Origin of the sequence: Iodobacter violaceini (assembly GCF_011601265.1) — a bacterium.
GTDB classification, from domain to species: domain Bacteria; phylum Pseudomonadota; class Gammaproteobacteria; order Burkholderiales; family Chitinibacteraceae; genus Iodobacter; species Iodobacter violaceini.
This window is the reverse complement of the sequence record NZ_JAAOLX010000008.1, coordinates 57,672-114,595: the sequence shown is the minus strand read 5'-3', so window position 1 is coordinate 114,595 and position 56,924 is coordinate 57,672. Positions and strand designations below refer to the sequence as shown.

The following is a 56,924-nucleotide window of genomic DNA, read 5'->3' as shown; positions in this document are numbered from 1 at the left end:
TGCAGCTCAATCAGGCTGCGGAGTGGGGCAAAGTCGCCGCTTAATGAGGCGGCCGCTTCTCTCATCCACAAGCTGCCTTCGCGTACTTGTGGCACCCAAGCGGCGGTCCAGTTGCGGTAGCTTGCAACATCAAAACGTTGGCTTACCAGTTGTGATATCACAGGGCTGCGCCAGACTTGCGAGCGATAGTCCTGCCAGAGGCTGGCTAGCTGAGTGAGCAGGGGTTGCAGCGCAAGTGGGGCATTTGCTGCCTGATGCGGCGCTGGGATATCTGGATCGAAGGTGCGAGTGGGGGCGATGGCGGGAGCGACAGGCTGGCTGCTGCTGCCTTCATCGGCCACTTCAAACAACATATACGCCGCGCTGATTCGTCCTGATTCCGGGATAAAACAGAAAATCTTTTCACCGGCTTTAAGCGGCTTGGTTTGTAAAAAATCGGCCAGCATAATAAAAATAGACGCCGCACCTGTGTTGCCGCGCGTTGCCAGATTGCTATACCAGCGCTCTGGCGGGATGCTCAGCCCTGCTTTGGCGAGTAAATCCTCAACCACCGGCATAAATTTAGCTGATGAGTAATGGCAAAGAAAATGGTCGATATCGCTCGATTTAATCCAGCCTTCATTAACCAGTTTTACATACTCATGAATACACACATCAAACAGCTGCGGCAGCATGCGGATATCCTGGCGCAGCGACATCGCGCCTGCTGCTTCGGCCTCGCCAGAAGAAGCAAAATCGAGGAACGACTGACTGCGGTCTTCCGTCAGCCCCAGCTGCATGCACACCGGATAATCGCCAGAAAAGCTTTTTTGATGTATCCATTTAAGCTTGATATTCAGCCCTGCCTTGGGCTGGCGGCTAAGTAGCAGCGCGCCTGCGCCGTCGGATAGCATCCAGCGCAAAAAGTGTGCGTCAAAATCACTTTGGTAGCCGCGCGGGGCAAAGCGGCTTTTTTTGAACATGCGCGATGGCATTTCGGCGGCTACAGCCAGTGCTTGCTGATGAGCGCCAAGCTCAATCGCTTGCGCAGCAAATTCAATCGCGCTGACGCCTGCCGCACATACGCCCTGGCAGGAAACGGTTTGCATCGGTGGCGCAGCCAGCTCACCCTGAATCATGTTGGCAAAGCCCGGCATCAGCGCGTCGCCGCCCGATGAGCCTACGGCCAGCAAGCTCACTTTATCCAGCGATACTTGTGCTTTGTCTAAACACTGATGCACTGCGGTTGCCGCCATCCGTGCGTGGTTCTCAACAGTTTGGCCCTGTGCATCAATGCCGTAATGCCGTGTCTGGATGCCGTTTTCAGCCAGAATGCGGCTTTTGATGCGCATGGAAATACGGTTGATGGGTGCAATATAGGCATCCATTTCTTCGTTGCTGATGGCTGGCCCCGGCAGATGCAGCCCTGCTGCGGCAAGGTAAACATGTTCAAACTGAATAGGCATCAGGATTCCTTAGTGGGTTTCATCAGGCTATGGCTACGCCAGCGCGGGAAAACAGGGCTTAGAAAATAGCTGCGGCACATATACCAGAGCAGCGGGCCGGCATTCAGGCGGGGGTCGACCTGATCACGATATTGCAGATGGAGTTGGGTGAGTGCCGACCAGTGCGCGCGCGGGTGGCGATGATGCGCCGTATGCAGGCCAATATTAAACAGCAGCGGGTTCACCCAGCCTTCAAAATTGCGGGCAAAGTTAATTGGCGAGTTGCCGTCGGCGTGGGCGTGTTGCAGGTAATTGGTGGCGAGCAGCCAGTGCAGGCCATAGAGCTGCGGTAGTAAGACAAAAATAAGAAACTTCTGCCAGTTAAGCCAGGCCAGAATACCCCAGAGCAAGAGTACGGCGGCGTATTGACGCAGACAGTAATAAAATACGCCAGAATGCCGCTGTTTTAAGCCCAATAGCCAGTTTATAAACAGTGGGTAAAGCACGATCGTGGCTTGCAGTGGATGTAATAGGTAGCCAGTCAGGTTGTTGCTGTCGCCGCCAAAGCGATAAGTGCGCGCTACGTCTTTGGGGCCGTGGCGATAGCGGTGATGATTGCAGATATGCGCCGGATAAAACACAAAGGTGGGGTGGCCCTGCAAGAGCGTGATCCAGAAATCGCTGGCCCGGTTGAGGCATTTGCTGTGCCACATCCGCAGATGGGTGTGATTATGGTGAATAACGCTGATGCCCAGTGTGAGAAAAAGCATCAGGGCGAAAAGAGCCAGGTTGATTAAAGTACCCACCCCGGTGCGCCATAGCCAGACCACCAGCAGCGGCTGCAGGATGAGATAAAGCACGCTTTGCCAGTCGCGCTGATTACGCAGCATGGCGTTTAATCTGCTTATCGGCGGCATCCGGTGGCAGGGCGGTGTTTAACAGGCGGTCCATAAAAGGAAACATAAAGCCGTAATTGCCATGAAAACAAGCATGGTGCAAATGATGGCGGCGCGCGCCATTAAGCCACCAGCGATCATGATGGGCATCGGGCAGAAAATCGTAATTGGAATGGCCGATATTATTAAAAATAATACTGAAAACAGGCACCGCCGCGAGTGAATAAATCGAGAAATCATGGACCAGCATCGGCAGCATAATCACATTACCCAGCATGATGGCTTCGATGGGGTGAAAGCTATAGGTTGACCAGGGGGTCGTGACAATTGAGCGGTGGTGGGGCAGATGAAAATGCTTTAGCCAGCGGGTGTGCAGCAGGCGGTGGTTGAGATAAAAATGGATTTCATTCCAGATGATTAAGGTGCTGATTTCAATGGCTAACTGTACCGCCGGTGCCTGCAAGGCCAGGTGTGCCCAGCCCAGCTGCAATAAGCCCCACGGGAAAATCATTCCCGTGCCAAATAAAAAAACAGAGAGCAGTGAAAGGCTCAGCTCGCGGCGCAGTTGCTCGGGCCCTTGAGGGCGGGGGTCAAGTACATGGCCATAGGCGATTTTTGGCAGCAGCCAATGGCTTAAAAACCAGGTCAGCCCTCCAAAGCCAAAATACAGCGCGGCAAAAAACAGCACGCCAACGCCCATGATTTCGTGCCACTGAGTAGTCAGAATAAATTCGCGCACATTGTGACAAGGAAAGAGTGATAAATGATTGTATGCTAATTGGCTGGCCATTCACACTGAAGCGTCTGATTTTTCTGTGTACGTATGTTATTTATTCATTATTTTTTTGTCAGGTATCTTTCATTTTGATGTCTTAAAATTTCTTTTATTAGCCTGATTGCGGCCAGCCCTTGCTGTAGCTGCATTATTGAGCCGCCAGATAGTCGTACACCACACTGCCCATTCCGAGGGTGAGATCAGCCAGAATATGGGTGCCGCTGAGCACCTCAAGTACGGGCAATTGTGCAACAGGTGCCAGGGCATGTTGTGCCAGCTCGATGGCGGCAGGGCCTGTCCATGCGCCTTTTACAGTTACGTCTTCCAGATAGTAGCGAACTAATTCGCAAATTCGCGGGCTGCCATCCACATGCGGAATAATCTTTAGCAGATAATTGGCCGCCAGCAGGCTTTCCCTCACTTTGGCATGATCTAAAGCCTGATATTTATAGCCCATGGTGGCGGTGACCACGCGTACAGGGCCATAGTCCAGTGTGCCAAGGTAGGTGTTTTTATCGACGGAAAGTGAAGGCGAGGCGAGCTTTTTAGGAAAGCCCCACAGCTCGCGGCCACCGGCAATCGGAGCCTCTGCATTTAAATACATTGAATGCACATAGCCACCAGGCTTACCTTCAAACTGAACAGGAATCACCTGGCCCGATTCGGTATAGTCTCCAAAGCCGGAGCTGTCTGGCATACGGATAAATTCATATTTCACCACAGGTACATCAAAGCTGAGCGGCTCAGGCAATATGGCACGCAGTGCATCCGGATCAGTGCGGTAGGTCACAATCAGGTATTCGCGGTTTACAAATTTGTAAGGCCCCGGTGGAAAAGCGGGGTTGGTCAGTGGCATGGCAAACGCCTTGCGCCGGATGTCTGCAATATTCATATTTGCTCCTGAAGCAAGTAAGGCGAAGAGCGGGTCGCGCAATAAGCAGGCGGCTCGAAATAGCCAGCAGGTCGTTTCATGCCACTGCAACTGTTGAAGCAGTTTGCGTCAGATAATGACAGCGGGCTGATGCTTTAGTGTATGTTGATCAGTTTTTAATTTACACCAAATCTGTTTTATATTTCCGATAACTGTAATTTAATAAAATCTGTTCTTTGCTGAAGTATGACGACCAGTATAAAAAAAGCCCGTTTATTTAAACGGGCTTTTTTTGAAGGGCGAATCTTACAACGCGGGGCTAAGCTGTAATGCCTCGGCATCACTGATTTTCCACTCTGCTTTTAAGCGCCACTGCCGGGTTGTATCACTTAACTCAACCTGCCAGCGGGGTTGGGTGAGTGCGTTTTCCAGTTTGCCTACATAAAACTGCGGCGCTTGTCTGGTCAGGATAATGGTTTGATCCTTGCCTGCACGGGTAGGGTGCATAAGTTTAAGCACCAGATCATCTTTAACCATTTTATTGAGCTGAATGCGGATTGATTTACCATCTTCGCCCAACATCAGCTGGCCGCTCAGGCCCAGCGTAGTGGCTTTGGTATCCCGGTGAATCTGGCTGTTGATTTCCTGGCCTTCTTTGTAATAGTCATCGCTCACCAGACCATCATCTGTTTTGATAGCCTGATAAAACATATTGATGCCACCAATTACGGCAACAACAGGAAAAAGAATCAGCAGCCACACATGGCGATGTTTATACCAGGGCTGATTTTCCATTGGATCTTTTTGCATCTTATCGTCCTATAAAGCTGGATTTTTCGCGTGTTTGAATGGCTGGGTTGTCGCTGGCCGTAATAATGAAGTGCATTTCATGCCCGCCAGGGCCCGCTTTGCCAGGGTCTACCTGAATGCGTACGCCAATATCCTGGCTGCCGGTGGCAGGTACAAAAATTTGACCTGTGCCTTCGATAATAGTTCTTGATCCGGGCAGGCCATCCGTCGTGATGATATAGCTGTGGGCTTTTTCATCCGCATTTTGAATTTGCAAACGGTAGCTGTTTTCCAGCCAGCCATCCTCGGCCTCTCTGACCATGGCAACGCGATCCCGTGAGATATTCACTTTAATCGGTTTACGCAAGACTAAAGAGCCAATGGTTGTGCCCAGTACAATGAGCAATACCAGCAGATACATGATGACTCTGGGGCGGGTGATTTTTTTGATGATGTCGCGTTCAGGGTATTTGTGCTCCAGCGCATTTTCGGTGGTGTAGCGAATCAGCCCGCGCGGATATTGCATCTTATCCATAATTTCATCGCAGGCATCAATACAGGCAGCACAACCAATACATTCGTATTGCAAGCCGTTGCGGATGTCGATGCCGACAGGGCAAACCTGCACGCATACTGTGCAATCGATGCAGTCGCCTAAACCGGCTGCTTTGTAATCTGTGCCTTTTTTACGGCTGCCGCGTGCATCACCCCGTTCTGCGTCGTAAGAAATAATTAAGGTGTCCGCATCAAACATGGTGCTTTGAAAGCGGGCATAGGGACACATATATTTGCAGACCTGCTCACGCATCCAGCCGGCATTGCCATAGGTGGCAAAGGCATAGAAAAATACCCAGAAGGTTTCCCATGGGCCAAGACCAAGTTGCATGATCTCGCCCCAGAGTGAGCGAATAGGGGTGAAATAACCAACAAAGGTAAACCCTGTCCAGAGGGAAAGTAAAATCCACAGGCTGTGTTTGAGTGTTTTCTTCCGTATTTTGTTTGTTGTGGCTGGACCATTGTCAAGCTTGATACGCGCCATGCGATCGCCCTCAACCCATTTCTCTATCCAGAGAAATATTTCGGTGTAAACCGTTTGCGGACAGGCATAACCGCACCATAGCCGTCCCCCGGCCGTGGTCCAGGCAAACAAACCCAGGGCAGAGCAAAGTAAGAGGGCGGTGAGGTAAATAAAGTCTTGCGGCAGGAAAACAAAGCCGTAGATATAAAAAGTGTGCTCGGTAATGTTAAAGAGCAGTGCCTGACGGCCATTCATTTGCAGCCATGGCATGCCGTAGAAGAAAAGCTGAGTGATCACAACAAACAGAATGCGCCAGCGATTAAACAAGCCATTAACCCAGCGCGGGTAGATTTTTTTATGCTTGCTGTAAAGATGGATTTCTTCGTATTCGCCATCGTCTTTGATGACGGTGACGGGAATATCACGTAACTTTTTACTCATTTTCTTACCTGCTCCTGGCAAAACGCTTTGCATGAACTAGTATGCAAAAGATTTCGATCAAGGAAAAACGGGCGGGATATTCCCCGCCCGTTTTAGTGGTGTTTTGTGAGTGTCTTTGCGCTATTTTGCAAGGACACTCCGGTCTGCATGTTTACTTTGCTTTTCCGTTATTTGAAAGGCCATAAACGTAGCCAGCCAGTAAATGCACTTTGGCATCTCCCAGGAAGTCTTTCCATGCAGGCATCACATTACTGCGACCATTGGTCACCGTTTCAATGATTGCTGCTTCAGAGCCGCCATAGAGCCATGTATTGTCAGTCAGGTTAGGTGCACCCAAGTCCTGATTGCCCTTGCCCTCTGCACCGTGACAAGCCACACAGGTTTGCTTGAAGGTTTCCGCGCCACGGCTGGCACGAAGTTCATTACGTGGTTTGCCCGCCAGCTGCAGTACATAGTTGGCAACGTCTTTCACTTTCTCTTCGCCCAGTACAGCGCCCCATGCCGGCATTTGACCATGACGGCCGTTAGCAATGGTTTCCAGGATTTTTTCTGGTGAGCCGCCGTAGAGCCAGTCGCCATCAGTCAGATTCGGGAAGCCCTTGGCACCGCGTGCATCAGCACCGTGACACTGGATACAATAAGTCAGGAACAGGCGTTTACCCATGTCCTTGGCTTCCTGATTCTGTGCAACAGCGGCAATCGGCATTTTGGAATACTTGTCGTACAGGCCCTGGTACTTGGAATTAGCCTGAACCACTTCTTTGCCGTACTGATTGTCCGAGGTCCATTTCCACAAACCACCCCAGATACCTGGGTAGAGTACAAGGTAAACCGCGCCAAATACAATGGTCATATAGAACATCATGACCCACCAGCCAGGCAGCGGGTTGTTGTATTCTTCTAAATCACCATCCCATTTGTGGCCGGTTACTTCGGCATTTTCACCTTTCTTAAGCTTAACAACACCCTGGCTCATTAAGAGCAAAGTCATTGCCACAATACCGCCGATCACAATGATCGCGATCCAATAATCCCAAAAGATACTTTGAAAATCTGTCATTTTTTATATCCTCTAGAAATCAGGAGGTTTTGTTTGATGAGGGCAGATCATCGTCAAGGAATGGCAGCTGCGCTGCTTCATCAAAGGATGCTTTGCTGTTTTTGCTGCAGGCCCATACAAGGATGCCTACAAAGCAGATAAAGCTGACTACGGTTGATAAAACCCGCAGATCGTTGAGCATTTCCATGATGAATTACCTTTTGTTTTTGAGCGCAAGACCCAAACCCTGCAGGTAGAAAATCACAGCTTCCATTTCTGTTTTGCCTTCTACAGCTTTAACAGAGTCTGCAATTTCAGCATCGGTATAGGGTGTGCCCAGTGTCTTTAGTGCCTTAAGTTTGGCGGGCATAATGGCCGCGTCTACTTTATTGGCAGCAAGCCACGGGAAAGCAGGCATATTGGATTCAGGCACTACATCACGTGGATTCATCAGGTGAGCACGATGCCATTCATCCGAGTAACGCGCACCTACACGAGCCAGATCCGGTCCTGTACGCTTAGATCCCCATTGGAACGGACGATCGTAAACAGATTCACCTGCTACCGAGTAATGACCATAGCGCTCGGTTTCTGCACGGAAAGGGCGGATCATTTGTGAGTGGCAGTTGTAGCAACCTTCACGAATGTAAACATCACGCCCGGCTAAAGCCAGTGCAGAGTATGGCTTAACGCCATCAATAGGCTTGGTGGTTGAATTGCTGAACATCAGCGGTAAGATTTCAACCAGCATCGCGATACTGAGCGTAATCAGGGTGAGGATGATTAAGAACGCAACGTTTTCTTCAACCCGCTTTTGCAGCTGGTTCATAAAGTTTTTCATGGTTTTCTCTCCCTTCGGTCAGGCGTGTTGAGCGATGGCCGGAATTTTGGCATCGACGGCTTGGCCCGAGAAAACGGTACGCAGCACGTTGTAAAGCATTAATAACATGCCCGACAAGAAGCACAGGCCACCTAAGAAGCGGATAAAGTAATACGGATACGATGCTTTAACTGAATCAATAAAGGCATAAGTTAAAGTGCCGTCTGTATTTACTGCACGCCACATCAAGCCTTGCGTTACACCGGCAATCCACATGGATGAGATGTAAAGCACGACGCCAATCGTTGCAATCCAGAAGTGGGTATCGATCAGTTTGACCGAGTACATTTCTTCTTTATTAAAGAGGCGCGGGATGAGGTAGTAAATCGAACCGATAGTAATCATTGCCACCCAGCCCAAAGCGCCGGAGTGAACGTGACCTACCGTCCAGTCTGTGTAGTGCGACAGTGCGTTCACTGTTTTGATCGCCATCATCGGGCCTTCAAAAGTGGACATGCCGTAGAACGACAGCGCAGTAACCAGGAACTTCAGGATTGGATCGGTACGCAGCTTATGCCATGCACCAGACAGTGTCATAATCCCGTTGATCATACCGCCCCAGCTTGGTGCCAGCAGAATCAGGGAGAACACCATACCCAGCGACTGTGTCCAGTCTGGCAGTGCGGTGTAGTGCAGGTGGTGAGGGCCAGCCCACATATAGGTAAAGCACAGTGCCCAAAAGTGAACGACTGACAGGCGATAAGAGTAAACCGGACGGCCTGCTTGCTTGGGCACAAAGTAGTACATCATGCCAAGGAAACCAGCGGTCAGGAAGAAGCCTACGGCATTGTGGCCGTACCACCATTGCACCATGGCATCAATTGCGCCAGAGTAAACGGAGTAAGACTTTGTTGCCGATACAGGAATCGCCAGACCGTTCACAATGTGCAGCAGCGCTACAGCAAGAATAAATGCGCCGTAGAACCAGTTGGCTACATAAATATGCTTCACTTTGCGTTTGGCAATCGTGCCAAAGAACACAATCGCGTAGGCCACCCAGATCACTGCGATCAGCCAGGTGATTGGCCATTCCAGCTCTGCGTATTCTTTACCGCGGGTTAAGCCCATCGGTAAGGTAACGGCGGCTAAAACGATCACCAGCTGCCAGCCCCAGAAATGGAAGGCGGCGAGCTTGTCGGAGATCAGACGCACATTACAGGTGCGCTGAACCACGTAGTAAGACGTTGCAAATAATCCGCAGCCACCAAACGCAAAAATAACTGCGTTAGTATGCAGAGGACGTAAGCGCCCGAAGTGAAAGTAGGGGCCAAAATTAAGTTCTGGCCAGTACATCTGGGCAGCGATGATCACGCCAACCAGCATCCCGACAATCCCCCAAATGACTGTCATGATGGCAAATTGCCGCACCACTTTGTAGTTGTATGTACCTTGGTGTTCCATGCGAGCTCCGATTGATCTCCAACAGCTTGGACTTTGAAAATTTGGACTTGAAAAATGTACAACCTGCCTGCATTTAGCCAGTTGTAAGGAAAAGCTGGCTTTTTGCTGGTTGTGAATATTTCTTATGTAATTATGCCAACTGAACTTTAGCTGCTTCAGCAGGCGGTCTTATTGACGAACATCAATGCCTTTCGTCAGATCGCGGCATTTTACACCCCGTCAGACTTTAATTCCTTGTTTTTTCTTTCGTCAGAGGAACTTTTCTCTACGAGCATGCTGTCATCATCTTGCAAAATCTGCCAGCCAGGCCCCTCCATATCATCAAATTGCCCTCCTTTAACCGACCACCAAAAAAGAATTCCAATTATAAAAACCAGCAAGACCGATAGTGGAATAAGTAAATAAAGGCTTTCCATTTAGTTTTTTCCTCTGAGGCGCAGCGCATTAAGCACCACCAGGAGTGAGCTGCATGCCATGCCAAGGCTTGCAATCCAGGGGGTGATCAGGCCGCATACCGCAAGAGGCAGGGCTGCCAGATTATAAACAATGGCCCAGGCTAAATTCTGGCGGATGATTATGCGGGTTTTTTTTGCGAGGGCCAGCGCTTTGGGGAGCCGGTCCAGCTGATTGTTGAGTAAAACCATATCGCCGGCAGCATGAGCAACATCCACTCCCGCTCCCATTGCCATCGATACATTTGCCTTTGCTAAAACGGGGGCATCGTTGACGCCATCACCAATCATTAATACACAACGGCCCTGTTGCTGAAGTGTATTAATGTAAGCAAGCTTATCCCCTGGTGTTGCTCTGCCGACAGCGTTTTCAATATGCATGCTTAAAGCCAGAGCTTGCACTGTAGCGTTGTTATCACCCGATACAAGGTGCAGGCGTAAGCCTGCTTTGCTTAAGGCAGCAATGGCATCTGCCGCATCGGCTCTTAACGTATCCGCCACAATAAATGCGCCCAGCCATTCTGTTGTGCTGGCGATAGCAACCAGACTGCCCCCTGCATGCCGTATGGCATCGGGCATCAGCATGGCGCACTGGCGGTTTACAAATTCAGGATGACCAATAAAGTAAAGCACCCCATTCACTACGCCACTTAAACCTCCGCCAGGATAGGTTTGTATCTCTTGAGCCAGTGGCGCACCGGCCTGCACAAAGGCGCGGGCCAGCGGGTGGGCCGAGGCTGATTCCAGTGATGCGGCAATCCGGCGTGTGTTTTCTTCGGTGCTCTGGCTGGCAATATAGTGCTGAATCCGCGGCTCTCCATGAGTGAGGGTGCCGGTTTTGTCGAGCATGACATCCGTGATTTGTGACATTGTTTCGAGCGCCGGGCTGCGTGCCACCATGAGCCCAAGCTGAGCCAGGTGGCCGGTGGCCGCGGTCAGGGCAACCGGGGTGGCCAGTGCGAGCGCGCAGGGACATGAAATCACCAGTACAGCCACCATGATGGGCAGGGCATGGACAGGGTCGTGCAAATGCCAGTACAGCCATGCCAGTGCTGCGGTCACTAATAAAATACTGATAAACCAGCCTGATACCTGCTCTGCCAGTAAGGCAAGGCGGGGTTTTTGTGCCAGCGCCTGATCCAGTAAGCGCACAATGGCGGCAAGGCGGGTGTTTTCGCCGATTTGGGTGATTTCAATATGCAAGGGCGCTGCCAGATTGAGCGTGCCGCCTGTTACGTGCATGCCTGCTGTTTTAGGAACCGCAAGGCTCTCACCAGTCAGTAAAGCTTCGCTGACTTCGCCGCTGCCCTGGCGGACAATACCGTCTGCCGGGATGGTTTCTCCAGACTTAACTAAAATCTGCTCGCCAATCTTCAGGCTGTTGACGGTGACTTCGCTTGTGCCTTGCTCATCTATTTTGTGGGCAAACGCGGGAATCAGTTTGACCAGTTGCTCGGTGGCTGCACCGGCTTTGCGCCTTGCACCCATCTCCAGATAGCGGCCTGTGAGCAACAGAAAGACAAACATGGATACGGAGTCAAAATAGATTTCGCCATGGCCTGTGATCAGCGTATAGCAGCTGGCTGTAAAAGCCGCCAGCACGCCAATCGCTACCGGCAGATCCATGCCGGTGCGGCGGCGTTTTAAATCGCGCCAGCTTGAAACATAAAAAGGCGTTGCAGAATAAAGTACCACGGGCAGGGTGAGGGCCAGACTCGCCCAATTCATCAGGTTGAGCCATTCAGGAGCAATCTCGCCTGCTTTAGACATATAAACGGGCACTGAAAACATCATGACCTGCATCATGGATAAGCCCGCTACCCACAGGCGGAAGAGTGCACTTTTGCGTTGTTTTTGCCAGCCTTCTTCCTGTCTTGCCTGATCATAGGGCTGGGCGCGGTAGCCGATGGCCGCAATGGCTTGCAAAATGGTGGAGAGCTGAATCTGCTTTTCATCCCAGCGTACGCGGGCGCGGTGGTTGCTGTAGTTAATGCTGGCTGAAAGTACACCGGGCAAGGTCTGAAGATGGCGCTCGTTCAGCCAGATACAGGCCGCGCAGCTGATGCCCTCTAAAATCAGCGCAGCTTCGCGTACATCGGCATCAATATTGAGTACAAAGCTTGCCTGTAAGCTGACATCATCGAATAGCTTCAGCTGGGCCAGCAGCTCGTCAGGCAGCGGTTTGGCTCGGTCGGCGGGTTTATCCCGCTGAGTGTAATAGCTGTCGAGCCCGCTTTGGATAATGGTATTGGCTACGGCCTGGCATCCGGCACAGCAGGTGGGCTGCTCTGTCTGGCGGTAAATAATCGGGAAGGATTCGTTTGGGCTTAGCGTTTCGCCACAGTGGAAGCAGTCGGTGCGGGAGATCATGCGGCGTGGACAGCCTTAGAAATGATAAAAACATTAACCCTGAGGTCTGCAGACACAGAGAACATCAGGGGAAATTGAGAGCACAAAGAAACAGGAGTGAATTTGACTGGCAATGCGTTGCCACATACAAAATATTCGCAGAGGTAAAGGCCCGCCTGCTGCACTACCGTCATTCTTTTCTCTGTGCGCCTGTGTTCTTATTTAGCACTGTATCTGCAGATCTTTTTTACAGATGTAAGCCATTAAATGATCGCTGGTTTACACCAAGCCCTTAGGCAGCGAGAAGATGACGTTTTCTTCTATGCCATCCATCTGGCGGATATGACCCGCGCCAAAGCTTTCTACCTGAGCGATCACCTGACGAACCAGGATATCCGGCGCAGAGGCACCTGCAGTCACGCCGATATTGGTTTTGCCGGTAAACCATTCCGCTTTCAGCTCGCTGGCGTTATCGACCATATAAGAGTCGATGCCTAAATTGGCGGCGACTTCACGCAGACGATTAGAGTTAGAGCTGTTGGGCGATCCAACAACCACAACCACATCGACTTCTTTGGCTAAATGCTTGACGGCATCCTGACGATTCTGGGTGGCGTAGCAAATATCATCTTTCTTAGGGCCAACGATATTTGGGAAACGCGCGCGCAGGGCGTCGATCACAATTTGTGCATCATCCACAGAGAGTGTGGTCTGGGTAACATAAGCCAGCTTATCGCTCTCAACAGCCAGAGTGACAACATCGCTGACTTCTTCAACCAGATACATGCCGCCCTGAGCCTGGCCCATGGTGCCTTCTACCTCAGGATGGCCTTTATGGCCGATCATGATGATCTCAAAGCCTTGCTCTCTTAAGCGTTTCACTTCGAGATGGACTTTGGTGACCAGTGGGCAGGTGGCGTCAAAAATTGTCAGGCCCCGTTCAGCTGCTTCAGCGCGTACGGCTTGTGAAACGCCGTGCGCAGAGAAAATCAGTGTATTGCCTGCAGGCACATCGGCTAAGTCTTCAACGAAAATCGCGCCTTTTTGCTTAAGATCTTCGATCACAAATTTATTGTGAACCACTTCGTGGCGCACATAAATTGGTGCTCCGAATTTCTCCAGTGCTTTTTCTACGATGGCAATTGCGCGGTCAACCCCAGCACAAAAGCCCCGTGGCTGTGCCAGAACAATATTCATGATCATACTGTTTTCTCCGATGGCGTTTCACGGCGGAATGAATCGATCACCATTAAAACTGCGCCAATACAAATGCCTGAATCGGCAATATTAAATGCCGGGTAATACCAGCGCTGCTGATAGTGAATCTGAATGAAATCGATCACATGGCCCAGCAGCATTCTGTCGATGGCATTACCCAGTGCACCGCCTAAAATCAAGGCTAATGCCAGCGCGTAACGGGTTTCGGTATGATGTTTTTTAAGCAAAAACACGATAAACGCAGAAACACCCAGCGCCAGCACGGTAAAGAAATGGCGTTGCCAGCCACCTGCATCAGCCAGAAAGCTGAACGCTGCGCCGGGGTTATAGGCTAGTGTCAGATTAAAAAAACCCGGAATGATGGCGCGCTGCTCGCCAAACTGAAACAGCGCTTCAATCGCATGTTTGCTGGCCTGATCAAGGATCAGAACCAGCAGCGCAATGGCAAGCCAGCGCCCCAGTCCGCTTTTAAGCATGAGCACGAACCTCGCCTTGCTTAAACAGATTGTCGTTACAGCGGCTGCACAGTGTGCTGTGTTCTGCGTGTGTGCCTACACTGGCGGTGTAATGCCAGCAGCGATCGCACTTGGCGGCTGTTGATGCACTCACGCTGATGCGGGTTGCATCGCCTTTCACCAGGCGGGCTTGTGAAGTAATCAGGACAAACTTCAGCTCGTCGCCTAAATCGGCCAGAGCAGCATAAGTGTCGCCTGCCGCAGTGATTTCTACTTCGGCCTGTAAGCTTGATCCCAGTTTGCCATCCGCGCGTTGCAGCTCGATCTCTTTTTGTGCAGCAGCGCGTACTTCACGGATCTGCACAAAGCGGGCGTTCAGCTGCTCTGCATCGCTGACGGCAGGCACGGCGTGCCAGGCAGACAGGAATACATTTTCTTCATTATTGAGTGTGCCCCATGCTTCATGCGCGGTGAAAGACAGAATCGGCGCAAGTAAGCGCACCAGCGCCTGGCTGATATGCCATAGCGCGGTTTGCGCCGAGCGGCGGCCCTGGCTGTCTGCGCCCATGGTGTAGAGGCGGTCTTTAATGATATCCAGGTAGAAAGAGCCGAGGTCTTCCGAGCAGTAAGCGTGGATTTCCTGCACGGCAAGGTGAAACTCGTATTTGCCGTATAGCGCAGTGATTTTTTCCTGGAATGCAGCCAGCTCAACCAGAGCGTAGCGGTCAAGCTGCAGCAGTTCTTCAGCGGGCAGCAGATTTTGTTCGGTAAAGTCAGAAATATTGGCCAGCAAAAAGCGCAGTGTATTGCGGATGCGGCGATATGAATCAGTAGTGCGTTTCAGAATTTCATCTGAGATTGACAGCTCGCCCGAGTAATCGGTTGACGCTACCCACAGGCGCAGCATATCAGCGCCCAGTTGATTAATAACAGTTTGCGGCGCAATCACATTGCCCTTGGATTTGGACATCTTCAGGCCCTTGCCATCCACTACAAAGCCGTGGGTGAGCAATTGCTTGTAGGGCGCGCGGCCTTCTGTGGCGCAGCCTGTGAGCAGGGACGACTGGAACCAGCCGCGGTGCTGATCTGAGCCTTCCAGATATAAGTCTGCAGGCCAGGTGAGCTCTTCCCTCTGGCGCAATACGGCGTAGTGAGTGGAACCAGAGTCAAACCATACATCCAGTGTGTCTTTGAGCTTGTCGTAGTAAACCGCGTCGTCGCCCAGGAGCTCGCTTGCGTCAAGCTTAAACCATGCTTCGATGCCTTCGGCTTCGATACGCTTAGCCACGATTTCGAGCAGCTCGCCTGAGTTCGGGTGCAGTTCGCCGGTTTCTTTGTGCACAAAGAAAGTCATCGGCACGCCCCAGTTACGCTGGCGGGAAACGCACCAGTCCGGGCGGTTTTTAATCATGGCTTCCAGGCGGGCACGGCCCCATGCAGGGAAGAATTCTGTTGAATCAACCGCTGTGTTGGCTTGTGAGCGTAGTGTTTTACCTTCGGTGCCTGCGGTTTCCATGCCGATGAACCACTGGCTGGTGGCGCGGAAAATAATCGGTGTTTTGTGGCGCCAGCAGTGCGGATAGCTGTGTTCCAGTTTTTTGCTGGCAAACAATGCGCCGCGCTCTTCCAGAAGTGCAAGCACCAGCGGATTGGCTTCCCAAACTGTTTTGCCCGCAAAGAATTCTACATTGCTGTAGAAGCGGCCATCATTACCCACCGGGTTATCCGTTGGGATTTTATATTTGCAACCGACTACATAGTCTTCCAGACCGTGAGCGGGCGCGGTGTGCACAAGGCCCGTACCGGCATCGGTCGTTACATGGTCGCCGCAAATAACCGGCACCACGCGCTCCAGGAAGGGGTGTTGCAGTTGCAGGAATTCCAGCGCTGCACCCTTAGCCTGGGCGATGACTTCGGTGGTTTCGATATCGTAACGTTTGATGGTGGCTTCGGCCAGATCGCGGGCCAGAATCAGCAGGCCTTTCGGAGTGGCGATCAGATCGTAAACCAGTTCCGGGTGAACCGATACGGCCTGATTGGCTGGCAGAGTCCACGGTGTGGTGGTCCAGATCAGGGCAAAAGCGGGTACATCGCCCACGCTGACACCGCCAAAGGCTTCAGACAGCGCCGCGTTGTCGCGGACGCGGAAGCCCACGTCGATGGCAGGGGATACTTTGTCTTCGTACTCGACTTCGGCTTCAGCCAGAGCAGATGCACAGTCTACACACCAGTGAACCGGCTTTTGGCCACGGATCAGATAGCCATTGGCATGCACTTTGCCTAAGGTGCGGACAATATCCGCCTCGGTTTTGAAATCCATGGTGCGGTATGGATTGTTCCAGTCACCTAAAACGCCCAGACGGATAAAGTCCGCTTTCTGGCGCTCAATCTGGATGGCGGCGTAATCACGGCACAGCTCGCGGGTAAATGCCGCAGGCAGGCGTGTTTCTTTTGGATCAAGGCCATTGGCCTTACGGTATTCCTGCACGCGCTCAAAAATGCCTGGGTTGGCTGCCAGCGCCTGCTTATCAAATTTAACGATTTTTTCGATCTGATGCTCAATCGGCAGACCGTGGCAATCCCAGCCCGGCACATAGGGCGCATCAAAGCCATCCAGCGTTTTGGCTTTGATAATGATGTCTTTCAGGATTTTATTTACGGCGTGGCCGATATGGATATCGCCATTAGCGTACGGCGGGCCGTCGTGCAGCATAAATTTAGGGCGGTTTTCTTCTTTTGCTTTGTTGCGAATGGCCTGGTAGAGCGCATTATCCTGCCAGTCTTTTAAAAAGCCCGGTTCGCGTTTTGCTAAATCACCACGCATAGGAAATGGCGTGTCAAGTAAGTTGACGGGGTACTTATTTACGGGTTTGGTCGACATGGTGATCTCTTAAATAGCGATGTGGTTGCAAAGTAAGGGGCGATGCTTTGCAACGACCTCTGGTTTTTTATTTGTTGCGGGCGTCTTTATGACGTGAGGCATTTTTGTTTACCGCAAACCATTCTTTGGCAGCGATACAATCTTTCTCGATTTGCGCGACTAAAGTCGGCAAATCAATATATTTTTCTTCGTCACGCAGTTTATGCAGAAAGTCTACACGCAGATGCTGACGGTATATCTGCCGGTTAAAATCAAATAAATGCGCTTCTAATTTAGGGTAGAGGTCGCCGCCGTGGATGGTGGGGCGAAATCCTAAGCTTGCTACGCCTTGATATGGCTTTTCAAGCCCGTGGATTTCCACTACAAAAATGCCAAATAAAGGCGGGTGATTATGTTTTATCTGAATATTGGCCGTTGGAAAACCAAGCGTTCTGCCAATTTTATCACCATTAACAACCCGCCCGGAAATCGAGTAAGGGCGGTTTAAATAGTGCGCGGCTAAATTCATATCACCAGCGGCTAAGGCATTGCGCACGGCGGTGGATGAAATTCTCAGGCCACCGTCTGCAACGGTGGCAAGACTACAGGTGCTGAAATCCGGGCTGGCTTGCAGCAGGGCAAAATCGCCTGCGCGTTTTGCGCCAAAGCAAAAATCGTCGCCCACAATCACATGGCGGGCATTTAAGTCTTGAGCCAGAACCTGGTCTCTGAAATCCAGCGCGCTTAAAGATGAAAACTTGCGGTCAAAGCGTTGCACAACCACGTAGTCAATCTCTCTGGCTGCCAGCAGCTCCAGCTTTTCCCGCAGGCTGGTGAGGCGGGCGGGCGCTGAAGCTGGTGCAAAAAACTCCCGCGGGTGGGGCTCAAAGGTAAGTACGCAGGTTTTGAGCCCGTGCATTGACGCTGCCGATTTTAATTCGGCCAACATGGCTTCATGGCCAGCGTGCAGGCCATCAAAATTACCGATGGTGATTGCCGCAGGAGGAAGGTGTGCGTCGGAAACGCTTCTGAAAACTTGCATGCTTAAGCGCTTAGGCTGACTTTACAAAGCCGTAAATTGTAGCGGCTGGCGAGCGTTTTGTCAGTTCGCATATGAAGATGGGTGATTATTGCTGGATTTTTGCGCGGACGGGTACTCTGCTGAGTTCGTTTTACAGGCTATTTCAATGGCTCACGTCCACGCTGCCTGTTGCTGTGGCGATGCCCTGGATGATTTGTCTTGTACCCACGCGCACGCGCACCGATTGCCCTTCGGCGGCATTATTCATGGCAATTCCTTCGTTTGCCACCTCAATAACGTCATCACGATAAATGACCCGTACTTTTTGATTTTGCTGGATCACCATGGCGGCTCTGAGCATTTCGCTGCGCAGGGGTTTGCCCGATGCAACGGCGGTGTTGAGCACACGGCCCACGGCCTGGGAGGGATCCATAATCACAGATCCGGGAAGGGTGCCCAGGTCTCCCTGCTGAGCAGACAGATCGCCTGTGGCAATTTCCTGATTGCCAGACAGAGGACGTGCTGCGGTGTAATAGGTCACCAGCAGAGAAACTTTAACCGGCAGATTGATGCCCCAGCTGGCACCGTCCACACATTGAATTCTGAGCATGGTGTTGCCTAAAAGCCGGTAGCCGCTGGGAAGCCCCACATCGTATTGCTTGCAGGGGGCAAGCTGGATGCGTTTATCAATCTGGCTGAGCTGATAGCTCGGCACACCATTGCTGTTGGCGAGGGATTGATCCAGCCATTGTTGCGCCGCACGCTGAATGGCGGCGATATCTGTGGCATGAACGGCACAGGTGGATAGTGCAAATAGTGTAAATAGCAGAGGTCTCATGGAAGTGATTATAGGCGTACTGCCGTACATCGCCTACAATCGTGGCGTTGCGGGATAAGTGGAAAACCATGTTAGATCTATTGTTTGGAATTACAACGCTGGTGGTTTTGCTGGCTGGCGCTCTGGTGGTTGCGCGTTTGCAGCAGCTGGCACAGTCGCAAAGAGATGTGTTGGATACGCTGACGCAGGATATGGAGGCAAAGCACAGGGAAATGCTCTCTGATTTGCATCAGGGCTTAAGCCGGCAAACAGAAAGCACGCATGCAGCCTTAACGCAGCAGGGCGCGCAATTGTCTGATGCGGTTACGCGATCAGGAGAGCGCTTGCGTGATACCATGACCGAAGCATTTGAGCGGGTGCGCAGTGGCGTAGGCAGTGAATTAAAAGAAACGCGTGAATCGCTGACGCGCTTGCAAACCGCGCAAACCGAATCGCTTTCAACCATGCGCCTGTCTTTAACTACAACTTTGTCGGAAACACGCGAGCTGGTGGTTAAGCAATTGAGCGATATTTCCAGCCAGCTGTCGGGTAAGCAAGATGCTTTGCGGGAAGAAATTTTATTAAAACTTTCCCAGATGCTGGCCGAGCAATCGGTGCGCGAAATGGAGCAGATTCAAAATGCCCTGGCGCTGACCACCGCGCAGCTGACTGCTGCCGTGGGGGAATTAACCAAAACAGCCGATGCAAAACTGGGTGAGATTTCCGGGAAAGTCACGGAACGCCTGGATGAAGGATTTAAAAAGACCAATGAAACGTTTGCCAGCGTGATGGCACGCCTTGCCACGATTGATGAGGCACAGAAGAAAATTGATGGCTTAACCACCAATGTGGTGAGCCTGCAGGAATTGCTGGGTGATAAACGCAGCCGTGGCGCGTTCGGCGAGGTGCAGCTGGAACATCTGATCCGCAATGTGTTACCCAACCAAGTGTACGAATTTCAGTCGGCTTTAAGTAATGGCACACGCGCCGATTGTATTTTGCGTCTGCCTGAGCCTACGGGCACGGTGGCTGTGGATGCTAAATTCCCGCTTGAAAACTATCACCGTATGTTTGATGGCTCCCTGGACAGGGTTGTGGCTTCGAAAGCTTTCAGGGGCGATATTAAAAAGCATATCGACGATATCTCCAGCAAATATATTATCCCGAATGAAACAGCCGATGGCGCCGTGATGTTTATCCCTGCGGAGGCGGTGTTTGCTGAAATCCATGCCTATCACCCTGAGCTGGTGCAGCATGCCATGGCTAAGCGGGTATGGATTGTTTCGCCCACCACCCTGATGGCAGTGCTCAATACGGCTAGGGCCGTGATTAAAGACGTGGAAACGCGCAAGCAAGTGCATATCATCAAAGAGGCATTGGGTAAGCTGGGGCAGGAGTTCACCCGTTTTGATGACCGGATGAAAAAATTAGCGACACATATTCGCCAGGTGAATGACGATGTGCAGCAGGTGAGTATCACCAGCGATAAAATTTCGCGCCGCTTTGTGGAGATCGAGCAGGTGAAGCTGGAAGGGGAGCCAGAGCCCGTATTGGTGGAGTAAAACAATAAACGCCACGGTCAAAACGTGGCGTCCGGGCTGCACTGGCTTCAGGGCGCTGGTTTGCAAAGTTCTCTGAGCCGCTGGTTGTTGTTTTTCAGCCAGGGAACGATTTCATCGCCGGGCATGGGCTTGGCGGTGAGATAGCCCTGGACAATATCGCAGCCCAGCTCTTGTAAGACGACCAGGTCTTCTACGCACTCAACGCCTTCAGCCACGCTTCTGAGTTCCAGTTTTTTAGCGATCTCAATGGCGCTGGCAAGAATGGCGCGCAGATGAGGCTTGGCATGTGCGCCATCTACAAATGATCGGTCCAGTTTTAGCTCGGTAAAGGGGATGCGGGAAAGCTGCTGCATCGATGAAAAACCCGTGCCGTAGTCATCAATCGATAAACCAAAGCCTTTAAGTCTGAGCCTTGCCAGCGTTCCCAGCGCATTGCCTACATCGCCCATTACGGCTGTTTCAGTGATTTCCAGCACAATAAAACTGGGGTCGATGGCATAGCTCGCTACTTTCTGGGCGATATGCTCGGCAAAAGTGGAGTTGGATAAAGACAGCATGGATAAATTAATCGCCACGGTAATTTTTAATCCGCGTTCATGCCAGTGCCGGCACTGCTGAAGGGCCAGGTCCAGAATCTCCATCGTCAGCTCGTTGATTAATCCTTGCTCTTCTGCAATGGAAATAAACTGCGAAGGCATGACCAGCCCTTTTTCGGGGTGCTGCCAGCGAATCAGAGTTTCAACCCCTTTTATGACGCCCGTTTTGATGGAAATCTTAGGTTGGAAATAGGCAAGAAACTGATGTTCAACCAGCGCTTTCGTGATTTCAGAAGCCGCCATAACGACTTCTGGCCTCGATTGCGGGCTGTCTTTGCTGATGGGTTTGAAATGATCGAATGATTTGCTGAGCTGCTCAATAGTGAGTGGTTTTTTGATGGCGCCAAGCACAGGCAGACCATAAGCCTGCAGCATGGTTTCTACCGACGAAATCAATGCGTCTTCTTTGGCGCTGGATACAATCACCGATACCGCAATGTCCCGGTGTGCTAATTCCTGAATCAGCTCAATGCCATCCATTCCTGGCATTTCCAGGTCAATAAGCATGACATCCGGAAGCGGGGAGTTTTGCAAAAGAAGCAGAGCCTCATTGCCATCGGATGCTTCACCCACCACGCTCAGCCCCAGCTCGGCGCAGAGTGTGGCGGCATGCATTCTTTGAATGAGGCTGTCTTCTACAATAAAAACATTGAGTTCGAAGGGCATAATCATCACCGGTTGGAAAGTTTTGCAATCACGTCAGGAATTCGCTCAAGAGCAATCACTTCGTCGCTTGCTTCCAGTTTTATTGCTTCTTTAGGCATGCCAAAAACCACACAGCTGGCCTCATCCTGCGCGTAGGTACGGGCACCTGTGTCATGCAATTCTTTTAAGCCTTTGGCGCCGTCATCCCCCATGCCGGTCAGAATAAACCCGGTTGCGTTCCGGCCAGCTGCGTTGGCGACGGATCGGAATAACACATCGACAGACGGGCGGTGCCGGCTGACCATTGGGCCATCAATGACATCCACATGATATTGGGTGCCGTTTCGCTTAACCAGCATATGCTTCCCACCCGGCGCAATTAGTGCAAGCCCAGGTAAAATACGATCATTGTTTTTGGCTTCCCGTACTTCAATTTGCGAAAGACTGTTTAGCCTTGCTGCAAAAGTGGCGGTGAATTTTTCGGGCATATGCTGAACAATCACAATGCCGGGCGAGGTTTTAGGCAGCTCGGGCAGAATGCTTTCAAGTGCCTGTGTGCCTCCTGTTGATGTGCCTATGGCGATGATTTTTTGCGTGGTTTGTATGGTGCTCTGGCTGCCAGCAGCCTGCAAAATCGCATCGGCCGAAAGCTTTGGCGAGCTCATTCTTTCCTGCATGATGCTGGCCGATGATGCCGGGGCTGAAGGTGTTCTTGAGGGCGGTGCCGCAGGCGGGCTGCTGTGATGGGCTTGCGGCGTGGCGGCTGTGGACGGGCGCAGCCGTTGCAGTCTTGCCATGGAAGCGGCACGAATGGCATGAATCAGATCGGCCGAGCTGTCCTGAATAAAATCACGCACGCCAAGAGAGGGCTTGGTGATAATGGCCAGCGCTCCTGCCGAAAGGGCCTGCATTGTGATTTCCGCCCCTTTTTCTGTGAGCGAAGAGCAGATCACCACGGGTGTCGGGCGCTCGGCCATGATCTTTTTTAAAAAGGTCAGCCCGTCCATGCGGGGCATTTCGATGTCCAGTACGATTACATCCGGCCATTCTTTTTCCATTTTTTCGCGGGCAAAAATGGGGTCTGGTGCAGAACCGATCACTACGATGTCGCTGGCTTTTGAAAGCGTGTCGAGCATGACTTGCCGCACCACCGCAGAATCATCAACGATCATGACTTTAATGGTCATGGTTTAGCCTTGCTTAATGAGCATAATCTTAGTTATAGGGTGTTAATACAGATTGCGCTTTTTGAGTTGAGATTGCCTGCCAGTCTGGTCGTGATTTTGCGTTATTCGGCCTGATGCAATAATCGGTGAACAATGATTTTGCCCGTGCTCAGGTCGAGTAATACTCTGCGGGAATGGCGTCCTCCCGTGTCTTCAAAATCAATATTGAGCGACGCATTAAGTAATATTTGCTTGGCAGCGTAAATATTGCGGCTGCCTATGGATAAGGATCTGACTTCTGCTTGCAAAATATTGCTGCCGCCGTAAATGTGGTAGCGGTATTCGCTGGGGGAGGTGGTATTACGCTGCATAAACTGGCAAAGCAAATTAAAAGCATCGCTGCCGTAACGGCCGTCTAATGCTGCATTTTGCGTGGGTTCGGGAAGCAAAAAATGGCACATGCCACCAAGCAGGCGCTGAGGATGCCATGCAGTGATGGCAAGGCAGGAGCCCAGCAGCGTGTAAAGCTGGTCAGGTGATTGGGAGAAGCGAACTTCGCCAGGGAGCAGAACAATGCGCTTAACCGGCATGGCGGTGTTGTAACTCGTTTATTGTGTTTCGCGGGAGTCGGAATTGGCATGGTGCTCCAAGCTGAGGTGGACGTTTTCGTCAACGAGATCAGCCATTTCGCCTAAGGATAGCGCATGGTTTACATCAAGGATAATGACGAATTTATCGTTGATGCTGCCGATTCCCGCAATAAACTCACTGCGTACTTTTGCCCCGAATTCGGGAGGCGGCTCTACTCTGGATGCGGGAATTTCAATAACCTCGTTGACCGAGTCAACCAGTACCCCAATATCATGATATTCCCCGGCAAAAAAGACTTCCAGTATGACGACGCAAGAGCGGCGGCCAATCTTGCTGCTGCTTTTGCCAAAACGCACAGCTAAATCAATCACCGGAACCACCGCGCCACGCATATTAATTACGCCATGCATAAATTGCGGCATAAGCGGCACTTCGGTGACGCCAGCGTATTCAATGATTTCTTTTATATTATGAATAATGACAGCAAAAAGCTCCTGATTTAAGGTGAAAGTAAGATACTGCTTTTCTTCTGCGGGAGCAGGAGTAAGGCCTTCTTCTTTGTTTTTCCTCAGGTTGCGGATATTCATGGATTTGTTCCTTGGTGATCGCCAAAAAAGCACGGCTCAGGATAGGGGGGGCTGGTTGAGAATTCCCGTTTTTCCTGTTGTTTTTGTGGTGTGTTCTGTGCGAAAAAAGCAAATCATTTCTTGCAGGTGCGAGGCATGGACAGACAGCTCTTCGGCCGTTGAGTTGAGTTCTTCGGCCGCAGCCGCATTGCCTTGGGTGGCTTGTGAGATTTGCGTCATTGCACTGCTGATTTGCTCTATACCCTTTGATTGCTCTTCTGAGGCGGCTGAAATTTCTTCAACTAAATCAGCTGTTTTTTGGATTAACGGCACGATTTCTTCCAGTCGCTCACCAGCGCTGGCGGCTTGTCCCACGCTGCTGTCAGCTAACTCGCTGATTTCTTGTGCCGCAATTTGGCTGCGTTCTGCCAGTTTTCGTACTTCGGCAGCCACAACGGCAAACCCTTTGCCGTGTTCCCCTGCACGCGCTGCCTCAATGGCGGCATTAAGGGCCAGTAAATTAGTTTGATAAGCAATATCGTCGATGATTTTAATTTTGCCCGCGATTAGTTTCATGGCGCATATGGTTTCTTTTACCGCCGCCCCACCATCAACGGCTTTAACCGATGCTTTGCCCGAGATGCCTTCGGTAATCTTGGCGTTTTCATTGTTTTGTGAAATTGTTGCGGTGATTTCCTCAAGAGATGAGCTGGTTTCTTCGATGCTGGCGGCCTGCTCGGAGGCGTTTTGAGATAAATTTTGTGATGAAACACTGACTTGTTCGGAGGAGCTGGCAAGCGCATCTGATGTGGCATAAATTTCGCCCATCACTTGATTAAGCGTGCCGGCCATCTTTTTTAAAGAAAAAATAATGCTGGATTGATCTTCATGAGCCAGCGCGACATTAATTGATAAATTGCCTGATGCCACTTGTTCTGCAATATCAACTGCAAGACTGGGCTCGCCGCCGATTTGCCGCACAATCTGTCTGCTGATAAATATAGCAATGATTAGCGAAAGTAAAAATGAGCCAATGATAATGCTGCTTATCAGCAGGGTAATTTGTTCTGAATTTTCGTTGGCATGGTTAAAAAATTGCTTGCTTTGTGCCTCTTTTATATCCTGAAGGGCAGATAAGGCATCGTCGAATTTTTGAAAACTGGGCCTAACTTCATTGATAATAATCTCTTTAATAAGGTCGATATCTTGTTGCTGTTTAACCGCATCAATGACCTTTTTCTGGGCCAGTTTAAATTCCTGCCAATCAGAAGGCAGCGCCTGGATGAGTTTTTGCGCTTCCTCATTTTGCTGCGTGTTATTAAATTTAGTAATAAGATCCATCATTGTTTTTTCATAACCATCCATTTCTGTAATCAGGTCTTTTTGCATTTTTTCATTTTTGGCTAAGAGGTAAAAATTGAGTTTTCTTACAATATAAACAGCGTTTAAATTGGCTTTTGCATTGTCTTTAATCGGAATTAGCTGATCTGTGTACATATTGTTTACGAGTTGATTGAGCTGTTTTATTTCATAAATGCTGATTGCCCCGGTCAGCAGAGAGGTTCCTGCAATGATCAGAAATGAAACAAGCAGTTTGTTCCCGATTTTTGAGTGGTTAATCCAATCCATATTATTCTCCAAAGTGGCTGTTTGTTATCATGGATATATGCTCTCTCAGCAGCATTGCCTTGTTGCTGGAATGGTGAGAGTAATCAGATTTTTTATGCGCAAATTGAATCAGCTGAGCGACATCCAGAATAAGCGCAACCTGGCCCGAGCCTAAAATGGTAGAGCCGCTGATTCCTTTTAATTCTTTAAACAGCAGGCCCAGAGGTTTGATAACGGCCTGAAACTCGCCAATTAATTTGTCAACGACTAATCCTGCACGGTGCTGGCCGTATTGAATAACAACGATATTTTCTTTATTGCTTTTGTTCTCAGGGAAGTCGAAAAGGCTGCGTAAGCGTACAAAAGGAAGAACTTTTCCCCGTAAATTAACAAAATTATGCTGTTCGTCGTCAGGTGTCAGCTCGGCGCATTCCAAAACCAGATCAAGTGGAATAACAAAAGTAGCATCAGCCACCATGACTTGAAATCCATCGATAATGGCCATGGTCAGCGGAAGGCGGATTCTGAAAATACTCCCTGTTCCTTCTTCAGACAAAACTTCTACTTCACCGCGTAATTGTTCAATATTGCGTTTTACTACGTCCATGCCTACGCCACGCCCGGAAAGGTGAGTGACTTTATCTGCGGTGGAAAATCCAGCGGCAAAAATAAGCTGATAAATTTCATGCTCGCTTAAAACAGCCTCTTTGCTGATTAGATTCTTTTCAATGGCCTTGTTTAAAATGCGTTCTTTATTTAAACCTGCACCATCGTCACTTACTTCAATGACAACACTGCCTGAATCGTGAAAAGCATTCAGAATGATTTCGCCTGCAGCGGGTTTTTCTTTGCTAATTCTCTCGTGCGGGAACTCAATGCCATGATCAACAGCATTTCTGACGATGTGCATCAGCGGGTCGCTTAACTTTTCTATCATGCTTTTATCAAGCTCTGTATCTGTTCCTATAAGCTTAAGATTGATTTGTTTGTTTAAGTCTCTGGCCGAATCACGTATAACCCTTGGGAATCGTTCAAATACCTCTTTTATTTGCACCATTCTCAGGTTGAGTGCATTGTTCCGGATTTGCTCAACCAGCTCAGACAAGTTGGCACATGCTTCGTTCATGGCTGGATCATTTGTTTTTTTAGAAATTAAATTTGCCGCAGCACCCGCAATAACCAGCTCGCCGACCATATTAATTAAAGCATCCAGTTTGCCTGCTTCTACTTTTATATATTTCAATTCATTGCTTTTTTTATCTTCGGCTTGTTTCTGTTTTTGCAACGCGGCAGCGACGACCGGGGCCGCAACTATTTTCTCTTCAATAAAAATACTGCCTAATTGCCGGTCAGGTTCTGTGCTTTGAATATGCAGAATTTCTTCAAGCTCTAATGGTGTAATTGATCCGCCTTTTAATATGATTTCTCCTAAAAGCTGCGGGGGCTCTGGCAGTGAGTGAATCAGATCAATATATTCCTGAATTTTTGCATGCGGGGGCAAAATACGAATCGTGCTGTCTTTACGGATAAAGTCAAATGCACCTTCGATGGTTTGTTTATCTTTATCCGATTCAAGATCAATCTCAAAGCCTAAATAACAGTCTTCTGTGTTGATTTTATCCAGTGCGGGTATGTTATCGGTTAGCGTACAGATGTAACTTATTTCACCTAATGTTGCTAAATAACGAATAAACTCCAGCGGATCCATGCCATTCATTAAATTATTTTTATTAAAGCGCAGTGAGATATGCCAATGGCTGTCGCCGGTTTGTTTGTGTTCGTCTTTTTCGATGGAGCCGGTGGGGTCTATGGTTTGTACGCTGCTTGTTGAGAACAAAAAACCATCAAGCTGCCTGAGCAGGTTTGCCCGGTTTTCCGGATCCGGATCCATGTTTTCTGTTTTGTCTTCAACGGCATTAATTAAGAGGCTGAGATAGTCTTTGCATTCAAGTAAAATAGAGATCATTTTTTCATCAATAGCGATTTCATTGCTTCTGACCCGGTCCAGCAGGCTTTCCATGCTATGGGTAAAAACTACAATATGCTCAAGCGAAAATAGCGCTGCGGAGCCTTTTATGGTGTGCGCGGCACGAAAAAGCGAATTTATTTCTTCACTGCTGGCGTTGCTGCCCTCAATGGTCAGGAGTGCGGATTCCATCGAGTTAAGCAAATCTCTCGCTTCTTCGATAAGGGCTCCTCTGGCGCTGTCTAAATCCATTTGTTACTCCCGGGTTATGCCCTGAGTCATTTTCAGATTTTGCCGGGACTAACGCAGTGTCAGTACTAATGGATCACCCAATTCGGCGGCAATATTGTAAAGATCAATGACATCAAGTACGCACTGGCTGTGTTCCTGAAATTGCAGTGTTATTTTTTTATCGTGAGCATATTTTTTTAAACTGATTAAAAGCTGAATGCCTGCACTGTCTACTTCATTGACTTCAGATAAATCGATATAAATGGTTTTTTCTGTCTGTAATAATTCGAGCAGGGTTTCCTGCATTAATTTACTGGTGTAAATGGAGATTTCACCACTGATTGAAATGGTGCATCTCTCATTTTGAATTTTGTGAGTGATGGGCATTGCATTCGTCCTGCGGTGTTGGCCTGAGAAAGCGCGCTTTAAGTTGCTGACAGTAACGTCAGGGCTGAAAGGTTTTTGCTTTGCAGGTGGGGGGCCGTGTTGAGGAGTAACACTCTGCGGCTATATGCTTTATGTCCTGGCTGCTGGTTGAAAATGCAGCTCCGGATTGTTTTTTTACTGCTTAACAGAGGCGCACGCTTCATTTTTAAGGCTTTTATTGTCTTGATCGGTAACTTATTCATAGTCAATCTTGATCGAACTTGAAAGCCACTAATTAAATTACTGTCTGTTTACAAGGGCATACTCAACAGTTGGGGCTTGTCCCGATGTAATGAATGGCCTGCTTTGTTAGATTGAAAAAATAGGATTAGGGATAATCAAAATATCGCGGCGGCCGGTTTAACCGGCGGGCCGTGTTTTTGTCTGTATAACGTCATCCTTCTCTGTTTACTGGTGTATTTGCGGGGATGGGGCAAGGTGGTTACATGCTCCCTTCGGGTTGAGCGTGCGGTGATTAAAGGCCCGGTTTAAAACGTTTGGGGTGGTCTTTTCTGAATGTACTGAATAATAAATAGCGCTGGTTTAAGGCGTTTTACCGTGTTTTTCCGGCCTGATTCTGCTGCTGTAAATTGCCCGCACTGAGCGTTTTTAGCCTTTGGCGTGGCTGGCGCCCGATTTAATAGGAGTTTTGTGAATGTTGATTCGCCCGATTGAGACTGGAGATTTACCTGAGTTGCTGGCACTGGCAAAAGAAGCAGGGGTGGGTGTGACCACGCTGCAAGCCAATCCTGAACGTCTGTCTGCGCGAATTTTAGCAAGTGAAACCTCACTCAACGCTGAAGCCCCTGATACGGCAGATGCTAGTTATGTGTTTGTACTCGAAGACGAGCTCACCGGCAAAATTGTAGGGACATCGGCCATTGAGGCTGCGGTGGGCATGCATGAAACCTGGTACAACTACCGGGTGGGCATCAATGTGCATGCTTCGCGCGAGCTGGGCATTTATAAGCAGCTGGAAACGCTGTTTTTAAATAGTGATATGACGGGCTCAAGCGAGCTTTGCTCTTTGTTTTTATTGCCCCATTATCGTAAAGACGGCAATGGCAGCCTTTTATCAAAAGCACGCTTTTTGTTTATGGCCGAGCACAGTGCCCGCTTTTCACACCGCATTATTGCCGAGATGCGCGGTATTTCAGATGAAGTGGGGCGCTCTCCTTTCTGGGAGAGCCTGGGGCGTCATTTTTTCCGTATGGATTTTGCCCGCGCGGATTTTCTGTCTTATGTGGGCAGTAAATCTTTTATTGCTGAGCTGATGCCACAGCATCCGATTTACACCTGCTTTTTGCATGAAGAAGCCCGGCTTGCCATTGGCGAAGTTCACGAGGCTACACGTCCCGCCCGGGCCATGCTGGAAGCGGAAGGCTTTCATTACCAGGGTTATGTCGATATTTTTGATGCGGGCCCAACCCTGGAGTGCGAGCTGGACCAGGTGCGTGCGGTAAGGGCCAGCGGCTGCTTCGAAGCGCAGCTGGTCAGCGCAGAGGCGGGTGTGCCGTGGCTGGTGTCCAACCGCCGTTTGGTCGGCTTTCGCTGCGTGATTGCCATCGGGCAGAAAACAGAAAATGGCCTGCAGCTGACTCAGTCTGTGCTCGAACGGCTGGGTATTGCGGCGGGAGACAGCGTGCGCGCAGTACCGCTATCTGCCAGGGAGTAGCCATGCAGCTGATCGATGGGCGTTGGTCTGTGGGCAAAGGGGTGGCGTGGACATCACGTAACCCGGTAAGCCAGCAGGCGGTTTGGGTGGGTAATGCAGCAAGTGCTCAGGAAATTGACGCGGCTGTTGCGGCGGCACGATCAGCGTTTCCACTGTGGCGGGATACAGAGCTGAGTAACCGGATTGCGGTGCTCCGGTGTTTTGCTGATTTATTGCAGGCCAATTCTGACGAGCTGGCTGGGACGATTGGCCTTGAAACCGGCAAACCCCGCTGGGAAGCCGCGATGGAAGTGGCCAGTATGGTGAGTAAGGTGGAGATCTCGATCCGGGCATTTGAAGAGCGCACCTTTCGCAAAGAATCCACGCAGGGTGATGCCAGCGTGATTTTACGCCATCGCCCGCATGGTGTTGTGGCCGTGCTTGGCCCTTATAATTTCCCGGGCCATTTGCCCAATGGCCATATTGTGCCGGCGCTGCTGGCGGGTAATGTGGTGGTTTTCAAGCCATCTGAATACACGCCAATGACCGCGCAAAAAACGGTAGAACTCTGGCTGGCCGCAGGCCTGCCCGCTGGTGTGATTAACTTAGTTCAGGGGGGCGCTGCAACGGGCGCTTTGCTTGCGGCACATTCTGATTTGGATGGCGTGTTTTTTACGGGCAGCTCGGCTGCGGGTTTTGCGGTGCATCAGCAGTTTTCTGGCCGCCCCGATAAAATCCTGGCTTTGGAAATGAGCGGCAATAATGCGCTGATCGTGGATGAGGTGCAGGATTTGCCGGCGGCAATCCATCATGTGATTCAGTCTGCGTTTATCTCCGCAGGCCAGCGCTGCTCCTGTGCCAGGCGTTTATTTGTGCCCAAAGGCGAGTGGGGCGATTTGTTTTTAGAGCGCCTTGTTGATGTGAGCGCCGAGCTGAGAGTTGGCCCGTGGGATGCAGAGCCTGCGCCCTTTATGGGGGCCATGATTTCGATGGCTGCGGCAGATAAAATGCTGTCAGTACAGGCTGCCCTGATGGAAATGGGGGGCAAATCCTTACTGAAAATGTGCCGCTTAAACGCGGATGCCGCGATGCTGACCGCAGGGATTATTGATGTAAGTGAGGTCGCCGGGCTGCCGGATGAAGAGTATTTTGGCCCCTTGCTGCAGCTGCAGCGCTATGGTCAGTTTGATGAGGCCATTCGCATGGCCAACAGCAGCCGCTTTGGTCTGGCAGCCGGCCTGCTTTCTGACAGCGGCGAGCGTTATAAAACATTCTGGCGCGAATCTCGTGCAGGCATTGTCAATTGGAATAAACCGCTGACCGGGGCCTCCAGTGCCGGGCCGTTTGGCGGAATCGGGGCCAGTGGCAATCACCGGCCCAGTGCTTACTACGCAGCAGATTATTGTGCTTACCCTGTTGCCTCATTAGAAACAGAATTACTGGCGATGCCCGTGATTTTACCGCCGGGTATGGTTATTGATTAATGGATCAGCAAACACGGTGGTGGCCGCAATGAGGCCGCTGCCTGTGTTTTGTCATCAGAAGGAATAAAAATGTCGACCAGTTTTGAAGCTAATTTTGATGGTTTAGTCGGGCCAACCCACCATTATGGCGGCCATTCTTTTGGTAATGTGGCCTCCACATCCAACGCCAATAAAGCTGCCAATCCGCGTGAAGCGGCTAAGCAAGGCCTTGCCAAAATGAAAGCGCTGGCCGATCTGGGCTATAAGCAGGGCGTATTTGTGCCGCAAGAGCGCCCGGCCATTGGCCTGTTGCGCGATTTGGGCTTTACCGGGGATGACGCCAGCGTGCTGGCGGCGGTGGCTAAAGCGTCGCCAGGCCTTTTGGCCAATGTGTCGTCTGCATCCAGTATGTGGACCGCCAATGCTGCAACCGTCAGCCCTTCAGCGGATACGGCGGATGGCCGGGTGCACTTTACTGCGGCCAATTTGCAAAATAAATTTCACCGTGCCATCGAGTACGCTCAGACCACCCGTTCACTCAAAGCCATGTTTAATCATGATGCGGTCTTTGCCCATCATGATGCGCTGCCCATGCAGGCGGTGTTTGGTGATGAAGGTGCGGCCAACCACACCCGCTTTTGTCACGACTATGGCCAGTCTGGCGTTGAATTCTTTGTTTATGGCCGCCAGCACTGGGGCGGCTCGGCTGAGCCACAAAAATTCCCGGCCCGCCAAACCAGAGAAGCGGGCGAGGCGATTGCCCGTTTGCATGGCTTAAGCGCGGATAAGCTGGTGTTTGCCCAGCAAAACCCTGCCGTTATTGATGCGGGTGTATTTCATAATGATGTCATTTCGGTAGGTAACCAGAATGTGCTGTTTGCCCATGAAACGGCGTTTTTACAGCAGGCGGCTGTTTATGCCGAGCTGGACGCTAAGCTGGGTGGTGGTTTGCAGGTGATTGAAGTGCCACTGGCACAGGTCAGTGTGGCTGATGCGGTGAAGTCTTATCTCTTTAACAGCCAGCTGCTGGCCCGTGCTGATGGCCGCCAGAATCTGGTAGTGCCGGATGAATGCCGTGCGACACCTGCTGTCTGGGAATATTTGCAAGGCTTGCTGGCCAGTAATGGTCCGATTGCCGAGCTGATGGTGTTCGATTTAAAGCAAAGTATGCAAAACGGCGGAGGCCCGGCTTGCTTACGCTTGCGTGTGGCCTTGCAGGAGAAAGAGCTGGCCGCGGTGAACCCGCATATCTGGATGAATGATGTGCTGTTTGCCAAATTAAACACTTGGGTAGACCGGCATTACCGGGATCGCCTCACCGAGGCTGATCTGGCCGATCCTAAGCTGATTGTTGAAGTGCGCACGGCGCTGGATGAGCTGACTCAGATTTTACATTTGGGCTCTGTTTATCCTTGCCAGCTGGCTTGATAAGACAATGAAACAAGGCGCTTAATGCGCCTTTTTTCATTTTGGAAATGATTTGATTGTTATCTGCTGCGACTTTTGCTTACGTATGTCTGTCTGGTGCTTTTATATGATTTTCTGCTGGCCCAGGGGCAATCAGCAGAAGGGGACAGGCGGTAATGCACGCTGTAACAATCTGCTAGACTAATAAACTACCCAAAAGAATCAGACCAGAAATGAGTAACTTTTCTATAGAACCGTCTTTTTTAGCGCAGGTTCTTGCAGGTAAAACCTGTATTTCCTTACCCTATTGTTTACCCAATGGCACGCATGTGCAGGTAATGGATGAAGGGGTGATCCGCTTTGAGCCTAAAGATCCGGGTGACAGGCAGCTGGATGTGGTTTTGAGCTGCGGCATTCATGGCAATGAAACGGCACCTGTAGAGTTGCTGGATCAGCTGATTAGTCAGATTCTTGACGGCCAGCTCAGGGTGCGCGCACGGGTGCTTTTTGTGTTTGGTAATGTAGAGGCAATGCGCCAGGGGGTGCGCTGTGTGGCTCAGGATATGAACCGCCTGTTTTGCCGTTTGCCGGATGTGGATGATGGTGATGAAGCCCGCCGGGCCGCTATGCTGGAAATGCAGCTGATGCGTTTTTTCTCCAGGTCGATCCAGGATGGCAAGCCCCGCTTGCATTACGATCTGCATACGGCGATTCATGGCTCACTGATTGAAAAATTTGCCATTTATCCGCTGCCGCCGCATGGCCGCGATTTTGATCCTTTGCAGGTTGCACGTCTTGCCTGTGCAGGTGTGGATGCTGTGCTGTTGCAATCTACAACGTCGACAACGTTCTCGTTTTTTTCCAGCCAGCATTGTGGCGCAGCCGCATTTACTGTTGAGCTGGGGAGGGCCATGCCTTTTGGCCAAAATACCCATATTGATTTAAGTAAAATGCAGTCCTATTTAGAGGGCTTAATCAGCGGTGAGCTGCCTGATTATGATGGGGTGCCGGCTCACATTGGCCTGTATAAAGTTTCCCGCGAAATCATTAAGCAGAGCGATGTTTTTGTTTTACGTGTTGACGCCAAAATGGATAACTTTACGCCATTGCCAGTTGGCACTGTGCTGGCCGAGGATGGTGACATTCAGCATGTGGTGGATGAAGACGATGCCCGGATGATTTTTCCCAATCCTTATATTGAAATAGGGCAGCGGGCGGGCCTTGTGATTGTTCCGGCAAAAGGTTATTCGCGTTAAATAAGCATGTTGGAAAAAAAGCGAAAGTGTAATGCTTTCGCTTTTTTTACGGCATTGGCATTGTGATTTGCCCTGGCAAACTTAGACATAACGCTCTCAAATTCCGCCCGCTTGCCTGCTGAATTTTTGTGGCAATCTGGCAGGGTACTGATTGCCCAGGCGCGTGTGGCCCCGCTGGCGATGGAAAAAATTCCGATGTATTCCCATTGCTACTTCAGCCTCAAACCGGCGGCTTCCATTTCACTGTTTTCCTTAGTGTTTGGCCTCAGTTTGCCCAAGTGTTGCTATGCATTCAATGTGCTATAAACCCAACTCGCTTAAGCTTGGGTGGTGATCAGGCCGGCGACCCTGGGGCCAATGAAATAGTCGTTCAGATTCTGCGATGGCTAAATCGTTGATACTGGCAAAGCGGCGATGCATCAAGCCTTGGGTATTAAATTCCCAATTTTCATTGCCGTAAGAGCGAAACCACTGGCCGTTGTGGTCTAGCCATTCATAAGCAAAACGCACCGCAATTCGATTGTCATCGTGAGCCCATAGCTCTTTGATCAGACGGTATTCCACTTCACGCGCCCATTTGCGAGTGAGAAATTCAATGACCTGTTCACGGCCACTCGGAAATTCATGGCGATTGCGCCAAATCGTATCGGGCGTATAGGCCAGGGCGACGCGTTGCGGGTCGCGCGAATTCCAGCCATCTTCAGCCATGCGCACTTTTTGCGCAGCCGTCTCGCGGGTGAATGGGGGGAGTGGTGGGCGTAGTTCGGTGGTCATGGTTAATCCTTAATCAAAATTGAATTAATAAGTGTCGATGCCAGCCATGCTCACGTAAGCATGCAATTTTTGGATTTGCTTTATCCAAGTCACGATTGCCGGAAAGCCACGCAGATCGGCTTTGCCTTCGGTTGCGAGGGCGATATAAGGGTAGAGGGCGATATCGGCGATGGTGATATGTGCGGCCGCTAACCATGCAGATTGTGCTAAGTGTTGATTGAGCATCGTAAGGAGTTGTTCGGTAATGGCTTCGGCTTCAACGAGATTGATCGCGCGGCCCCATTTGTGATGCAAACGTAGTGCATTGGGTCCGCGAGTCACTTCATTTGCGGCAGTTGCCAGCCATGAGACCACTTGTGCTAAAGCTGCAGGCTCGTTCGGTAACCAGAAATCCGCTTGTTCCGCGCCATATTGCCGCGCCAGATAGACCAAAATCGCTTGGCTATCACGCAAGATCACATCGCCATCGATTAACACGGGAACTTGGCCAAGCGGATTCATCGCCAGATAGTCAGCCGATTTATGTTCGCGTGCCGCGCCATTCACAATGACGGATTCATAAGGTATATCCAGCAAAGACAGTAAAAGCCTGACTTTGTGGCAATTGCCCGATGCGGCAAATTCATAGAGTTTGATCATGATTTTTCCTGTATGAATGATTGAAATTACAAATCGAGCTCCAGTCGCGCTGATGTTGCCCGCGACACGCAAATACACATCAGCCCGGCGCGTTCGCGCTCGTTTTGATTCAGCGCGCTATCGCGATGGTCGACTTCGCCACTCAGCACTTTAACTGCACAGGTGCCGCAGTTGCCCACGCCACAATCCGATAGCGTATCAATACCGGCCGCTTGCACTGCGGCTAATACGGTTTGATCGGCTGCAACCGGAATAATCCGTTGCGAGCGGCGCAGTACCACTTCAAACGGCGTGTTGCTTGCCTGCGGTGCAGCTGCAAAACGCTCGAAATGAATTCGCCCGGCGGCCATATTGAGCAGGGCGGCAGTCTCTTGCACAGCGCCCATTAAACCGGAAGGCCCGCACACATACACAGGGGATGTATCGCTGGCCGATTTCAGTATTTGGGCAATATCGGGGATTTGGCCTTCATCTTGAAAATAACGCGTAATTTGCCCCGCCAAATCGCGCAGCAAACGATCGCCATAGGCCATCTCGCGGCGGCTGCGGGCGGCATAGTGCAAATGAAATGCACGACCTTGTGCTTTAAGCGTTTGTGCCATGGCTTTTATCGGCGTAATGCCAATGCCACCCGCAATCAGAATCGCCGGTGCATCACTTTCAACCAAGGTGAAATTATTCTGTGGGAGGCCGCAATGCAGCGTCATTCCCAGTTGATAATGCTGATGTACAAAGCTTGATCCGCCATCACCATGGTCTTGTCGTAGCACCGCAATCTCGTAGATATCGCGGCGGGCAGGATTGGAGGCGATGGAATAATTGCGCACGCTGGTTTGGCCATTTTTCAATATCACTGGCACTTTCAGGTGCGAACCGGCAGTGACAGCAGGCAAATCTTCACCTGCCGGGTGGCGCAATTCATACGCACGCACTTGTGGTGTGAGTTGGCGAATACCGCTAATGACCAGTTCCAGCGCGCCTTCGCCCAATTTTGTGATTGGTGCAGATGCAGCAGGTTTGGCCTGCAATGCTTTCAGTTCGGCTTGTAGCGGCGCGATCAGTTGCTCAATATCGGCATCGGTGTAGCGAGGTGTAATGTGCTGTGGGCAATTCCAGTCCCAAGCCTCAACCGTAATCACCATTGCCCGTTCGATGCGAGCGCGGCAGGCCGGATCTTCCAGTGCGGCGATGAGTTCGGGATTTTCTAACTCGTGCACAATGCGTACCCGTCCCCAGATTTTGAGACGACGACGGTTGGCATAATCCATCAGGATGATCGAGACTTTATCGTTGGCATTCAGATTGCCGACTGATAAATACTGCACATTACCGCGAAAATCGGCAAAGCCCAGCGTATTGGCATCCAGTACTTTCAGAAAGCCCGCCGGCCCGCCGCGATGCTGCACATAGGGCCAGCCCGTTTCACTGACGGTTGCCATATAAAAACTATCGCGCGCTGCAATAAACTCAGCTTCGCGTTCCGTCATCTCACTGCGCGTATCTTCAGCCAGCTCAAAGCCACGGTTACTCTCACGGCTGTGATAACGGGTTTGTGCAGCTTTGACGCTGTCGGTAAAAGTAATGGCGGCAAAAGCGCGTGGCATGATGAAACTCCTCTGCGTACGCAAACATTAATCTGATGTCATGAGTATGCATTTGTCAGCATCAATGGAGAATCACCACAATCTTGAATTTATTGTTTCGCTTAGTGGAATAAATCAAATGAACTCCTTGATATCTTCAGGTATTTTCTTTTGTGTATTTGAATGTGCGGCTTAGATGTACATCCTCATTGTTTAATGCGGGATCAATCTTTGCTCAATGCTATATCGTTGATGCGTAAGCTCAACGCGGAGTGTCTGTTTTTAAGAAAAGTATTCAACAACTGCGGATACTCTGCGACCACGGCTTGCTGGACGGATGGGCGCGATGCTAAGGCTTGCCGCCATGCTTGAATCGGCTGGTGTCCTGCCAGCAGGTCCGTATATCCAATTGCATCAAACGCATCCAAATAACGGAAAATTGGCGCAAATACCGCATCGACCATGGTGAAATCCTGAGCCCCGAAAAACGGGCCTTTGCCCAGTGCCGCGTTGATTCGAGAGAATTTATGCTGCAGTTGTGTGGCTTTTTGCTGCAATGCTGCTTCATCCCCGGCCGAATAAAATCCTGCAATATCAGTCAGAATGGCCGAGCCTGACTCCATCCAGCCGCGATGCTGAGCACGCAGTAATGGATCTTGCGGATGCAGGTGCGGCGCATGGGTTTCATCCAGATATTCACAAATGACCGCCGACTCAAAAATAGCCACCTCTCCTACTTGTAAGACCGGCACTTTACCTAAAGGTGAAATCGCTAAAAACCACTCTGGCTTATTGGCCAAATCAATATTTTTACGCTGAAAAGAAACGCCTTTTTCCAATAAAACAATTGCAGCGCGTTGTACGTATGGGCATAGCAAATGACTGACTAAAGTGAGTGGCTGAGACATGATAATTTCCTTGCTATTTAGGGTTTAAGCTAGTGTAGACTTGCGCAATTGCACTGAAAATAAGCAAGGTTGCAGGCCATGAATGCAAAATCACAATATCACTTAGGCAGCCAGGATCTGGAGTTTTTACTTGCTGTTACGCGGGGCGGTACCTTGGCTGCGGCGGCAGAACGGCTGGCCGTTGATGCCTCAACCGTGTTTCGTACCATCCAAAGAATCGAAAAAGGCCTTGGTCAACGCATGTTCGAGCGCAGTAAAACGGGCTATTTCCCAACTGAAATGGCGCAAATTTTGGCGGGACACGCTGAGCAACTTGAAATCGCGCTGGAATCAGCGCGCTCGGCGGCACAATTGCAGCCCGAAGATGTTGCTGGCAGCGTCCGCATTACCACCACCGATTCGATTTTGCATGGTTTAGTCGCTCCCGCGCTCAATACGCTGGCAACACGCCATCCGCGGCTGAGTTTTGACTTGCATACCGGTAATGAGCTGGCCAATTTAAGCCGGCGCGATGCCGATATTGCTATTCGCGCCACCCGCAAACCACCACTGCATTTGGTAGGCAAGCACCTTGGTACCCTGAAAATAGCGCTGTATGCGGCAAATAGCAGCCCCTGGCAGGATTTGACTGCTGCCATGAGTCAACATGCTGCATGGATTGCCCCTGACGATGCATTACCAGATCACCCATCCGTGATTTGGCGAAAAAAACACTATCCCAAACTGATGCCGCGCTATCGCGTTAACAGCATCCTTACGGTGATGGAGTTGATTGAACGCGGGATAGGGGTTGGTTTGGTGCCGACATTTTTAGCTGCATCGCGGCCTGATTTACGTCCATTAACGGGTGTTCTGGATGAATGTGCTACCGATCTCTGGCTGCTCACTCACCCGGAATCCCGCCATCTGCGCCGCGTTGCGACGGTGTTTAGTCATTTGGCGCAAAACATTCAGCTGGACTGATTTGTTTCGTGCCTTAGCCGATGTACGTCAGAATCAGTTAAGCAGAAAATGATCGCTGCGTTTAAGTGTGAATACACCATCGGCCTGCAAATAAATAACGATGGATACCAAACATAGAAATAATGGATATTCCCAGCCCCCACCCGCGCTGGTGTGAACCCAGCCATTGGGAAGATGTACCCACGTTGCCACGGCCATGATCGGCAATAACAGCAATGCAATTTGCCGCGCATAAATGCCGAGTACCAGCGCAGTACCGCCCAATAGTTCCATCGTAAAGACCAGATACGCAAGGTTTGCTGGCAAGCCAATGCTTGCAAAATACTGCGCGGTGCCCGGTAAGGTAAATACAAATAGTTTGAGTAATGCATGGGCAATCCACATGATGCCAAAGCTGATGCGTAACAGGCTGTTTCCAAAAAGTTGTGATTGAGTATGCATTGCAAGTCTCCATAGATTGGGTGTGGAGTTGCAGTATCGCATTGCAAATTTGCATTATAAACAGGCTTTGATACAAACAAGAATTGCACTCGTGCATTGGCTAAAAGATACATTATTCGCTTACGATGTAAGTTTAAATCTACGTATATCCACAAAGGTATTAAGCAATAATTGCTGGCTTGATATACCTGTTCCACTTGTAAGGTAATGCTGTAAATTGATTTCATAAGTAGTTTGAAAGGACTGTTCTGAAATGGAGCGTTCAAAGATACGATCAAAACGAAACATTCGATAATCTTGCCGCAATTCACATCAAGCCAGCAGTAGCCATGAACCATGCAAGCTGATAATGCCCAAAGGCCAAACGATTCACTGACTGGCTTGGCTGGCGTGGTTGGAATAGCTCAGGTTAATTTTGAAATGCTGCTCACACGCCCGGCGAATCAAGCCATGCCGATTACGCAAAGGCTGATCTTTTTCGGTAAGGGATGCGATAGATTTGTTGCTCGGCGCGACGCTGCAAGCTGGGCGGCAAAATGGCGCGGATTTTTTGTTCGGCTAATTGTGTGGCGGCAGCCAAGTGCGGTTCGGTAAAGGCGTGCACCTTGCATCTGCTCAGCCATTTGCTGCGCGGTGAGCGCAATCCGCCGCCCTTGCAGCAAATTGACCAAGATAAAAAGACGTTACGCTATATTCATTGAAGTAGTTTACACGGGCTGAATAAGCCGCAATCTTGGCTAATGCGCGCGATTCCAGAATGTCAGGCTGGCACTGCCATCTTCAATCAGTTGCAAATATTCAAGGCAAGCAGGATGACTCATAAAGTTTTGACAGATTTGCTCGGCGGCGCTTTTGGAATGCGTAAAAACCGTATCCGCCCATGCGCCATGATCCCCTTTCAGTAAGGCATGATGAATAAAGCCTGGCTCCTTGTGTAAAAATGCTTGCTCCATTTTTAAACTCGCCGCAATGAGTTGTTCATCTGAAACGCCTTCTTTGGCGTTAAACACCGAAAATTCACAACCATTAAAAATGGTGGCGGTACTCGTTGCTTGCACCGTGTGATGTGACATTTGTACGCTAGTTGGCTCAATCATCGCCATAAAATCACTTGCAATTAAATCGAGCATAAATTGCTTTGAGGCCGATTGTGCGCTATTGGCATCTTGCCAAAAAACTACATCATGCCAAAGCGCTTCATTGTGCGTTAGTGTCCGTGAAACAAAGCCGGGCCGGGTTTTAACCCAAGCATTGACTTGCGCATTCGCGTGTAAAAATGCAGCGTGACTGACACCCGTTTTTAATTGAAATACGACTAATTCCATCGTTTGACTCATGCTGAATTTCCCTTGTATTCATCAAGTGCGAAATGCACTGAGCCCATTGTGAGCGCATTGAATGTCAGCGGATGTCAGTAGCCTGCGTACTACTCGGCCAAGCCTGCATCGCAATATCGGTCATCTTTAGCAAATCAGCTTGGCTAGCGCCATCAATTGCTTGTACTGACATGCCCTGAATCATGCCAGCGTAGAAACCTGCGAGCGCGATCAGATCAATTTCTGCAGGAATGTCGCCCTCTGTCTGGCCTTGTTGTAGCCGTTTCAACATCATCGTTCGCGTGTTTCGCCGGTGTTCCGCAGTGAGTTGGGCGATTGCCGCATTGGCCTCGGCACAGCGCAATACACCGCTGGCAATTGGGCAGCCGGGTGGTTGATCGGGCGTGGTAAATTGCTCTGCGGCTTCGCGCAACATTGCGTCCAGCCCGATGCGCGCCGTGGCCGCTTGTGCGAGCAAAGCGTCAATACGCTTGTACTGCTGCGCCAGATACAGATTGATCGATTCGCGATACAGCGCGGGTTTAGATTCAAATGCGGCATAGAGGCTAGGCGCATTAATGCCCAGCGTGTTAGTCAGATCGCTCAGCGACGTTCCTTCATAGCCTTTAGCCCAGAACAATTTCAGCGCTAATTCAAGTGCTTGCGTGCGATCGAATGCCCTGGGCCGCCCTCGCGATTTTTTTATTTCCATAGTGGTCACTACAAATTTATTGACGACGTCATCTTAGCTCGATTATATTTTGTATCGTTCGATACATAAATAAGGATTTAAGATGAAAGACGCTCAAACCAATCACAGCAGCCACTATCAACTGCAGCGTAAAGGCGATGCTTTTCAATTGCAGTGCTTACCACGCCAAATGTCTGCTCTGGAGGATGATCAGGTTTTAATTCAGGTTGGGGCGGTGAGCCTCAATTATCGTGATTTGCTGATATTGCGTAATGCCGGTCAGGATACGGTGGAGGGGCAAATTCCGCTTTCAGATGCTGCAGGAACAGTAATTGCAATTGGTAGCAAAGTAAGCCGATGGCAAGTGGGTGATCGGGTCGCTGCTAACTTTTTCTCCAACTGGCTCGGCGGAAAATATCAAGCTCAACATTATCTGCAAGGTGCATTGGGCGGTTCGCAAACCGCCGGCGTGTTAGCTGAGCATATTGTTGCGAACCAAGACGCCATTGTTGCCATTCCTGCGCATCTCACTTTGCAACAAGCCGCAACTTTGCCCTGCGCCGCCGTGACGGCGTGGCATGCGCTGTTTGAACGCGGCCAACTGCAAGCGGGTGAAACCGTGTTGATTCAGGGCACGGGTGGCGTGGCGCTGTTTGCGTTGCAATTGGCCGTGGCGCAAGGCGCCAAAGTCATCATCACTTCGTCATCCGATGGAAAATTAGCTCGCGCCAGAACACTCGGCGCATGGCAAACGATCAACTATCGCCAGCAAGCCGATTGGGATGAAGTCGCGCTCGCCCTGACTGACGGCGCCGGCGTTGATCATATTCTGGAGTTGGGCGGCCCCGATACGTATGCGCGCTCGATCAATGCGCTGGCCTCAGGCGGACATATCCATCAAATCGGCGTGCTAACTGGCTTTGGCCCAACGCCCAATCTATGGCCGTTGCAATTTAAAAACGCTCACATCAACGGCATTTTGGTTGGCTCGGTGGCGCATTTTAATACGCTCAATGCCTTCCTTAGCCAACACCAAATCACTCCTGTGATTGATCAGGAATTTGCCTACGAGCAAGCCAGCGCAGCATTTGATTACCTCGCCAGCGCGCAGCATTTCGGCAAAATCGTGATCAACGTTCAATCTTAATGAGTAAGGGAATAACATGACTACCTTTCAAACTCACACCATCGAATCCGCCCCTGAACAAAGCCGTGCATTACTGAATAATGCCAAAGCCAACTACGGCTTTGTGCCCAATTTATTCGCCAATATGGCCGAATCGCCGGCGCTACTGGAAGGCTATCTGGCACTTACGCAGATTTTTAATAAAACCAGCTTAAGCGAAACCGAGAAGCAAATTATTATGATGACGGCCAATCGCCTGCATCACTGTGACTATTGCATGGCGGCGCACACCACGATTGCCAAAGCAGCAGTCTCCGCCGATGTAATTCGCGCGCTGCGCGACAACACGCCGATTGCAGATAGCAAGCTTGAAACGCTACGCCAATTTACGATTCAAGTCGTGACCAGCCGTGGCTGGCCAACACAGCAAGAGATCGCCAGCCTGATTGCCGCGGGCTACAGTCAGCAAACCGTGTTTGACGTTATCTTGGGAACCAGCTTGAAAATCATGTCGAACTACACCACTAGCGTGGCCCATACCGAGCTGGACGAGGTCTTTAAAGCCGATATCTGGCAAGCGGCATAAAGCAGAATAGGCATAGCCATGCCGCGTTATTCATGGCTATCCTTGGCTTGAAAGCGACCCATCAATGCCGGAGTGGTGACCAATACAAACCGTCGGTCAACTCAAAGGTCTGGGGCAAAAAAGCAGTGAGATGCTGGCGAAAATCGGTATCGACCCTGCCGGGCAATTACGCACCGCCGATGTGTTTGATGTTTATGCGCGGCTGCATCAGGTAATGCCAAACGTGCCGCTTAATATGCTGTACGCACTCATCGGTGCACAGGAAAATCTGCCGTGGCAGCACATCAAAAATGAACGGAAAACTGAAATGCTGCTGCGGCTTGATAATATGGGGCTGGCGCCAAAGCGGAAATAATTTTGTTTTAAGCCGCTGAAGTCGAATAGATTTGTAAGGGTATTGGCATAAAGGGTATTTTAATCATGAGCTATAGCAAGATACTCAAATCTTTATATGCCTAGTCCACAGTTTCAAGTTGCAACTTGGTAAATACGGTTAACGCCTGGCGCAGCTCAGCACACAGCAGTGGATTACGCAAAATCGCCTCAGTCGTCGTGGTTTCGCCAATCACTGGCACGGTAATTGACGCCGCTTCCAGCCATTGCGCCGACATCATCGTCAGCGTTTCTCTTATCGAATTAAAAGCATGATGCGCTCGTGGTGAGGCGTTTAACGTTGCGACAGGTTTATTGACGAATGCGGGCGTATTGACCAGCCAATCGAGTAAATTTTTCATCACCCCACTCACGCCATGAGCATATTCGGGACTGGCGAGTAAAACGCCATCGGCAGCAATAATCTGGTCGCGTAATTGTGCCAGTAGTGGCACGGTTTCGATGTCGATATCCGGGTTAAACGGCGGCACTTGGGCAAGTTGCTCAAATAGCGTCACCTTGATCTGGCTTGGCGCTACTGCCTGTACCGCACGCAGCAAAGCCGTGTTACACGACGCAGAGCGCAAGCTGCCAGAAATGGCGATGAGATGAATGGTTTGTTTCACTGCATGTATCCTCGGCGGATGGTCATCAAAGATAACATTAATCTATGCTGTTTTTACTGCATGAGCAGGCGATGCCGCTAAATAACCTTGCGGTAAATGGCCGAGCAGATCGGTGAATCCATCGATTAACTGGCGATTTTTCCGCCCCAATTCACTGCTCCCCAACGCGGGTGCGCGCGAGGCATCGACATCGTAATTGCTGGCGCGAAAGATGCGCTCGAATGATGTGTTCGCCATATCTCGCGCATAGGGCCGTGTTTGCAACGATAGATTGGCGATGACCATTAAATCATTGTTGCGACTAAAGCGAGGATAACCTTGAAAGCGAAATTGCTCCTCCACATGGCGATCGCTGTGGGCAATCAATTCGTCCATCAGTGCATAGGCCAATTGGTGCAATTGATCCAGCCGCAGGATCAGCGTGATGGCCAGCTGATCAAACTCGCAAAAATCACCTTCTAGCTTGCGGGCCAGCGGCGCTTCGCCGAGTTGTAAATCAATCAAGTAACTTTGATTGGATCGTATCTCTACGCTGACCAGTTCAATTTTCCGCTGTGCAAAACGCAGTTCGGCGAGCTGTTGGCGAATATAGGCCGCTGGGTCGGCAATGACTGGTGCTGCGCGCAGGAGTTGGGTACGTTGCTGCCCCATCAAGGGTAAATCGTGATGATTACTCAGCGCCGCGCTGGTTTTTCCTGCACGGTTGCGCAGCGTGAGCAGCTCGCGTACTTCATGCTCGCGGGCTTTTTTAATGGAGAGGAAAACGGTTTGAATGATTTCAGATGTTGGGGTATCTGAATCAATGCGCCATTTACGGCCGTACACCAGCTTATGCGGGCGCAGGGTATTGCTGCGATCATAATTTTCACGCCCAATCAGTCCCGCTTGGATATACAAGCCGCTATGATCTTGCCCTGCAAAAATCGGCGTGTGTTGGTCAAATTCGATTTGGCTGGCCAGCTGCGTAATGCTGTCCAGCGTATGTTGATAGCGCAAATAATGCTGCGGAATACACTGTTGCCCATTATTCAATACCACGCTGGGCGCGAAGGGCATGGCGATTTCACCAGGTTGAGTCTGGGGGTGTTGCAGAGGGCGGAGTGTCATGGCAAAGGCAAGTTAATTAGATTGAGTACATTGTGCCTATTAATATAAAAAGGAAGAATGGCTGTATTTTAAAATTTATTATTGCGTTTTATGGAATTGAATCGGCTTGATTCTAAATCTTGTGAATCGACATGGCTTTGTCCGCCAGTAGCCCGACTGGCGGACAAACCGAGGCGATGTTTAACCATTGTTGCATTGTATGGAATTGCATTAAACGCTACGGCGCTGCAAAAACGTATCCAGACTCCAACGGCTCAGCGGCACGGCGGCCAAGGTGAAAATCATCAAGCCCCATTCCAGATGGTCTTGCAGCGCGGCAGGAATGTCTTTTAAAACGTGGTAATACGAGGCGACCGCGAGTAGGTTGAGTGCAAACAGCCCGACTGCTGACAGGCGGGTAAATAGCCCTAGTATCAATAGCACGGGCAAAGCCAGTTCACCTGCTGTGCCAGCAATGGCGGCCAGTTGCGGCGGTAGCAATGGCACGTGATATTCGTCGTTAAACAAAAACAAGGTTGTATTCCAATCGGCAATTTTGGTCAGGCCAGAGAGGAAAAATACTTTGCCGATATAGAGGCGCAGCAGCAAATCGGCGGCAGGCGCGAGTGTGTTCAGTGGTTTGAGCTCGGCGAAGCGCTGAAGTCGTAGCAATAAGGGCATGGCAATATCCTTGAATCGGTTTGAGTTCTTGGCTGGGGGAAACGGCAGGGGCCTACACTTTTGTGGCTTAAAAAATTCCCTGCAAATCAAAGGCCTTAAAAGGCGCTGAATTGCAGGGGCAAGTGGGTCGGCTACGGAGGAGAATCACAGCAAAAACAAATTTACATCGGGCTCAACGAGCCTTTTAAGTCGATACATGTGCCTTTGGCGACCAGCTTCCATTCTTTGCCATCATTGGCTTTTTTAGCCATGCCAGCACAGGAATGGCCATTGGCGGCACAGTCATTCCCTCCTGCTTTGGCGATACCAAAGCATTTTTCCTTGCTGGTGCCGGCAGCTAATGTGGGCTGGGCAGCGAGGGCAAGTACTGCGGTCATCGCACTGGCTAACATGAGAGTTTTCGGGTTCATTTTCAGTCCTTTAATGCTTGGGCGAGTAAAAGATCAATCTCTTGCAACGGCGCGGGTAAATTTTCGCGAAATCCATGACGGAGCTGCAAAAAATGCGGGTTATTCAACAAAAGCCATACCTGCTGTTCACAATCAATCGTTGCCAAAACCTTGAGCGGTAAATCAAGCTCGCGCTAATGGCCGAATTCATCAATGGCGTACCTGATTTTGGATGGCCAAAAATGAGTAACCAGGTCTCCGGCAAAGACAAATCGTTTTGCTAAGCTGCGGCGGCATGATCAATGCGCGCAAAAATGGTCGCGCCTTTACGCAGCAGCGCGTCGTTAATCCGATCCATCGTTGCTTTGACCGAATAGGGTGAGCGCAGTTTATTCACCCCAAATGCAAAATTCGCTTCACACCGATTCATGCTGTTCCACCACCTTGATCCATTCATCAAGCTGCCCCGATTGATCTAAGGCCACTAAGTCGGTCAATCCACCGACATGGCGATTACCAACAAAGATCTGTGGCACCGAGCGGCGAGCGGTTCGTTCGACCATGGTGACAAAATCGTCCTGATTTTGATCGACCAGAATTTTATTGACCGCCAAACCTTTACGCTGCAGCAGGTTTTCGGCTTGCACACAAAATGGGCAAGAGCGGGTGCTATACATCGTGATGGCTGACATATTGAATGTCCTTTGCCCATTTGGGCTGTGTGTGGGTATATCAATCTAGATATTTTTAATAAATGCCTGGACTGATATACCCATTGTTTATGGTTTGATCAGAGATCTTTCGGTGCTTTATCTTTGATCGCTGGCCATTCCATATTGGCTTTCTTCAAATTGCCAGCTACATCTTCTAACCATTTTTTCTGTACTTCTTTGTTCACGTTCAGGTACAGCTTGCCGTCGACGACTTTCCAAGCTTGTGGGTCACCATCGAGCTTTTTATCCAGTGCCACGCCCATGGCGCAGAAGCCACCGAACCGGGGGGCGTAATGCGCTGGATTGGCTGTAAATTTGTCACGGTTGCCTTTGCTGGCGAAGTGGTAAGTGATGCCATTGTGGCTAGCGGTGTAAGCTGCATTGCCAAGCGTTGGCGCTTTCACGGTGAAATAAGCCACGGGGTCAAAACCTTGCAAGCCCACACCTTGGGCATCAACGTTGATTGCGGCGGTTGAATTTTCGTCATAGGCCATGGCGGTGCTTGGCAAGACGGCGAAAGTGGCAAAGCCTGAAATTAAAGCGGCAGCGAGGATGGATTTGCGTACATTAAACATGTTCATTCCTTTGGGTTCATTGAGTGGTTTGTTTAGCGGCTCCTGTACAGGGAGGCATTGCACCGCATGGGTAAAAAAATTAAGCGAGAGTCACTTTTGGGAAGTCAATTTCAAGGCGTGACGCTTTGCCCAAAATATTGGTCAGGATATTCATGCCGACATGGGTAATGATTTCGACGATGTCGCCATCAGTAAAACCGGCATTACGCGCTTCGGTCAGTTCAGCAGTAGTGATGTCACCATTGTGTTCAGCCAGTGAGCGCGCCAATTTCACAGCGATGGCGGCTTTGGCATCCTGGCTGTTGCCGGCACGGTTGGCGGCGATTTCATCGCCATTCAATCCGGCTTTGCTACCAATCGCGGTGTGAGCGGATAAGCAATATTCGCAAGAGTTTTGCTGTGCCAAGGCCAGGGCGATACGCTCGCGGGTTTGCAAATCCAGGCTGCCGCCGTTGGCGATGCCATGAAGGCCGAGGAAAGAACGAAGTGCCACCGGTGAATTGGCAAACACTTTTAAGAAGTTCGGTACGATGCCCAATTGAGCGTGAATTGCGTCGAACAATGCTTGTTGTTCGGCAGTGGCAGTTTCAGTAGTAACGACGTTAATGCGGCTCATAATGTGCTTCCTGTTTAGTTAGTGGTTCGCTGTGTTGCCAGTGAATGAGTGCATTGTGCCGAATGCCACTTGAGAGAAGAATGCTCATGTATCACAATAGATTGTTGCTAAATTTGGAATAAAAGCCATGGATCGATTTCATCAGATGAGCGTGTATGTCGCCGTTGCAGAAACAGAAAGTTTTGCCGCCGGCGCGCGCAAACTCGGCATGTCGCCACCGGCAGTGACGCGGGCAGTCGCTGCATTAGAAGAAGAACTGGGCGTAAAGTTACTCAATCGGACCACGCGCTATGTGCGGGCAACCGATGCAGGTTTGCGCTATCTGGATGATGCACGGCGGATTTTGGCTGAAGTGCAAGAGGCCGATGAAGTTGCCGCTGGGGTGAATGCGGAGCCGCGTGGGCATTTGGTGGTCACCGCGCCTGTTTTGTTTGGTCAGCAGTTTGTGATGCCAAGTGTGGTGGGATTCTTGCGGCGTTATCCGGATGTAGACGTGTCGGCGCTGTTTCTGGACAGGGTGGTGAATATGCTGGAAGAAGGTGTGGATGTGGGGATTCGTATCGGTCCCTTACCAGATAGTTCGATGCGGGCAATACGGGTGGGGCAAGTGCGGCGTGTGTTGTGTGCATCGCCCGAGTACTTGGCACAGTTTGGCATCCCCAATACGCCGAATGATTTGCTCAAACATCAAATTGTGGCGGCCAGCAGCATCAGCCCGGCCATCGAATGGAAATTTGGCGACGATGACGCCAATAAGGCAATTCGCATCAAACCGCGGCTAACGGTGACGAGTAACGACGGTGCGATTGCCGCGGTGCGCCATGGCGCGGGGATTACCCGCTTATTGTCGTACCAGGTGGCTGGACTCTTGCAAAGTGGCGAATTAAAAACCGTGCTTGGCGAGTTTGAGGCCAAACCTTTACCGATTCATATCGTGCATCGTGAAGGCCGGCATGGTTCAGCCAAGATCCGTGCCTTTGTCGATTTTATGGCGCAGGCATTAAAAGAAAATAGTGCATTGAATTGATGCTAACGGCTGCAGGATGTAATCAGGTCTGATGTAGGCCACTACCTGATGGCTAACAGCCTTTTGATTTTAAAAGCTGGCATCAATAGATCCGCCATAGCAGACATACTTCAGCCTTGGTTTGAGATGTGAAAATGCCTGCTTGCCGTGGTGCCACATGAATGCAGAAGTAAACTTCATTAATATAATTAAAAGTGCCGTATATATACGAAAATATAAAGCGAAAATAATGGCCCAATTTAAGATAAATTCGGCCATTATTTTTTATAGCTTATCTATTTTGTACCCTTGATAAGGTAGTGGCCTTTAGTTTTGAAACCGCGATTCATTTACGCAGGCTGGCGTGTTGCTGCTAATACAATTTCCCGCACACACACATTTTGTGGCTGATGATAAGCGTAGCTGATTGCTTGGGCGATATCTGTTGCGGCCAGTACGCCGCCCATGCCGTCTTTCCATTCTTCGTAACCGGCCTTGATCGCTTCATCCGTTGTATGACTGAGCAGCTCGGTTTCAACGGCACCCGGTGCAATGGTAATGACGCGCACATCGCTGCCGGCCACTTCTTCACGCAGGTTTTCTGAAATTGCATGTACAGCAAACTTACTGCCGCAATAGGCTACATGGCTGGGGAAAGTTTTACGGCCAGCAATCGAGCTGATATTGATAATGGTGCCGTGCTTGCGTGCCACCATGCCTGCCAGCACCGCATGAATGCCATTGAGCAGGCCTTTCACGTTGATATCAAACATGCTGTCCCATTCTGCCGGGTTTTGCTTGCTCATTTCACCCAGTAACATCATGCCTGCATTATTAATAATGCCATCTGCCGGGCCAAACTGTGTTTCAGCTTCTTGCACTGCAGCCAGCAGCGCGGCGCGATCGGTAATATCCACCGCTTTACACAGGGTATTGGGCAGATTTAATGCTTGCAGGCGGTCCAGACGACGTGCCAGTAATAAGAGCGGGTGCCCCTGGCTGGAGAGTAAGCGTGCCGTGGCCGCACCAATGCCGGAGCTTGCGCCGGTAATAATAATCAGAGCTTTTGTCATATCTTGCCTCGTATCGGTAAAGTAGATGGCTTCCTTGCTGGTACTGCCCAATTATCTTCTGTGATTGGATGGTATGGCTTGGTAAGTTATGGAATGACGCTAGTTTAGTCAGGGCCTGTTAGAATGAAAAATACTTAATTCCTCTTTCTGCCATCGGCATTTTCTATGGATATCCGTCAACTTAAAGCGTTTATTGTGGTGTTTGAAGAACGCAATATTACGCAGGCCGCTCAGCGCTTATACCTTAGCCAGCCTACTTTATCTGCCACCTTGCGCCAGTTGGAAGACGATCTGGGCGCGGTGCTGTTTATTCGGCAAGCACGCGGTGTAGAGGCTACTGAAGAGGCGCGGCTTTTATATCCGCAAGCACGGCGTCTGGTTGATCAGGCTGCGGCGCTCAGCGGGCAGTTTCGTCAGCGTCAGCAGCGCATGCCGCTGGAGCTGGGAATTGATGATGATTTGGGGGAGAGCCAGATTGAGCGTTTTCTGAGCAAAGCGGCGCAAGCTTCATCGGCCATCTTGCTCAATATTCAGGCCGGTTGCTGTGGCGATGCCAGGCTGGCTGCGGAGGAGTCTCGCTGTGAAGATGAGCTGTTTTTGCCGTTGTGGGAAGAAGCCTTTGTTTTGGCGCTGCCTGGCGGGCATCCCTTGCTGGCAGAGCCTTTGCTGGAAATGGCACATTTGACGCAAGTCGGGTGGATTAGCTGCCCGACGCATTCATCACATCAAAGGCTATTGGCTTTACATGGGGAAAACAGCCTGGGGCTGAGCTTTGCGGCGCAGGCGGGAAGCCTTACCTTGGCTGCCCGTATGGTTGCTGCAGGCTTAGGAGTGGCGCTCTTGCCTGAATCCTTGCTGGTGGATCATCCCCGGATCTGTATTCGCCCCCTCTCTGGCCCCTATTTAACGCGGCGTGTGGGCTTGTGCTATGCAGCGCAAGCTTTGGAAATCCCGGCGGTGCAGGCATTACATGCATTTTTGCAAAGTGATTTATTAAAATAACTATGGGGTGCTTTTTGCAGACCAGGGCTGCCAGTCCTGGTAGGGCTTGTGGACTTTGATATAGGCTTTTTGCAATTCACCGCTGGCGCGGGCTGCCGAGATGGCTTTGCTTAATGCATTGTTTACAAAATCGCCCCGCTGATTGCAGGATAAAAACAGCACATCCGGATAATCATCAAAATGTGCGCGGCGGATTTGATTGAGTTTGAATTTTTTAATAAGGTAATCAGCTTCTTCCTGCGCCCAGATGAGCGCATCAATTCGCCCGGCATTTAGTTTTTTGAGTGATTGTTCTAAATTAACGACGCTTTTAGTTGAAAAGCCCCAATTAACGGGTGGCGCTTCAATTGAATATTTGGCGAGGTTGGATACTTTTAAAATATCTTCTTTAGTCAGTGGTTTTTTGCTGAATGTATAAAGCACAAAACTGACCTTTCCCAGCATTTCTTTTGAAAACTGATAGGGCGTGAAGTTATCTGCGCCTTCGCTTATTTTCATAATTGGGAATCGAAAGTCGGCATTTTTATTATTGGTATCAAGATAAACCCGTTTTACCGGCTCGATGCTGATGCTGATCTTGCCTTCAGGATAATATTTATTGACGGTTTTTAATAAATCAGGGAAAGGGCCGGTCTCCGCATTTTCTAAAATTTCGGGCAAAAAAACCGCTACGCCATGAATATCAGGATTGTTGACAGGTAAGCTGTCAGGTGTGATTGTGCCATTACAGGCAAAGGCTGAACCTGCCGCCAATCCTATTGCAAACAAACCTGTTTTACTGATCATGGCTGCATACCTCAATCGTTGTCCTGATTGATCTTAGTGCATCATGCCGGTTTATTTAATTTGTAATTTTATAATCGGATGGTTTCATTCTTTACCATAAAAAATGCGGCCTTAAAGGCCGCATTTTTATACTCAGAAACACGCTTTGCTGCATTAAATGCAGCAGATGCTGTTTGCTTAGTAAGTGTAGAACATGCGTTGAATTTCTTTGCTGTCTTTGGTTTTAGTCAGCGCCAGCATCAGCAGGATGCGGGCTTTTTGTGGGGTGAGGGTATCAGATACGGTGAAGTCGGTTTTGTCATCGTCATTCTCGCCGCCACGTACAGTCGGGCCATTGCCCACGCGGGATGAGCGATTAATGTGGATGCCTTTCTGACGCAGCTCGGTCAGGCGGGTGCGAACCGGAGTGGATAAACTGCCATCCCCTGTGCCTGCATAAACAATACCCACATCGCCAGCAGCGGCAAAGGCATCAATTGCAAGGGTGTTGGCATTGGCTGAGCCGTAAGCAATATCCACAGCAGGCAGGGTTTCCAGCTTACTTATATCGAATTCGGTTTCACTGGTGTGCTTACGGGTGCTGCTGCGGTAAAACTTGGCCTGGCCCGATACCATATAACCCAGGCTGCCCAGCTCCGGCGCTCTGAAGGTATTGCCTGTCATGGTGTTGGTTTTGGTGACATCGCGTGCGCCCTGAATTTCATCATTCAGCGAAACCAGGACACCCTGGCCAACGGCTTCTTTGCTGCCTGCCAGTGCCACTGCATTATAAAGGTTGATCGGGCCGTCAGCGCTGATCGCTGTGGCAGGGCGCATTGCACCAACGATCACCACAGGTTTTTTGCTTTTAACAACCAGATTCAGAAAATAAGCGGTTTCTTCGATGGTATCAGTACCGTGGGTAATAACCACGCCGTCTACATCGGATTTTTTCAGTACTTCATTTACGCGTTTGGCAAGCTTCAGCCAGTGCTCATTGCTCATGTTTTCGCTGGCGATCTGGAAAACTTGCTCGCCTTTTACCTGCGCTACTTTTTGCAATTCGGGCACGGCTTCAATCAGGCGTTCCACACCAATTTTAGCTGCGGTGTAACCCACAGTTGTGGTGCTGGTTGCACCCGTACCTGCAATGGTGCCGCCTGTTGCAAGGATCATGACATTTGGAAGTTTGTCTGCTGCATTGGCAGTAAAAGCGGCACAAATAAGGGTAAGGGTAAGACCCGTTTTAACGCATTGATTAAGCATGCCTTTCTCCAGACTGGGGCGCAGCCAAGTGTTTGACTGCGCTGACCCATTGATAAGTTACTGCAGATTTACAGTGGTTGATGATGATGCTCTGGTAAAGAGGCAGGCGTATATGGATAGAATACCTGATAGGGAAATCTATTACACGGCTGTTTAAAGTGTCTTTAATTTACCCTGAAATTCCCGGATTGTTTTGTACCCTTTTTCTTGCATGATCTGGGCCAGCTCTGCTTTCAGGCGCACAAAAATGTCCGGCCCCTGCTCATACAGAGCGGTGCCTACCTGCACAATACTTGCACCCGCTAATAAATGCATAAAGACATGTTCACCGGTATTGACACCCCCGCAGCCAATAATTGATTTTTTAGGGCAGCGCTGGTGAAACGCGTTTACATTGGCCAGTGCTGTAGGTAAAACGTATTCCCCGCCTATACCACCAAAGCCTTGTTTGGGTTTGATCAGTACGGTTTCGCTTTCCATATCAATCATCAGGCCATTACCAATTGAATTAATGCAGGTAATGAAATTGACTTTTTCATAGCGGTTCAGGATATCAGCCACTTCATCAAAATGCGCAATATCAAAATAGGGCGGAAGCTTCACTCCAAATGGGCGTGAATAAGCCGAGCTGATTTCTGCCAGAATAACATCGAGTGCATCAAAATCGTAAGCAATTTGCGCTTTACCCGGCACATTAGGGCAGCTTAAATTGAGCTCTAATAATGCGGGGGTATAGGCATCTTGTATTTGCGCAACAATGGTTAAATTGTCGTCCAGCGTTAATCCGGCCACAGAAAAGAAAAGTGGTTTGTTTTCATAATCATGCCGCTCGGCATAATCCAGATAATATTGATGCCCTTCATTGGGCAGCCCCATAGAGTTAATGCTGCCCATGGTCAGGGTATGGTAGCGGGGCTCAGGGTTGCCATCACGGCGCAATAAGGTGCAGCTTTTTGTAACCATTGCGCCAGCTTCACTCTCTGCGAGCGCATGAAGCTGACTGTTTACATTGCACCAAACGCCGGACGCGTTCATGAGCGGTGCGGTCAGGGGGCGTCCAAGAAAAAAGGTTGAGAGGTCGAGCATGGTCGGCATCCGCAGGTGTTTATGTCAGAGCAATCATAAAATAGGGATTTGATAAAGAGTGTGCGCGATATCAAGAAATGTGGCGAATTGCGCTTATTTTTAATTGGCATCTGCCGGTTTTTAGCTGTTTTGTTAATTGTTAACAATTAAAACAAGGGAAAGTCATTTTTATGATGCGGGTCACGGTGTGTTGAGGCAAGGGGGAAGGTGAAAATGGATTGAATTGATTTTGCTGAATTTAAAATGTGCGTTTCAATGCTTATGACACGGGGATGGCGGCGGGTCTGCATTTAAAGAAGTAAGTTTTTGATGTAAGAAAAAATAATCGGCTTGATAAATACACTGTTAAATAAAAAGAATAGGGCCAATACGTTGTTTGTGATGGCTCATTTGTGATTTATTAATCTTTATGATGATTTTCTTATATTTAATCCAAGGCTGTTTTATAAAGAGTGCTGAGTCTTGAATTCTTTTTTTGCCTGGTACATTCTGTCGTCGGCTATCCGAATGAGTGCCTCTGGCTCTTCGTAGGATACAGGCCCCGCCTGCACAATGCCTGCACTGAGTGTGATGTTGTCTAAGCGCTGGCTAATTTCGCCGTTTAAACGATGAACATAAGTATCGGTTGCTTGCTGTAAGAAGCAATTGGGCAAAATTAAGCAAAACTCATCCCCTCCATATCGAAAGCAGCAGTCCTCCATTCGTGCAATGGCGCTGATAGCATGGCCAACTGCGCGCAAGACTTCATCACCGTATTGATGGCCTTTATTGTCATTAATCAGTTTAAAGTTATTGATATCCAGGTAGACAATGGAAACAGGCTCTGCGCGGCGCTGTGCAGAGCGTAGAATTCGAGTAAGCGTTTCTGTAAGGCCGCGCACATTAAGTAAGCCAGTCAGAGGATCGGTTCGGCTCATTTCTTCGAGCTGACAGGTACGATCTCTTACTTTTTCTTCCAGAATACTGGCGTAGGATTCGGATTTTTCCCTTGAAATTTCAATTTCTGAAACCAAACTACGGATGTAAGTTTCAAAGACCAGGGTAATGTCAAATAAAAAGAGTTTGGATAATGCCGTCAGCGTGGCACGGCGCTCTGCTTCTTCAGTGAGTGATGTGTAAATAACATCATGAAGCAGCGCTTTCAGGGTGCTGATGGCAGAAAGATAGAGTTTAGGCTCTACGCCTATGCGTTTATGCACCAAGCCAATGCGCAAACGGTTATTTACATATTCCAAATCATAAAGACCGCTGAATAAATCCAGTACATAACGCCGCTGTGCTGTGCGCAGGCGTCCCAAAGTGTCTGCATCGCCAATTAATAATGAAATCTCGGCTACATTAGTTTGTAATTGGTAAAATTTATCAACCAGTGCATCAATTTTACTTTCAATAATGGGACGGAAATTTTGTAATTTTTTGAAGTCGTCTTCATCCAGTGAAAGTAATTCTTTTCGATTGGCAATATCAAAATCAGTGATCCGCATTTGCTCAAGCAGGGTCTGTTCTGTTTGTTTCATGGAATGTCCTTCAGCTGCTGATGGCTCTGTTTTGTAATACGCTTGTTTTTAATCTCTGAATCATGGTCTGCCTTCAGTATAGCGTTTTATATTGCACTTCATATTCTTGAAGAAATTAATTCGTCAGGCGGTATGAGGGTTGTTGTTGGTCACTCTGCTTTTAAACTGACGTATAACCCTGTTCTTTTGCAATGTATTTAATATTAACGCTGGGCTAGGCGCTGATGAATCCGTTGTTTCTGAATTAAGGGGCACTCTTTTTAGAAAGCATCCAGGTTTGAGCTGCAGCTTTATGGTGTGCTTATAAGCTTTTCAATAAACTCAGGATTAAATTTGGTACGGCATTGGCAGCGGCAAGCATGGCGTTGCCAACCTGCATCAGAATTTGCGAGCGGGTAAACGCAGCGATTTCTGTGGCCATATCCGCATCCCTGATCCTGCTGCGGGCTGCGCTGGTGGTTTCTATGCTGTTATCGATATAAGCAATGGTAAAGGCAATGCGGTTTTGAAATGCACCAAGGCTGGAGCGCTGCTGATTGAGCGTATCCAGCGCTTTATCGGCGATAATCATGGACAAGGCTGCATTTTGGGCGCTGGAGACATCCAGTTCTGAAACGGCGCTGAGTCTGGGGCTGAGCGTGCTGCCGGGGGGCAGTGTGCCGCTGCTGCTGCCGTCATAAAACACGCCATTTCTGACCGACAGCGTGCTGTCGGTCTGTAAGGAATAAGCCGTGTTGCTGTTTAAAGCCACCTGCCCGGCAAAGCTGATACTGCCTGAGCCGGATAAGTTGTAGGGCGGGCTGCCAAGTAAGGATTCCGTCATGCGCGGGTTGTTACACATGGATGTGGCGGGGTCGTAATTCCAGACCGAGACTGCAGCACCAAAGCCGCTGGCCGCACCGGAGTTGGATGCCAGTACAATATGATTGCCATCGTTGTTATTTAATTTAATTCCCCATGCCGCATTGCCGCTGGCGTTTTTAAATTCGGTCAGCTGTGCCAGAACACCAGTCTTTGATGATTTAGCATTAAAGGCGCTGATGGCGCTGGCGTATTCATCGCGATCAATTACGCCGTTGTTATTAGCATCCACCACATTAAAATTAACGGCGCTAAAGTTGCTGGATTTGGATGCCACGGTTAATGCATAGCTGCCCGAACCCAGCGATAAAATTGTTTCAGTGCGGGCGCTGGCCGTGACGCCGGTGTTGGCCTGATTGATTTTGGCCGCAATAGTTCGGGCCGAATCCGCCTCATTTAAGCTGATGCTGCGCCCGTTGA

Annotated in this window: 56 protein-coding genes (2 of these 56 cut by a window edge); 11 read left to right on the top strand and 45 right to left on the bottom strand. The window is 49.9% G+C overall.

The annotated features are described in order from the left end of the window. From HA050_RS15810 to flgA, 17 genes are all read right to left on the bottom strand, one after another. A protein-coding gene (locus tag HA050_RS15810) for an iron-containing redox enzyme family protein (protein ID WP_166828190.1) crosses the window boundary here: on the bottom strand, positions 1-1,445 show its 5' portion. It extends 421 nt beyond the left edge of the window; 1,445 of the gene's 1,866 nt are visible here — the first part of the coding sequence; it begins with the start codon at positions 1,443-1,445; the stop codon falls past the left edge of the window. Continuing rightward, positions 1,445-2,314 (bottom strand): fatty acid desaturase, encoded by an 870-nt coding sequence (locus HA050_RS15805; RefSeq protein WP_166828187.1) that lies wholly within the window; start codon positions 2,312-2,314, stop codon positions 1,445-1,447. Before HA050_RS15805 ends, HA050_RS15810 begins: the two co-directional genes overlap by 1 nt. Further along, the gene (locus HA050_RS15800; RefSeq protein ID WP_205836465.1) at positions 2,304-3,110 is read right to left on the bottom strand and encodes a sterol desaturase family protein; all 807 of its coding nucleotides are present in this window, start codon (positions 3,108-3,110) and stop codon (positions 2,304-2,306) included. The genes HA050_RS15805 and HA050_RS15800 overlap by 11 nt, the downstream gene beginning before the upstream one ends. Before the next feature lie 133 nt (positions 3,111-3,243). Then, positions 3,244-3,987 (bottom strand): acetoacetate decarboxylase, encoded by a 744-nt coding sequence (locus HA050_RS15795; RefSeq protein WP_166828185.1) that lies wholly within the window; start codon positions 3,985-3,987, stop codon positions 3,244-3,246. A 285-nt stretch (positions 3,988-4,272) separates the two neighbouring features. Then, positions 4,273-4,776 (bottom strand): FixH family protein, encoded by a 504-nt coding sequence (locus tag HA050_RS15790; protein WP_166828183.1) that lies wholly within the window; start codon positions 4,774-4,776, stop codon positions 4,273-4,275. A 1-nt stretch (position 4,777) separates the two neighbouring features. After that, positions 4,778-6,214 (bottom strand): cytochrome c oxidase accessory protein CcoG, encoded by a 1,437-nt coding sequence (ccoG, locus tag HA050_RS15785; protein WP_166828180.1) that lies wholly within the window; start codon positions 6,212-6,214, stop codon positions 4,778-4,780. Between the two features lie 151 nt (positions 6,215-6,365). Further along, a complete protein-coding gene (ccoP, locus tag HA050_RS15780) occupies positions 6,366-7,274 on the bottom strand; it encodes a cytochrome-c oxidase, cbb3-type subunit III (protein WP_166828177.1) in 909 nt (302 codons plus the stop codon). 19 nt (positions 7,275-7,293) lie between these two features. Beyond that, positions 7,294-7,461 carry a cbb3-type cytochrome oxidase subunit 3 gene (locus tag HA050_RS15775; RefSeq protein ID WP_166828175.1) on the bottom strand — a complete coding sequence of 56 codons (168 nt, stop codon included), beginning with the start codon at positions 7,459-7,461 and terminating at the stop codon, positions 7,294-7,296. Between the two features lie 6 nt (positions 7,462-7,467). Then, positions 7,468-8,082, bottom strand: a complete 615-nt coding sequence (gene ccoO / locus HA050_RS15770; protein ID WP_099397746.1) for a cytochrome-c oxidase, cbb3-type subunit II — start codon at positions 8,080-8,082, stop codon at positions 7,468-7,470. Positions 8,083-8,112: 30 nt separating this feature from the next. After that, positions 8,113-9,534, bottom strand: coding sequence for a cytochrome-c oxidase, cbb3-type subunit I (gene ccoN, locus HA050_RS15765; protein WP_166828172.1), 1,422 nt, complete (start codon positions 9,532-9,534; stop codon positions 8,113-8,115). Positions 9,535-9,743: 209 nt separating this feature from the next. Beyond that, positions 9,744-9,950, bottom strand: a complete 207-nt coding sequence (gene ccoS, locus HA050_RS15760; protein ID WP_166828169.1) for a cbb3-type cytochrome oxidase assembly protein CcoS — start codon at positions 9,948-9,950, stop codon at positions 9,744-9,746. Further along, entirely contained in the window at positions 9,951-12,356 is a 2,406-nt protein-coding gene (locus HA050_RS15755; RefSeq protein WP_166828167.1) for a heavy metal translocating P-type ATPase, read from the bottom strand. A 258-nt stretch (positions 12,357-12,614) separates the two neighbouring features. Next, positions 12,615-13,538: a 4-hydroxy-3-methylbut-2-enyl diphosphate reductase gene (ispH, locus tag HA050_RS15750; RefSeq protein WP_166828164.1), complete on the bottom strand. Its 924-nt coding sequence runs from the start codon at positions 13,536-13,538 to the stop codon at positions 12,615-12,617. Beyond that, positions 13,535-14,029: a signal peptidase II gene (lspA, locus tag HA050_RS15745; RefSeq protein WP_166828563.1), complete on the bottom strand. Its 495-nt coding sequence runs from the start codon at positions 14,027-14,029 to the stop codon at positions 13,535-13,537. Before lspA ends, ispH begins: the two co-directional genes overlap by 4 nt. Then, positions 14,022-16,889: an isoleucine--tRNA ligase gene (gene ileS, locus HA050_RS15740; protein WP_166828161.1), complete on the bottom strand. Its 2,868-nt coding sequence runs from the start codon at positions 16,887-16,889 to the stop codon at positions 14,022-14,024. Before ileS ends, lspA begins: the two co-directional genes overlap by 8 nt. A gap of 67 nt (positions 16,890-16,956) precedes the next feature. Beyond that, positions 16,957-17,910, bottom strand: a complete 954-nt coding sequence (locus tag HA050_RS15735; protein WP_166828158.1) for a bifunctional riboflavin kinase/FAD synthetase — start codon at positions 17,908-17,910, stop codon at positions 16,957-16,959. Positions 17,911-18,052: 142 nt separating this feature from the next. Then, entirely contained in the window at positions 18,053-18,727 is a 675-nt protein-coding gene (gene flgA / locus HA050_RS15730; protein WP_166828155.1) for a flagellar basal body P-ring formation chaperone FlgA, read from the bottom strand. A 68-nt stretch (positions 18,728-18,795) separates the two neighbouring features. On the opposite strand from flgA, the gene HA050_RS15725 reads away from it, so the two are divergent. Further along, positions 18,796-20,268, top strand: a complete 1,473-nt coding sequence (locus HA050_RS15725) for a DNA recombination protein RmuC (RefSeq protein WP_166828152.1) — start codon at positions 18,796-18,798, stop codon at positions 20,266-20,268. Positions 20,269-20,315: 47 nt separating this feature from the next. On the opposite strand, the gene HA050_RS15720 is transcribed toward HA050_RS15725, so the two are convergent. The 7 genes from HA050_RS15720 to HA050_RS15690 form a co-directional block, all read right to left on the bottom strand. After that, positions 20,316-21,530: an EAL domain-containing response regulator gene (locus HA050_RS15720; RefSeq protein ID WP_240929094.1), complete on the bottom strand. Its 1,215-nt coding sequence runs from the start codon at positions 21,528-21,530 to the stop codon at positions 20,316-20,318. A gap of 5 nt (positions 21,531-21,535) precedes the next feature. Continuing rightward, complete coding sequence (locus HA050_RS15715; protein ID WP_166828146.1) at positions 21,536-22,696, bottom strand: protein-glutamate methylesterase/protein-glutamine glutaminase; 1,161 nt, start codon at positions 22,694-22,696, stop codon at positions 21,536-21,538. Between the two features lie 101 nt (positions 22,697-22,797). Further along, on the bottom strand, positions 22,798-23,265 hold the full coding sequence (locus tag HA050_RS15710) for a chemotaxis protein CheD (protein WP_166828143.1): 468 nt from the start codon (positions 23,263-23,265) through the stop codon (positions 22,798-22,800). Positions 23,266-23,283: 18 nt separating this feature from the next. Further along, positions 23,284-23,853 carry a chemotaxis protein CheW gene (locus tag HA050_RS15705; RefSeq protein WP_166828140.1) on the bottom strand — a complete coding sequence of 190 codons (570 nt, stop codon included), beginning with the start codon at positions 23,851-23,853 and terminating at the stop codon, positions 23,284-23,286. Positions 23,854-23,889: 36 nt separating this feature from the next. After that, positions 23,890-25,461 carry a methyl-accepting chemotaxis protein gene (locus tag HA050_RS15700; RefSeq protein ID WP_166828137.1) on the bottom strand — a complete coding sequence of 524 codons (1,572 nt, stop codon included), beginning with the start codon at positions 25,459-25,461 and terminating at the stop codon, positions 23,890-23,892. Position 25,462: 1 nt separating this feature from the next. Beyond that, on the bottom strand, positions 25,463-27,658 hold the full coding sequence (locus HA050_RS15695) for a chemotaxis protein CheA (RefSeq protein WP_166828134.1): 2,196 nt from the start codon (positions 27,656-27,658) through the stop codon (positions 25,463-25,465). A 48-nt stretch (positions 27,659-27,706) separates the two neighbouring features. Further along, positions 27,707-28,024 carry an STAS domain-containing protein gene (locus tag HA050_RS15690; protein ID WP_166828131.1) on the bottom strand — a complete coding sequence of 106 codons (318 nt, stop codon included), beginning with the start codon at positions 28,022-28,024 and terminating at the stop codon, positions 27,707-27,709. A gap of 694 nt (positions 28,025-28,718) precedes the next feature. Here HA050_RS15690 and astA point away from each other — a divergent pair. The 4 genes from astA to astE all read left to right on the top strand — a co-directional run bounded on the left by astA (position 28,719) and on the right by astE (position 33,843). Further along, complete coding sequence (gene astA, locus HA050_RS15685) at positions 28,719-29,738, top strand: arginine N-succinyltransferase (protein ID WP_166828128.1); 1,020 nt, start codon at positions 28,719-28,721, stop codon at positions 29,736-29,738. 2 nt (positions 29,739-29,740) lie between these two features. Continuing rightward, positions 29,741-31,201: a succinylglutamate-semialdehyde dehydrogenase gene (gene astD, locus HA050_RS15680; protein ID WP_166828126.1), complete on the top strand. Its 1,461-nt coding sequence runs from the start codon at positions 29,741-29,743 to the stop codon at positions 31,199-31,201. Between the two features lie 69 nt (positions 31,202-31,270). After that, the gene (astB, locus tag HA050_RS15675; protein ID WP_166828123.1) at positions 31,271-32,608 is read left to right on the top strand and encodes an N-succinylarginine dihydrolase; all 1,338 of its coding nucleotides are present in this window, start codon (positions 31,271-31,273) and stop codon (positions 32,606-32,608) included. Positions 32,609-32,820: 212 nt separating this feature from the next. Continuing rightward, on the top strand, positions 32,821-33,843 hold the full coding sequence (gene astE, locus HA050_RS15670) for a succinylglutamate desuccinylase (RefSeq protein WP_166828120.1): 1,023 nt from the start codon (positions 32,821-32,823) through the stop codon (positions 33,841-33,843). A gap of 300 nt (positions 33,844-34,143) precedes the next feature. Here the strand turns inward: astE and HA050_RS15665 are convergent, their stop codons facing one another. From HA050_RS15665 to HA050_RS15650, 4 genes are all read right to left on the bottom strand, one after another. Next, positions 34,144-34,617: a nuclear transport factor 2 family protein gene (locus HA050_RS15665; RefSeq protein ID WP_166828117.1), complete on the bottom strand. Its 474-nt coding sequence runs from the start codon at positions 34,615-34,617 to the stop codon at positions 34,144-34,146. A 24-nt stretch (positions 34,618-34,641) separates the two neighbouring features. Beyond that, positions 34,642-35,256, bottom strand: a complete 615-nt coding sequence (locus HA050_RS15660; protein WP_166828114.1) for a glutathione S-transferase family protein — start codon at positions 35,254-35,256, stop codon at positions 34,642-34,644. 26 nt (positions 35,257-35,282) lie between these two features. Next, positions 35,283-36,860: a 2Fe-2S iron-sulfur cluster-binding protein gene (locus tag HA050_RS15655; protein WP_166828111.1), complete on the bottom strand. Its 1,578-nt coding sequence runs from the start codon at positions 36,858-36,860 to the stop codon at positions 35,283-35,285. Between the two features lie 203 nt (positions 36,861-37,063). Next, complete coding sequence (locus HA050_RS15650; protein WP_166828108.1) at positions 37,064-37,747, bottom strand: glutathione S-transferase family protein; 684 nt, start codon at positions 37,745-37,747, stop codon at positions 37,064-37,066. A 78-nt stretch (positions 37,748-37,825) separates the two neighbouring features. Here HA050_RS15650 and HA050_RS15645 point away from each other — a divergent pair, with 78 nt between their 5' ends. After that, a complete protein-coding gene (locus HA050_RS15645) occupies positions 37,826-38,710 on the top strand; it encodes a LysR family transcriptional regulator (protein ID WP_166828105.1) in 885 nt (294 codons plus the stop codon). 33 nt (positions 38,711-38,743) lie between these two features. Here HA050_RS15645 and HA050_RS15640 read toward each other — a convergent pair whose 3' ends face one another. From HA050_RS15640 to HA050_RS15630, 3 genes are all read right to left on the bottom strand, one after another. Then, positions 38,744-39,151, bottom strand: a complete 408-nt coding sequence (locus tag HA050_RS15640) for a DoxX family protein (protein ID WP_166828102.1) — start codon at positions 39,149-39,151, stop codon at positions 38,744-38,746. Positions 39,152-39,888: 737 nt separating this feature from the next. Beyond that, positions 39,889-40,488: a hypothetical protein gene (locus HA050_RS21970; RefSeq protein WP_205836464.1), complete on the bottom strand. Its 600-nt coding sequence runs from the start codon at positions 40,486-40,488 to the stop codon at positions 39,889-39,891. A gap of 64 nt (positions 40,489-40,552) precedes the next feature. After that, on the bottom strand, positions 40,553-41,179 hold the full coding sequence (locus HA050_RS15630; RefSeq protein WP_240929111.1) for a TetR/AcrR family transcriptional regulator: 627 nt from the start codon (positions 41,177-41,179) through the stop codon (positions 40,553-40,555). A gap of 82 nt (positions 41,180-41,261) precedes the next feature. On the opposite strand from HA050_RS15630, the gene HA050_RS15625 reads away from it, so the two are divergent. The 3 genes from HA050_RS15625 to HA050_RS15615 all read left to right on the top strand — a co-directional run bounded on the left by HA050_RS15625 (position 41,262) and on the right by HA050_RS15615 (position 43,225). After that, positions 41,262-42,305: a zinc-dependent alcohol dehydrogenase family protein gene (locus tag HA050_RS15625; RefSeq protein WP_205836463.1), complete on the top strand. Its 1,044-nt coding sequence runs from the start codon at positions 41,262-41,264 to the stop codon at positions 42,303-42,305. Positions 42,306-42,321: 16 nt separating this feature from the next. Further along, the gene (locus HA050_RS15620; RefSeq protein ID WP_166828096.1) at positions 42,322-42,870 is read left to right on the top strand and encodes a carboxymuconolactone decarboxylase family protein; all 549 of its coding nucleotides are present in this window, start codon (positions 42,322-42,324) and stop codon (positions 42,868-42,870) included. A gap of 82 nt (positions 42,871-42,952) precedes the next feature. After that, entirely contained in the window at positions 42,953-43,225 is a 273-nt protein-coding gene (locus HA050_RS15615; protein WP_308418911.1) for a TfoX/Sxy family DNA transformation protein, read from the top strand. Positions 43,226-43,325: 100 nt separating this feature from the next. Here the strand turns inward: HA050_RS15615 and HA050_RS15610 are convergent, their stop codons facing one another. The 8 genes from HA050_RS15610 to HA050_RS15575 form a co-directional block, all read right to left on the bottom strand. Next, on the bottom strand, positions 43,326-43,868 hold the full coding sequence (locus HA050_RS15610) for an NADPH-dependent FMN reductase (RefSeq protein WP_205836462.1): 543 nt from the start codon (positions 43,866-43,868) through the stop codon (positions 43,326-43,328). A gap of 42 nt (positions 43,869-43,910) precedes the next feature. Then, positions 43,911-44,975 carry a hypothetical protein gene (locus HA050_RS15605; RefSeq protein WP_166828090.1) on the bottom strand — a complete coding sequence of 355 codons (1,065 nt, stop codon included), beginning with the start codon at positions 44,973-44,975 and terminating at the stop codon, positions 43,911-43,913. A gap of 210 nt (positions 44,976-45,185) precedes the next feature. Next, complete coding sequence (locus tag HA050_RS15600) at positions 45,186-45,635, bottom strand: DoxX family protein (RefSeq protein ID WP_166828087.1); 450 nt, start codon at positions 45,633-45,635, stop codon at positions 45,186-45,188. A gap of 161 nt (positions 45,636-45,796) precedes the next feature. After that, positions 45,797-46,045, bottom strand: coding sequence for a BufA1 family periplasmic bufferin-type metallophore (locus HA050_RS15595; RefSeq protein WP_166828084.1), 249 nt, complete (start codon positions 46,043-46,045; stop codon positions 45,797-45,799). Between the two features lie 259 nt (positions 46,046-46,304). Continuing rightward, on the bottom strand, positions 46,305-46,454 hold the full coding sequence (locus HA050_RS15590; RefSeq protein WP_166828081.1) for a DUF302 domain-containing protein: 150 nt from the start codon (positions 46,452-46,454) through the stop codon (positions 46,305-46,307). Beyond that, positions 46,441-46,716: a glutaredoxin 3 gene (gene grxC / locus HA050_RS15585; RefSeq protein WP_166828078.1), complete on the bottom strand. Its 276-nt coding sequence runs from the start codon at positions 46,714-46,716 to the stop codon at positions 46,441-46,443. The genes HA050_RS15590 and grxC overlap by 14 nt, the downstream gene beginning before the upstream one ends. Positions 46,717-46,814: 98 nt before the next feature. Beyond that, on the bottom strand, positions 46,815-47,318 hold the full coding sequence (locus HA050_RS15580; RefSeq protein ID WP_166828075.1) for a YHS domain-containing (seleno)protein: 504 nt from the start codon (positions 47,316-47,318) through the stop codon (positions 46,815-46,817). A 73-nt stretch (positions 47,319-47,391) separates the two neighbouring features. Further along, positions 47,392-47,928 (bottom strand): carboxymuconolactone decarboxylase family protein, encoded by a 537-nt coding sequence (locus HA050_RS15575; protein ID WP_166828073.1) that lies wholly within the window; start codon positions 47,926-47,928, stop codon positions 47,392-47,394. Positions 47,929-48,055: 127 nt separating this feature from the next. Between HA050_RS15575 and HA050_RS15570 the strand changes: the two genes are divergently transcribed. Further along, positions 48,056-48,955 (top strand): LysR family transcriptional regulator, encoded by a 900-nt coding sequence (locus HA050_RS15570; RefSeq protein WP_166828071.1) that lies wholly within the window; start codon positions 48,056-48,058, stop codon positions 48,953-48,955. Between the two features lie 329 nt (positions 48,956-49,284). Here HA050_RS15570 and HA050_RS15565 read toward each other — a convergent pair whose 3' ends face one another. Then, on the bottom strand, positions 49,285-50,007 hold the full coding sequence (locus tag HA050_RS15565) for an SDR family oxidoreductase (RefSeq protein ID WP_166828069.1): 723 nt from the start codon (positions 50,005-50,007) through the stop codon (positions 49,285-49,287). A 165-nt stretch (positions 50,008-50,172) separates the two neighbouring features. Here HA050_RS15565 and HA050_RS15560 point away from each other — a divergent pair, with 165 nt between their 5' ends. Continuing rightward, a complete protein-coding gene (locus tag HA050_RS15560; RefSeq protein WP_166828067.1) occupies positions 50,173-51,009 on the top strand; it encodes a LysR family transcriptional regulator in 837 nt (278 codons plus the stop codon). Here the strand turns inward: HA050_RS15560 and HA050_RS15555 are convergent, their stop codons facing one another. From HA050_RS15555 to HA050_RS15535, 5 genes are all read right to left on the bottom strand, one after another. Further along, positions 51,010-51,795 (bottom strand): transporter substrate-binding domain-containing protein, encoded by a 786-nt coding sequence (locus HA050_RS15555; protein ID WP_166828066.1) that lies wholly within the window; start codon positions 51,793-51,795, stop codon positions 51,010-51,012. It lies immediately after the preceding gene. A 177-nt stretch (positions 51,796-51,972) separates the two neighbouring features. Further along, positions 51,973-53,040: a type II asparaginase gene (locus HA050_RS15550; protein WP_166828064.1), complete on the bottom strand. Its 1,068-nt coding sequence runs from the start codon at positions 53,038-53,040 to the stop codon at positions 51,973-51,975. A gap of 153 nt (positions 53,041-53,193) precedes the next feature. Then, entirely contained in the window at positions 53,194-54,126 is a 933-nt protein-coding gene (locus tag HA050_RS15545; protein WP_166828062.1) for a dihydroorotate oxidase, read from the bottom strand. Positions 54,127-54,569: 443 nt separating this feature from the next. After that, on the bottom strand, positions 54,570-55,643 hold the full coding sequence (locus HA050_RS15540) for a diguanylate cyclase domain-containing protein (RefSeq protein WP_166828059.1): 1,074 nt from the start codon (positions 55,641-55,643) through the stop codon (positions 54,570-54,572). Positions 55,644-55,944: 301 nt separating this feature from the next. Beyond that, a protein-coding gene (locus HA050_RS15535; RefSeq protein ID WP_166828056.1) for a flagellin N-terminal helical domain-containing protein crosses the window boundary here: on the bottom strand, positions 55,945-56,924 show its 3' portion. 637 nt of this gene lie beyond the right edge of the window; the window shows 980 of its 1,617 coding nt (coding positions 638-1,617); its start codon lies beyond the right edge, outside the window — the gene reads right to left on this strand; its stop codon occupies positions 55,945-55,947.

What these genes read in the sequence shown, in the direction of transcription:
- HA050_RS15805 (WP_166828187.1), bottom strand. Translation starts at nt 2,314, where the DNA reads ATGCTGCGTAATCAGCGCGACTGGCAAAGCGTGCTTTATCTCATCCTG.
- HA050_RS15800 (WP_205836465.1), bottom strand. Translation starts at nt 3,110, where the DNA reads ATGGCCAGCCAATTAGCATACAATCATTTATCACTCTTTCCTTGTCAC.
- HA050_RS15795 (WP_166828185.1), bottom strand. Translation starts at nt 3,987, where the DNA reads ATGAATATTGCAGACATCCGGCGCAAGGCGTTTGCCATGCCACTGACC.
- HA050_RS15790 (WP_166828183.1), bottom strand. Translation starts at nt 4,776, where the DNA reads ATGCAAAAAGATCCAATGGAAAATCAGCCCTGGTATAAACATCGCCAT.
- ccoG (WP_166828180.1), bottom strand. Translation starts at nt 6,214, where the DNA reads ATGAGTAAAAAGTTACGTGATATTCCCGTCACCGTCATCAAAGACGAT.
- ccoP (WP_166828177.1), bottom strand. Translation starts at nt 7,274, where the DNA reads ATGACAGATTTTCAAAGTATCTTTTGGGATTATTGGATCGCGATCATT.
- HA050_RS15775 (WP_166828175.1), bottom strand. Translation starts at nt 7,461, where the DNA reads ATGGAAATGCTCAACGATCTGCGGGTTTTATCAACCGTAGTCAGCTTT.
- ccoO (WP_099397746.1), bottom strand. Translation starts at nt 8,082, where the DNA reads ATGAACCAGCTGCAAAAGCGGGTTGAAGAAAACGTTGCGTTCTTAATC.
- ccoN (WP_166828172.1), bottom strand. Translation starts at nt 9,534, where the DNA reads ATGGAACACCAAGGTACATACAACTACAAAGTGGTGCGGCAATTTGCC.
- ccoS (WP_166828169.1), bottom strand. Translation starts at nt 9,950, where the DNA reads ATGGAAAGCCTTTATTTACTTATTCCACTATCGGTCTTGCTGGTTTTT.
- HA050_RS15755 (WP_166828167.1), bottom strand. Translation starts at nt 12,356, where the DNA reads ATGATCTCCCGCACCGACTGCTTCCACTGTGGCGAAACGCTAAGCCCA.
- ispH (WP_166828164.1), bottom strand. Translation starts at nt 13,538, where the DNA reads ATGATCATGAATATTGTTCTGGCACAGCCACGGGGCTTTTGTGCTGGG.
- lspA (WP_166828563.1), bottom strand. Translation starts at nt 14,029, where the DNA reads ATGCTTAAAAGCGGACTGGGGCGCTGGCTTGCCATTGCGCTGCTGGTT.
- ileS (WP_166828161.1), bottom strand. Translation starts at nt 16,889, where the DNA reads ATGTCGACCAAACCCGTAAATAAGTACCCCGTCAACTTACTTGACACG.
- HA050_RS15735 (WP_166828158.1), bottom strand. Translation starts at nt 17,910, where the DNA reads ATGCAAGTTTTCAGAAGCGTTTCCGACGCACACCTTCCTCCTGCGGCA.
- flgA (WP_166828155.1), bottom strand. Translation starts at nt 18,727, where the DNA reads ATGAGACCTCTGCTATTTACACTATTTGCACTATCCACCTGTGCCGTT.
- HA050_RS15725 (WP_166828152.1), top strand. Translation starts at nt 18,796, where the DNA reads ATGTTAGATCTATTGTTTGGAATTACAACGCTGGTGGTTTTGCTGGCT.
- HA050_RS15720 (WP_240929094.1), bottom strand. Translation starts at nt 21,530, where the DNA reads ATGCCCTTCGAACTCAATGTTTTTATTGTAGAAGACAGCCTCATTCAA.
- HA050_RS15715 (WP_166828146.1), bottom strand. Translation starts at nt 22,696, where the DNA reads ATGACCATTAAAGTCATGATCGTTGATGATTCTGCGGTGGTGCGGCAA.
- HA050_RS15710 (WP_166828143.1), bottom strand. Translation starts at nt 23,265, where the DNA reads ATGCCGGTTAAGCGCATTGTTCTGCTCCCTGGCGAAGTTCGCTTCTCC.
- HA050_RS15705 (WP_166828140.1), bottom strand. Translation starts at nt 23,853, where the DNA reads ATGAATATCCGCAACCTGAGGAAAAACAAAGAAGAAGGCCTTACTCCT.
- HA050_RS15700 (WP_166828137.1), bottom strand. Translation starts at nt 25,461, where the DNA reads ATGGATTGGATTAACCACTCAAAAATCGGGAACAAACTGCTTGTTTCA.
- HA050_RS15695 (WP_166828134.1), bottom strand. Translation starts at nt 27,658, where the DNA reads ATGGATTTAGACAGCGCCAGAGGAGCCCTTATCGAAGAAGCGAGAGAT.
- HA050_RS15690 (WP_166828131.1), bottom strand. Translation starts at nt 28,024, where the DNA reads ATGCCCATCACTCACAAAATTCAAAATGAGAGATGCACCATTTCAATC.
- astA (WP_166828128.1), top strand. Translation starts at nt 28,719, where the DNA reads ATGTTGATTCGCCCGATTGAGACTGGAGATTTACCTGAGTTGCTGGCA.
- astD (WP_166828126.1), top strand. Translation starts at nt 29,741, where the DNA reads ATGCAGCTGATCGATGGGCGTTGGTCTGTGGGCAAAGGGGTGGCGTGG.
- astB (WP_166828123.1), top strand. Translation starts at nt 31,271, where the DNA reads ATGTCGACCAGTTTTGAAGCTAATTTTGATGGTTTAGTCGGGCCAACC.
- astE (WP_166828120.1), top strand. Translation starts at nt 32,821, where the DNA reads ATGAGTAACTTTTCTATAGAACCGTCTTTTTTAGCGCAGGTTCTTGCA.
- HA050_RS15665 (WP_166828117.1), bottom strand. Translation starts at nt 34,617, where the DNA reads ATGACCACCGAACTACGCCCACCACTCCCCCCATTCACCCGCGAGACG.
- HA050_RS15660 (WP_166828114.1), bottom strand. Translation starts at nt 35,256, where the DNA reads ATGATCAAACTCTATGAATTTGCCGCATCGGGCAATTGCCACAAAGTC.
- HA050_RS15655 (WP_166828111.1), bottom strand. Translation starts at nt 36,860, where the DNA reads ATGCCACGCGCTTTTGCCGCCATTACTTTTACCGACAGCGTCAAAGCT.
- HA050_RS15650 (WP_166828108.1), bottom strand. Translation starts at nt 37,747, where the DNA reads ATGTCTCAGCCACTCACTTTAGTCAGTCATTTGCTATGCCCATACGTA.
- HA050_RS15645 (WP_166828105.1), top strand. Translation starts at nt 37,826, where the DNA reads ATGAATGCAAAATCACAATATCACTTAGGCAGCCAGGATCTGGAGTTT.
- HA050_RS15640 (WP_166828102.1), bottom strand. Translation starts at nt 39,151, where the DNA reads ATGCATACTCAATCACAACTTTTTGGAAACAGCCTGTTACGCATCAGC.
- HA050_RS21970 (WP_205836464.1), bottom strand. Translation starts at nt 40,488, where the DNA reads ATGAGTCAAACGATGGAATTAGTCGTATTTCAATTAAAAACGGGTGTC.
- HA050_RS15630 (WP_240929111.1), bottom strand. Translation starts at nt 41,179, where the DNA reads ATGGAAATAAAAAAATCGCGAGGGCGGCCCAGGGCATTCGATCGCACG.
- HA050_RS15625 (WP_205836463.1), top strand. Translation starts at nt 41,262, where the DNA reads ATGAAAGACGCTCAAACCAATCACAGCAGCCACTATCAACTGCAGCGT.
- HA050_RS15620 (WP_166828096.1), top strand. Translation starts at nt 42,322, where the DNA reads ATGACTACCTTTCAAACTCACACCATCGAATCCGCCCCTGAACAAAGC.
- HA050_RS15605 (WP_166828090.1), bottom strand. Translation starts at nt 44,975, where the DNA reads ATGACACTCCGCCCTCTGCAACACCCCCAGACTCAACCTGGTGAAATC.
- HA050_RS15600 (WP_166828087.1), bottom strand. Translation starts at nt 45,635, where the DNA reads ATGCCCTTATTGCTACGACTTCAGCGCTTCGCCGAGCTCAAACCACTG.
- HA050_RS15595 (WP_166828084.1), bottom strand. Translation starts at nt 46,045, where the DNA reads ATGAACCCGAAAACTCTCATGTTAGCCAGTGCGATGACCGCAGTACTT.
- HA050_RS15590 (WP_166828081.1), bottom strand. Translation starts at nt 46,454, where the DNA reads ATGAATCGGTGTGAAGCGAATTTTGCATTTGGGGTGAATAAACTGCGC.
- grxC (WP_166828078.1), bottom strand. Translation starts at nt 46,716, where the DNA reads ATGTCAGCCATCACGATGTATAGCACCCGCTCTTGCCCATTTTGTGTG.
- HA050_RS15580 (WP_166828075.1), bottom strand. Translation starts at nt 47,318, where the DNA reads ATGAACATGTTTAATGTACGCAAATCCATCCTCGCTGCCGCTTTAATT.
- HA050_RS15575 (WP_166828073.1), bottom strand. Translation starts at nt 47,928, where the DNA reads ATGAGCCGCATTAACGTCGTTACTACTGAAACTGCCACTGCCGAACAA.
- HA050_RS15570 (WP_166828071.1), top strand. Translation starts at nt 48,056, where the DNA reads ATGGATCGATTTCATCAGATGAGCGTGTATGTCGCCGTTGCAGAAACA.
- HA050_RS15565 (WP_166828069.1), bottom strand. Translation starts at nt 50,007, where the DNA reads ATGACAAAAGCTCTGATTATTATTACCGGCGCAAGCTCCGGCATTGGT.
- HA050_RS15560 (WP_166828067.1), top strand. Translation starts at nt 50,173, where the DNA reads ATGGATATCCGTCAACTTAAAGCGTTTATTGTGGTGTTTGAAGAACGC.
- HA050_RS15555 (WP_166828066.1), bottom strand. Translation starts at nt 51,795, where the DNA reads ATGATCAGTAAAACAGGTTTGTTTGCAATAGGATTGGCGGCAGGTTCA.
- HA050_RS15550 (WP_166828064.1), bottom strand. Translation starts at nt 53,040, where the DNA reads ATGCTTAATCAATGCGTTAAAACGGGTCTTACCCTTACCCTTATTTGT.
- HA050_RS15545 (WP_166828062.1), bottom strand. Translation starts at nt 54,126, where the DNA reads ATGCTCGACCTCTCAACCTTTTTTCTTGGACGCCCCCTGACCGCACCG.
- HA050_RS15540 (WP_166828059.1), bottom strand. Translation starts at nt 55,643, where the DNA reads ATGAAACAAACAGAACAGACCCTGCTTGAGCAAATGCGGATCACTGAT.